We start from the raw sequence: 57,671 nt of genomic DNA on the forward strand, positions 1-57,671 counted from the left end.
AGATCCAAACAAAAAATGGAAGGAGCTGACCACGAAACCACCAGATAAACAATTAACCCTATTTTGAAGCACACCCCCCTTGCTATAGGGTTTAAAAGAAAAATAACGTTTGTATTGGGGCCAATGGTTACTTTTATTAAAAATCGTGTTTTAACCGGACACTAATGTTTCTTAATTAAAAATGCCTATTTTATTTTATGACCTTTTACTGCGAAAAACCAGATATATAGATAACTTGGAATTACTATCCAGTAGGCCGATTGAGGATCAAAAGTATCGGCTAAATATCCGTAGATAAGTGGTAAAATAGCTCCACCGGCTAGTGCCATAATTAGAAAAGAAGATCCTATTTTAGTAAACCTTCCTAAACCATGCAGCGCCAGCGGCCATATTGCCGGAAATACCAGGGCGTTGGCCAACCCTAACAAAGAAATACTTAGTACGGAAACATAGCCTTCAGTATAAATAGCGATCAGGCCAAGAGCAATACCCAGCATCCCAGAGAGCTGTAATGCCTTCTGTTGACTTATATATTTGGGAATGGTGACTGTTCCAATCAGGTAGCCTACTATCATTGCAATAAGTGTATAGGTAGTGAAGAATTTTGCTACATCGGTAGGAATCCCATGTCCATCGCGTGCGTAGCTGATTACAGTATCCCCGGCAATCACTTCTACTCCTACATATAAGAACATTGCTAAGGTACCTAACAATAAATTTGGGAATTGTAAAACGCTGGTTTTATTTTTATTGGCCGCGGCAACAGTTTCATCTTCCGCATCGGTTTCAATCTCAGGTAGGGAAGAATAGTAAATTAGAACGGCAAGTCCGCAAAGGATTACGGCCATAATAATATAAGGGGTTATTACCCGGGCGGAAAGCGCATCGAGCTCGGCTGCTTTTTCCGCGGCATTCATTGTTGTAAGTCTCGCTTCTAATTGGTCCATATTTTTCAACAGAATCGCTCCAAATACAATGGGGGCGAGCGCACCGGCCAATTTGTTGCAAATTCCCATAATGCTTATCCGTTTTGCAGCGCTTTCAATAGGACCAAGAATAGTAATATAGGGATTAGCAGCAGACTGTAATAAGGCCAGGCCGGTGCCTTGTACAAATAAGCCGAATAGAAAAAACGCATAATTTCTAACCATAGCGGCAGGAACAAATACTAAAGCCCCAATGGCCATAACCACCAGGCCAAGAGACATCCCCTTTTTAAATCCTGTCTTTTTTAAAACCCAGGCCGAAGGTATGGCCATCACTAAATAGGAAATGTACGAAGCAAAAGCAACCAAGTATGATTCGAAATTGTTGAGCTGACTAGCCGTTTTGAGATAAGGAATTAAGACGGAGTTTAACCATGTAACGAAGCCAAAAATGAAGAATAAAACTCCAATGATTATTATGGACTTGTTTGTTTCTTTAGTCATTATTTTTAGTTTTTTTTAATTCTAAAATACTTAAGATCGCATTGTGGTCAGAGGCAAGAGAGTCAGAGATTACTTCAGTTTTATGCACCTTCCACTTATGTTTAGGGTAAAATAAAATATAGTCAATTTTAACTTTGGGCTCAATTGATGGATAGGTTGGTACGGGGTCTTGTTTATTGTATGAAGACCCCCAACTTTTTTCTAATAGATTAATGGAGGGACTACCTGGTGTATCATTAAGGTCACCCGCCAGTATTGTAGGATATTTTAATCTTGATGTAAATTTCTGCAAAACTTTGGCCTGTTGCATTCGGTCTATTCCATCAGGGAGATGATCTAAATGAGTACCTATGAAGTTTATAGTATCACCTGAAGCTAGTACCAATGTGGTAAACCCTGCTGTCTTGGGTTCATTTTTAGGAGAATGAGGGAGACTTATGTTCTCGGTTTTGATAAATGAAGTACGTGATAATAAACCTTCTCCGTATTCTCCTCCGTCATAATTCATAGCTTTTATAAAAACCGAAGTTAATCCCGTTTTAACGGCTAGTTCACTAAGAATATCACGATTATTTACTCGTGCAGTTTTAAAGTCTACCTCTTGAAGAGCAACTAAATCTGGTTTTGTTTCATTGATTATATTCGCTATAGGATCTAAATTAAGATTGTTTTCTGCAGTTGCTCCATGAAGGATATTAAAACTAAGCACACGAATCAAGATTGGTGACTCTTTCTCCTGACCGAAATTCGGATTTATGATAAACGTAATTAGGAGTAAGGTTAATATGTTTTTTCTTTTTTTCATTTTATGTTCTTTAGCATGTCCTCGGTTATTCTTGCAAGGTTATATTTAGGAGTCCATTCCCATTCGGTTTTAGCAACCTGGTCATTTATGCTTGTTGGCCAACTATCTGCAATTTTTTGTCGGAAATCTGGTGTATAAGAAATTTTGAATTCCGGAAGGTGTCCTTTTAATTCTTTGGTTAGTTCATCAGGAGTAAAACTTACTCCAGCAACATTGTAAGAGGTGCGGGTTTTTATTCTAGAGGCGGGGGCAGACATTAGCTCTATTGCAGCTCTTACTGCATCCGGCATATACATCATTGGTAATCGGGTATCTGCTTTAAGAAAACAATTGTATTCATTTTTCTCTTTTGCTTCGTAGAAAATTTCAACGGCATAATCTGTAGTGCCGCCACCGGGTGGAGCAGAATAAGATATTAAGCCAGGATAGCGGACACTTCTTATATCTACATTAAACTTTTCGGCGTAATAATTACACCATTGTTCACCTGCCTGTTTAGAGATTCCATATACAGTACTAGGAATCGCAGGCGGGTTTTGTGGGGTGTTTTCGCGAGGAGTATCTTTTCCAAAAACGGCAATAGAAGATGGCCAGAAAACTTTAAGGTTGTAATTTTTTGCCGCTTCTAAAACTCCTAAAAGGCTTTTCATATTTAATTCCCAGGTAAAAAGCGGATTATCTTCGCCTTTTGCTGAAAGGATAGCAGCTAAATGATATATCTGGGTAATATGCTCAGATGCTACGATCTCTGCAATTCGTTTAGTATCTGTTGCATCTAAGGGTATAAATTTAATTGACTGAAATTTTTCGGCAGACTTTGCATTGATATCACTTGCCAGGATATTATTTGCTCCATATTTTGAAATAAGGGCATTGGTAAGTTCAACTCCTAATTGTCCTGCTGCGCCCGTAATTAATATTTTTTCCATATCGGGTATTCGTATAATTTTGAATTAAGGGTTTTTGTATTTCTGAAGCTGTTTAAGTGTAATTTCTTTTTAAAGGGTAGCATTTTTTAGAAAACCCAGCTGTGTAGAGCTTGCCAGTTATATTTAAAAAAATATCGGGATAAAAACATCCCGATATTTCAATGGTAAAACTAAACAAACTTAAAAAACATGGTTTAAAACAAATCAACCTCGGCCAAAGCGGCAAACGCCTGGCCGTCATGTGCACTATTTGCAATTATTTTAATATAATTCATTGAAACAGCTTCACCCAGGTTAATATTTTGAGGGGCCTCAGAATTTTCAAGAACAAAATCGCCTAAAGAGTTCCAGTTTTCCCCATCTGTGCTATATAGAATTTCTAATTCTTTTATTTTTCTTGATCCATTTCGTTGATGAAATGTAATACCATTAACCTCATAATCAGATTTAAGATCTAGGGTAAGAAAATGCGGGTAAGCCTGGTCTGATTCGCAACCGGTCCAACAAGAGTGCCAGTAGGTTTCGGGATCATTGTCTAAAATTAGAGAGGCTAATCCATTTTCTGCTTCCCCTTGCGCAGCTTCAGAACTAAAATCTATTACTTCCCAATCTGTTTTGTCGTAATATTCTTCTGCTTCTTCTTCCTCTGGAACCTGGACTGTAGGAGTTTCCAGGCTGGAGAAATCTATGTTCGGAACTTCCCCATTAGGATTTCTTTCAAACTCCGAATCAATTGGCGTATGGTTTGAAAAGAAGCCACCGTTTTTTAGGAAGAATTTACCTTCCTCCAGCCCTCCGGCATAATCCATCCTGTTGCCAGATCTTGCAGTAGCGTCTGCAGTAAAAGTAGCTTTTGTAGACTCTATCCAATTGCCATCGATATCCCTAAGCCATTGGTTGTCGTAATGTGCTTTTCTTTCCTGAAAACCGTGGCGAGTAGAAAAATTCTCTAAAAATGAATGAAAATTAGTAAGATAAGTAGAAGTGTGCGGTCTTCTAAAGCTAGCTATTAATTGCCATTCACCTACTTCTGGGGCATAGAAATATGCCGTATAGTCGGTAGAATTATTTTCAGAAGGTTCACCTTTCAGTAAAAATTTATAAGTGTTGCCGGCTTCCCAGTTATATTTTAGATAGCTCTGGCCACCAGATCCCTCGTTCCCAAATTCGCCTATGTAAACATCGGCGCCATTTCCTAACAGAATTATTTTGTAATCTTCTGGAATTTCATCGGGATTTTGGGTTTCATAAGGGCTCCATACTGAGAATAAAATTCTTCTTTCTGTAGCTGAATTTACCTGCATTCCAAAGTAACCCTGTCCAAAACCATTAGACATAAAATAAGATCCTATTTTATCTTCGCCTTCCGGCACGGTAACTTCGTTGTAAACCCATTGTATATCCTTATCGGCAGGCATCTCGTAAGATAGGTGTACCGAAGGTCCTCTTCTTCCCCAGTAGAAATCGTCCCCAACCATAGTAACCCCGTTGGAAGTAGCTTCACCGCCTATATAAACATTATTGATGTCTCCAATATAATCTGTTTGTTTTTCAACACCCTGTATACTAATAGTGTGGTAGCCGGCAGCAGTGATATCAAAAACGCCTACCGGAATAATTGCATACTCGGTATTGGTAACGTCTATTTCTTTGGTTTCGGCACCAAGACTAACTTTTATTGTTGAAGTGCCCTCGGGTACTTTTATCTCTAAGCCAACATTTAAACTTCCGGTGGTATTTAGTTTAAAATAGGTTTCTAACTGTTGGTCAAGATCGGTCCAGTTATGAATGCCGCTATCTGATATAACATCATCGTTAGCCGGGATGTCATTAACCACCCAGGTATTACCGCCGGGTGGAATTTTTATATTAAGTTCTAAGTCTTTTAATTCTTTATTTTCTGATTCCTGTTCTGCAGAACAGGATGAAAAAAGAAATATTCCGAAAAGAAAACTTAGCAAAAAATGCGTTGATTTTTCAGCTTTCATAGATGAGATTATAAGGATTTTGGATTTTAATGAAAGAAGTCTCGTTGGAAACATTTCCAACGGGACTTCTTTTATTGAAGCAAAGAGATTGGCTAATTCTACTTTTTCATCTGTAAAACTCTAACTTCTTTAGATGTATTAAGTTTAACGGTGTGATAGCTAAATTTCTCCAACTACTTTTATTTACTGCGTTGGATTTTGCGTCAGGGTACCTGGATATGAATTAATGGCATCCTGCGGAATATAAAACAACACGCGGAAGTCAGTAGCTGGGATGACCTCATTTTGGTTGTGTGGCCCTGGATATTCCCGTGTCAACGCTTTTCCATTACGGAAAACATCATAACTTCGTTCTGCCTGGTAAGCAAGTTCAAGTTGACGTTCTTTATCAATTCGTTCGCTGGCGTTGGAAACATCTAGGGAGTTATAACCTCCATCTACAATTGAACGCTCCCTGATCGTATTTAGATCGTCAAGTGCTGCGCTGTAATTACCAAGTTTAGCATAAGCTTCCGCACGGTTCAGGTAAATTTCACCTAAACGACTGATGACTGGAGAATGTAAGTGAGTTTCTTCTCCTTCAAGAGAAGCTTTTGTAATGTAGAATTGTGGGTATACCCGGTTTAGTGAAATATAGTTGTCTATCACACCTGTATAGGTCTTCCCATCACTATATTGGATGGAATAAATTTCCTGATCAGCATCAACAGGAGTGAGCGTAAAGGAACCTGTATCGTCCTCTGCGATTATGGTGTTGCCGCTACGATTTATCTCTGCCTGGACATAGTTTAAATCGTCGCCATCTTCTTTAATAAAGCGGAACACTTCAGAGGCGCTATTGTCATAAGTTGGTTGGATAAAGGCTGCACGAGCATCCACCATATTGTAGCTATCCGGGCGCCAGTCATTGCGCCCAGTTTCGTCTAGTAAATCTATATACTTTGCACTGGCGTACATTTCTCCCCATCCCATACCGCCTATATTGGCATACATTCCTCCAACACCATAATAGTGGTCAAATCCTGAAAATTCTGAGGCAACCCGTTTTATTGCGAATATGGTTTCTGAATTATTCTCGGGAATAAAGGTGTTATATTCCATAAATTCCTCCCTTGGCAATAACGAATACTTCCCGGAACCGATCACTTCGTTTGCGTAATCTACAGCAAGCTGAGCATATTCAGTATTAGGAGATTCATAGGTGCCACTCATAAAAAGGTAAACCCGGGATAACATAGCTTGTGCTGCTTCTTTTGTGGCGTAAATTGATTCTTTCTCTATTGTAAGCAACTCCTCAGCTTTTTTTAGATCAGTAATAGCTTGTTGGTAACTTTCCTCTACGGTAGCACGATCTTCAAGCTCCAGATTGATTACATCATCAGGAGTACCGTTAACAATAGGGACCCCAAGGTTCGTTTGAGGATTTTGATAATAAGGACGCCCAAACGCACGGGTTAAGTGAAAGTACATCATTCCCCGAACGTAGTAAGCTTCCCCCAGGTTATTATCAATCTCCTCACTTTGTCCCTCTTCAATCATATCAATGATATTTGAGGCCTGAGCAATGGCTTTATAGCCTGAGTCCCAGAATTGTGTTAGGCGATAATTGTTTGGTGTACGAGAATATGATATAAATTCGTAGAACGCATCTGTAGATGAACCACGAATCATCATATTATCGCCTGCATATTCACCCATGCGGTGCATAGGATCTGACCAGCTTTTTAACTGGGCGTACATCCCGTTAAGTAGGGATTCAAGGGAAGCATCGGGATCATTGACAATGGTCTCGGAATCCAGGCTTCCTTGTGGTAGACGGTCGATATCGCAGGCTAAAAGTACTGTTGTGGCCAAAAAGGCTATGAGTATTTTTTTCATGATATATTTTAATTAAAATGTTAAGTTAAGTCCTAGCATAAATTTACGTGTTGAAGGGTAAACTCCAGGTCCAGTAGACCCCATTACTGCACCATTACTGGCTGGGATTTCAGGGTCTACTCCAGAATAATCTGTTATAACGAATAGGTTTTCACCGGTTAAGGAAATACGTGCGTTACTTATAGCAAACTGGCTTAGGTCAATGTTATAACCAAGGCTTAGGGAGCGTAGTTTTAGGAAATCACCATCTTCTAGAAATCTTGTAGAGGTAGCATTACCTTGATCGGGATTATTATACTTAGCGATTGGATGGGTGGCTATATCCCCCGGTTGTTCCCATCGGCTCCATTCGGGTCTAAGTTTCATTTGGTTACGATCGGTGTATGTTCCGTCAGAATCGTATTCCTGACGGGAATAGTTATAAATTTTGCCGCCTAGGGCATAACCGAACATAGCGTCCAGGTCAAACTTTTTGTAAGAGAATCCTGTAGAAAATCCACCGAAGACATCAGGAGATACTCTTCCTGTTTTTTCGAAAGTTGCTTCTGAGTAGTTGGAAGTAGTAGTTCTTGATATTTCATTTCCTTGATCATCCCTTTCCACGTTGTACCACAATGGTGCTCCATTCTCGGGGTCCACACCAGCCCACTCTTTTAAGTAATAGGTGTCTATAGGCCTTCCGGGTTCTAACATTCTTTGTGCAGAACCGGCAATTCCCAGACCGTCACTTATGATAATAGGTCTTACTGTATAATTTCCGCTGGCATCTTTTGTTTCGTAGAGTTTTGTCAGTTTATTTACATTATGTCCTAAATTTAGATCTACACTCCAGGTTAGATCTTCGTTTCGGATTATATCACCGCCAATGGCAATTTCAATTCCTTTGTTTTCCATTTCCCCAATGTTTTGCCAAATGCTGGTCACACCTGTTAATCCCGTAATGGGAACTCGATACAGAATATTTTCAGTATTCTTTTCATAATAATCAAGAGTTAGCCTTGCACGGTCATTAAGAAATCTTGCGTCAAATCCTACGCCGCTGGTAAACGTTTTTTCCCAGGTTAGGTCATCGTTTCCTATCTGACTAATTAATGCGCCTGGGTTCTCATTGTAACTTGCATTAGTTGAGATCGAATAAAGATCGTATTGCGGGTAAAGAGAGCTTGGACGGTTTCCTACAGAACCGTACGCAACCCGTAGCTTTAATGCATCTACCCAGTCTGCATTAAACCAATTTTCTTTGTGGATATTCCATCCTCCACTAATCGAGTAGAAATTTCCATATTTGGCATTATCACCGAAATTAGATGCGCCGTCCCTACGAAAAGAGACCTGTGCAAGGTATTTAGTGTCATACGAGTAATTTGCATTGAAAAGACCCGATTGTACAGCCCATTCACTAATACCTCCTCTGGTTCGTTCCGGTACAGATACAACATCTAAAACCTCAAAGCCCGGTATAAATCCGGTTCCATAGGCATCAAGGGTCTCACCGCGGTAGTCATTAAATTCATAAGCAAGGATCCCGTTGAGTTCATGCTTGCCCCAACTTTGATCGAATCGTAAGATTTGGTTGGTGTATCTGCGTGTGGATTCCGATCGATAATCGGTTATTCGTCCATTAACACTCTGACCTCCATTAGAACGCGGGTCGGTATAGCCTTTTGATTTATAGCTGTTATAGCGGTAGTTGTTGACCGAAGAAAATGTTAACCAATCCGTCAATTCAATATCAAAATCCATATTCCCCATAAACTCATAGTTTTTATTTGAGGAATGATTCCATTGAAGATCATACAGATAATTCGTGCTGGCACTATTTACCCAATTGCTAGAACGATGAGGTTCTAAATTTCCGTCTTCATCATAAGGGCTGTCCCAGGGAAAGTTGGAGTACATAGCCGTTGTAGAATACTGCCGATCTTCCACATCTCGAAGCGAACCATTTATTGATGGCTTTATAGTCAACCAATCAGTAGGTTTATATTCAGTTCTGAAGCGGAAATTGTAGCGGGTATAATCATAGCCCTTAACAGCGCCCTGCTCATCATACAAGCCTACAGACATATAGGACCTAAGCGTTTCAGAACCACCCTGAACAGAAACATTGTAATTTTGTGTAAACCCGGTTGTGGTGGCTAGATCCCACCAATCGAAATTGCTGTTACGTAATTCCTCGTTCCACCGGGGAAACGAAATTTGATCGGCGTTTTCAAACGAAGCGTAATAATCATATAATTCGGCTCCGTTCATCATTTCCAAATTACCGTTATTCAATTCGTTAAAACCTATATTAGAAGAGGCACTTATTGTTGTCTTTCCCAGTTTAGCCCTCTTCGTGGTCACTACAACAACCCCGTTAGCGCCCTGTGAACCGTATATGGCAGTTGAAGCAGCGTCTTTTAAGACAGTCATAGTTTCGATGTCATCCGGGTTTAATTCTCCCGGTCCTGATCCTACTATAACCCCGTCAATAACCCATAATGGACTAGTTGTTCCGCTTAAAGTCGCCTGTCCACGTATTACCACGCTTCCTCTGGATCCCGGTTGTCCAGATCCCGGAGCCACATACACTCCTGCCGCTTTACCATTTAGCATATTTTCAACCGAAGGTGTTGTGATATCCCTGAGTTCATCTCCTTCCACGGTTTGCAGGGATCCCGTTAAACTTTCTCTTTTCTGTGAGCCGTAACCAACCACTACAACTTCATCCAGAGCATCTGCGTCCTGCTCTAAAATGATATCGATTTCGGTTTGGCCATTAACTTCTATTTCCTGAGTAGCATAACCAAGGTATGACACTTCTAGGATTGCATCTTCTGGAACCTCAATGGTAAATTCACCGTCAAAGTTTGTTAAAACTCCATTCGTAGTGCCTTTTTCAATAACATTAGCACTAGGTACGGGAATTCCTGTTTCAGTGTCTACTACAGTACCTGTAACCGTTATGCTTTCTTGCGAATAAGCATTTAGGTGCAGCAATAGAAGTAATAAAATACATGCTGATAATTTTTTCATAAGATAAATTACGTTTAGTGTTAGAAAATAGTCTGGTTTATCAGTAAAAACAAAATAAAAACTTTCGAAACCTTTTGCTAATATATTAATATTATTTATTTAACAAAAAATTTTCAAAAAATAATTTTATTTCTTGATGATTGTAAATAGGTCTTATGAAGTATGCTAAAACTATGGAGCAATACTGATAATAATGAGTACTTCTCCTAAAACTCTTTAAGTGCGGGCACTGAACGTAAATCAGTGTTTAATTATAGTTAAGTAGTTGAAGGCTTAACAGGTATATCAAATTAATAGTAAAAAAACTTTTTATTTAATATAATCTTAAAAATTTTCAAATGAAGATTTTTTTATTTCGTAATATTTCGTTTTATTTGAAAAACAAAATTTGTTTATGATAATTTTTGAAGGCTTTTTTAGCAGTTTATTATCCAGGGGAGTGCTAAGATGTGAAGTAATACAGTCATATTTATAACCTACTTAAGATGAAGAAAATCACAAATTTTAATGATTATACTCAAAAAGAAATAGATGGCCAACCAGATCTCTGGGAAGCTACATTTCATCTATATAAAAATTTATCCCATCAGGTGGATGAGTTTTTGAAGAATATTCTTCAACAGGAAAATATTCAAATAGTACTAACAGGGGCTGGGTCTTCTGCTTTTGTGGGAGAGGCTGCTCAGGGTTTGGTGCAGCAATATACTAAATGCAATACCAAGGCAATAGCCACCACAGATCTTGTTACCCATCACCAAATGTGCCTTCAACAAAAAACACCTATTCTTTTAGTGTCTTTTGCGAGATCTGGAAATAGCCCGGAGAGTGTGGAGGCGGTGAAACTGGCAGATGAATATTGCGATAAGGTGTATCATTTAATTATTACCTGCAATAAAGAAGGGAAACTCTTTAATTACTCCAAAAATAATAAAAGTCGAAGTTTTGCTTTTTTGCTTCCGGAAGAAGCTAATGATAAAAGTCTTGCCATGACGGGGAGTTTTACCTCTATGCTTCTTTCAATTTTATTAATATTTAAAGAAGCTACTATAAAGGAAAAGAAAAAAAATACAGAAATACTTATTTCACAGGGAAAGAAGATTTTAGTGCATAAAGAAGATTTTAAAGATCTGGCAGAACTGCAGGCTGAGCGTGTGGTTTTTCTGGGTTCCGGGCCAATGCTTGGTATTGCCAGGGAATGTCACTTAAAATTGCAGGAATTAACCGATGGGAAAATTATTTGTAAACACGATTCATTCCTTGGATTTAGACACGGGCCAAGGGCTGTGATAAATGAAGATACTTTAATTGTTTACTTATTTGCATCAAACGCTCACGTTTTTAAGTATGAGCGGGATTTAGCCATTTCTATTGCCCAGGATAAACGAAGGATAAGAACCATTAGTTTGGGCAAAACCGCCAGGGAATTCAATTCTATTTTTTCATTAGATCTCGATCTTTCTAATCAAGATGAGTTTCATATAGTTTCGGCTACACTTATCGGGCAATTATTAGGCTATTACACCTCTATGCGTATGGGCTTAAACCCAGATAACCCATCTGTTTCTGGAGCTATTAGCCGGGTAGTAGAAGGAGTGCATATTTATGAACGTTCTAAAACTAAAGAAAGTGATCTTGAATATTTGCCCTAATCCTTCTATAGATAGCTACGCGTGGTTTAGCAATTTTCAAATAGGTGAAGTTAACCGAATGGCTAAATTACAGGATTTCCCGGGAGGGAAAGGAGTACACGTTGCTCATGCTATCAAGGAATTGGATGGCACAGCTGAATTATTCGGAATTTGGGCCGGTAGCAATGGTGCTTGGATCAAAGAAGCTTCTAAGGAAAACGGACTCAAAATTTCGGGAATCTCTATTGAAGGCAATAATCGCAAGTGCTATACCTTTAGATCTGCTTCCGAAGAAATTAATAATACCGAAATTCTTGAACCCGGTCCAGAACTCTCTGAAGAAGAATACGAAGAATTCAGGAAAAAATTTTCCTCTGTGCTAAAAGATACCGCCCTGGTATGCATGTCTGGTTCGTGGCCGGCAAAAGCACCTAAGGATGCCTATGCGCAATTGATAAAAATTGCTAAGCAGAAGCAAAAGAAATGCATTGTAGATGTTGGGGGAGCTCAACTGGATGCTATTGTAAAAGAAGGCTGTTTTGGAATTCACCTTAATGAACATGAAGCTTTAGCAAATTTTGGGACAATAGATATTTCAAAGATTGCAAAACAGTTTAAACAAATTGAACTCATAGCACTAACCAAAGGTAAGGATGGGTTGTTGCTTTATTATAAAGGTGAAATTATAGCGGCGAATACCACTATAAATAATCCTATTAGTACCGTAGGTAGCGGAGATTGTTTAACTGCCGGTATCGCGTATGCCGTGACTAAACAAATGAAAATTGAAGAAATAGCCTCCTGGGGTGTGGCTTGTGGAGCCGCAAATTGCATCAACGAAGATTTGGGGATGATTAAACGGGATGATGTTCTTGAGCTCTTAGGAAAGATAAGTATAAAGAAAGTAGTATGAAATCGAAGAAATTATTGATAGTAGGAGAACTCAATATAGATATTATTTTAAATGATATCCAGGGTTTTCCGCAAGTAGGTTCAGAGATTATTGCTGATAAAATGGACTTTACCATGGGAAGTTCTTCGGCTATAATGGCTTCTAATATTTCAAAATTGGGGATTGATACTAGCTTCTGCGGATTAATCGGAGATGATGAATTTGGACATTTTATTTTAAAGAATCTTCAAAAGCAACAGGTAGATATAAATAATATAAAGGTTTCTTCCACACATAAAACAGGGATGACCATAGTATTAAATTATGCTCAGGATAGAGCCAATGTTACCTACTGTGGGGCCATGGAGAAAATGTCTTTTGATGATATTCCCTGGAGCCAAATATCAAATTTTGATCATTTTCATCTATCTAATCTGTTTTTGCAAAAAAGCCTAAAAAAAGACATTGTTAAGATCTTCAAAACCGCTAAAGAGAATGGTTTAACCACCTCACTGGATCTCCAGGTAGATCCTGAAAACAAATGGGACTTTAATTACAAGACCTGTCTACCTTATGTAGATATTTTTCTGCCAAATGAGGCCGAATTAAAAGCTTTAACGAGAGAAGAAAATATTGACGCTGCACTTAGAGAAATAAAGGATTACGCTAATATACTAGCATTAAAATTAGGAGATAAAGGGAGCAGGATAATACAGGGGAATACTAAAATTGATTGTCTTCCTTATGTTGTAGATGATTTTGTAGATGCAATAGGAGCCGGCGATTCTTTTAACGCAGGTTTTATTAAAAAATTTTTAGAAGCAGCCTCCCTGGAGGAATGCGGTAGTTATGCCAATCTCATAGGTGCACACAGTACTACAAAACCGGGTGGTATAAACGCATTTTTAAATTCAGAATACATAAAATCTAATACCGAACTAATAGGATCACAAAATGAAACTAAAAAATAAACTTCAATCCTTTACCAGTCAAAATAGAGGCCTTTTAGCTACTAATTTCTATAATTTAGAAACTTTACGTGGAGTCTTGCGGGCAGCAGCAGATTTAAATGAACCTTTGATTCTTCAGCTAACCCAGAGTTCTATAGATTATATGGGGCTGGATACAGCCGTAGCTTTAGGAAGGGCCGGTTTAAAAGAATTTGGTGTAGAAGGCTGGATTCACCTGGATCATGGAGGCTCTGTAGAACTAGCACAACGCTGCCTGGATGCGGGTTTTGATTCTGTGATGATAGATGGCAGTGAACTACCTTTTGAAGAAAATGTGAAAATTACTGCTGAAGTTGTAAAAAGAGCCAGGAAATATGGTGCTCACGTTGAGGCAGAATTAGGATATGTGGCAAAATTAGGTCAGTCTCACGAGAGCCAGGGATTTACCCAGCCAGAAGAAGCAAAAAGATTTGTAGAAGAAACAGGTATAGATGCCCTGGCAGTCGCTATTGGTACCGCACATGGCTTCTATAAAAGCGAACCAGAACTTCAACTGGACCTATTGTCTGATATTGCTAACACCTGTTCTTCAACGCTAGTGCTGCATGGCGGTTCGGGTGTACCCGCAAAACAATTACAAGCAGCAATTTCCCGAGGAATTTGTAAAGTGAATCTTGCTACAGAGATCAAGAATATTTTTATGAAAACTTTACAACAACAACTTCGGGATAATGAAGAAATAGATTTGAGAAAAGTCTTTCCAGTAGCCACGGGAGAGATCACCAGGCTAGTAAAAACTAAGCTGGAAATTGTAAAGAACAACAAGTTTACAGAAGTTGCCTAGATAAGGACGTTCCAGTGAGGAACCTTAATAATAAAAAAGAGAAAATATGTTATCTAAATTTATTGATGCGCACGTTCATTTAAATACTCTTACCGAGGAAAAAATGGAAAAAGCACTGGAATATGATACTAAATTTCTATCCATAAATACTAATATTCCTTTTTTTGAAAGTTTAGAAGATCAGGAAAAGGTGATTTTAAAATTACAAGAAAAATACCCTGGTCGCGTACAGTATATTACCAGTTTTGATTTTAGAAAATGGGGTGAAAAAGATTTTGCCGAAAATGCTATTGCTCAAATTAAAAGAGGACTTCGAAACGGGGCTGTTGGCGTAAAAATATGGAAAGATGTTGGGTTTGATTACCACGATGAAAACGGCAATTTTGTAATGATAGATAATCCCATTTTTGAGCCAATTTTTAAGTTTATTCAGGAGAACGATATTCTTTTAATTGGGCACCAGGGTGAGCCCCGAAACTGTTGGCTACCACTTGAGGAAATGACCGTAGATTCAGATCGTAATTATTTTAAGGGTCATCCAGAATATCATATGTATTTGCAGACGGATTATCCCAGCTATGAGGAACAAATGCAAGCCAGAGATAATATGCTAAAAAAGTTCCCTGAAATCAGGTATATAGGACTGCATTTATTCAGTATGGAATGGAGTATTGACGAAGTTGCTAAAAGATTAGAAGATTTTCCAAACACTCATACCGATGTTGCAGAAAGAGTATGCCACCTGCAATTACAGGCAAAAGATAATTGGGAGGCAGTGAGAGATTTTTGCATCAAGTACCAGGATAGAATTATTTATGGTACAGATGTAATTGATGATGGAAGTATTCCTGCCCACCAAATTGCTGAAAAGTTTGAAACTTTATGGAATTTTCATTACGATTTTTTCGCTTCAGATAAAACCTTAACTGCTCCGGAATTTAAAGGAGCGTTTAAGTCACTCAACTTACCTAAAGAGGTGATAGAGAAAATATTTTATACCAACGCAGCTAAAATTTACCAGTTCAATATTTAAATAACTTACAAACTATAAATTATGAAAAATAATAGAAGGGATTTTTTAAGGTTAACGGGGCTGGGAGGCCTGGGATTAGTTAGTGGAGGCTTGATGAGTTTTAAATCTGAAGAAGATCAGATTAGAGATTTAGTTGGAGTGCCGCAACATTTTAATATGTCTGGCTATGCAGCTCCAAAGCTGGAAACGGTTCGTATTGGTTTTATTGGACTAGGAATGCGTGGACCTGGCGCGGTAAACAGAATGAGTAAGATTGAAGGTGTTGAAATAAAAGCCATTTGTGATCTTAGAGAAAAAGAAGTTCAAAAGATCCAAAAAATGCTGGCCGATACGCCGCATAATCCCGAAACCTATTCTGGCAGTGAAGAAATTTGGAAAGAAATGGTAGATAGGGAAGATCTGGATCTAATTTATATAGCGACCCCCTGGGAATGGCATACTCCAATGGCAGTTTATGCTATGGAAGCTGGAAAACACGCCGCTGTAGAGGTGCCAGCCGCAAAAACCATAGATGAATGCTGGCAACTTGTAGAAACTTCAGAGCGTACAAGGAAACATTGTATGATGCTGGAAAATTGTTGCTACGATTTCTTCGAGCTTTTGACCTTAAATATGGCAAGACAGGGATATTTTGGTGAAATTATTCACGGAGAAGGTGCCTATATACATAATCTTTTATCTCTTAATTTTGATAAAAATGGATACCAGGATATGTGGAGATTAAGAGAAAATGCTGCACATAATGGAAATTTATATCCAACTCATGGGCTTGGTCCAATTTGCCAGACAATGAACATAAACAGGGGTGACCAGATGGATTACCTTACTTCTATTTCCAGCGCCGATTTTAGTATGGGACCTAAAGCTAAAGAATTGGCAGCAGAAGATGATTTTTACGATGAATTTGTAGGTAAAGATTTCCGTGGAAATATAAATACCACTACCGTAAAAACTAAAAAGGGCAAAACTATTATGATTCAGCACGATGTGAGCTCACCAAGACCCTATTCAAGAATTCATTTAATTAGTGGGACTGAAGCTTTTGCCAGGAAATGGCCAACACCGGGAAAAATTGCAAAAGGTCACTCCTGGCTGGATGAGAAAGAAATGAAGAAATTAGAAGAAGAATATACTCCAGAAATTGTTAAGAAAGTAGGTGCTATGGCTAAAAAAATTGGAGGTCACGGCGGTATGGATTTTATAATGGACTGGAGGTTAATTGATTGTTTGAGAAATGGTTTGCCATTAGACCAGGATGTATATGATGCTGCTTTATGGAGTTCTATATTTCCACTTTCTGAAATGTCAACAAACAATAGAGCCCAATCTGTTAATATTCCAGATTTTACAAATGGAGCCTGGAGAGAAAATAAACCTGTAGATCTATCTTTAGCAGGTGGAGGCACAACTAAAGTTATTATGAACGGATAATTTTATATCTTGGATCTTTTGAGAATTAACAATATTTAATGAAAAAAGCAGCACAAAGAAGATCGAAGATTTTAGAAGTATTGGATGAGCTAGGCCAGGTAAATGTGACCGACCTTAGTCAAAGAATGAACGTTAGTGAGGTTACAATTAGAAATGATCTTGGTAATTTAGAGAAAAATAAGCTTCTTGTTCGCGCTCATGGTGGAGCATTTAAGACAAATAACCTGGCTTTAGCGGTTTCCGAAAAAAAGAGTATAAATCTGCAAGCTAAACGTTTAATAGGAAAGAAAGCCGTTACCTTAATAAATGAAAATGATTCCATAATCCTCGATTCTGGAACCACTACTTTTGAGATTTCCAGTAATTTGGGAGATTTTGAAGAAATAACAGTGATTAGTAATGCCCTGGATATTGTGAATAACCTATCGAAATTCAAAAATTTACAGGTTTATATGCCAGGAGGATATCTAAAAGAATTTTCAATGTCCCTGGTGGGGCCAATGGCTGAAAGAAATTTAAGGCAACTGTATTGTAATAAGCTTTTTTTGGGAGTTGATGGAATTCGTTCGGGAGTTGGCGTTTTTACCCATCATATGGAGGAAGCGTACCTGAACCAGATAATGATCAACATAGCGGAAGAAGTTATTGTTGTAGCTGATTCATCTAAATTCAAGAAAACTGGTCTTGCATTTATAGAAGGTTTTGATAAAATAGATAAAGTAATTACGGATGAAAATATAGAAGATAAAGATCGGGAAATGCTTCTTCAGCATAATGTAGAGGTGGTAATTGCATCCTAGTAATTTTTCTAAATTAAATTAGTTAAAAAGCATTATTTATTCTTTTCGTTACTAGTTTCAGTTTATTTTTTGGTATCAAGACCATAATAGATGGTTATGGCTATTTTATAATTCTTCTTATATCAAAGGTCCCTGGCTCGAGCCTGGGCGGGACCACTTTTAATGCCTATAAAGCCCTATGAGCAGTACGTTTGTGGGGCTTTTTTTATTGCAGGGGCGGAAAGAGGGGCGGAATGCTTTTAGAATAATTAATTAAGATATAATGTATATGTTTGTTAAATTATAATTCATGGCGCCTAACAATAAAGCCTGTAAAATATGAAAGACTGGGAGCAACTTCCGAATATTTCTCCAAAACAACTATGGCAGTTCTCTATATCGGAATTCAATGAATGGAGAAGAAAATATGATTTCCCCAGGATAGTTGCCTTCTTAAATGAAAAACTCCCACACTTTTCAGATTGGCAAAACGATCAAAAAGTTTTAACTGATGATTTAATTTATTTTGGACCCGCAAGATTTTTAAAAGGTAATCCTTCAAATTTGTTCATTATTGATTTTGATGACTTTGGTAATGGAAGAGAACAGAGAATAATTGGATACAAATCGACAGTAAGATATTATAATGATAATATAGAACGATATGGTAACTTCAGTTGCTCCAATGAAATAATTCCTTATTTCAAATGGATTCGTCAAAAAAATCACATTCCTAAAAATAGAAGTTATGGTGGTGATCTATGGGGTCAAAGTATATCTGAGGTTAAAAATGGTGCAAATGTAAGTACTTCGCTGCCTTTAGTGAAAATAGGAGATATTAAATTGGAAAATATAAATATTTCTGGCTTCAATAGTTGGGAAAATCCTGAAATAAAGAATTTCGAATTTTTGTCATTAGACCGTTTACATTTAAACAAGTGTACCTCTCATAATCCATTAAAATTAAATTTTTGTTCAGCAGATGAATTAACAATAGAAAACTCTAGAATTAGTGAAATTCACGCATATAATTCTTCAATCCTGGGTTTCAATGTAGAGAATTGTATTCTTACTTTTTGGAGTTTAGAAAATTGTAGAATTTGGAGTCAATCTCATAAAATTGAAAATATTTCCAATTCTGAAATTTATAGATGGAAAGTCGCTAACACACCTTTCTTCCAACATTACAAATCGTTAAATGTTAAAGATTGTAATTTTGTTTATAAGAAAAATGAAGAGGAAGAATTCCAAAACATAAAAAGGATTTATGCCTCTCAGGGTGATTTTAGTAGTGCAGGATCATTTTATTTTAAAGAAAGAAAAGCTCACATTTTAAGAAGGCTGGATTTCTTTGGTTATTATCGCAAAAAAATTCCTAGAAAAAATAACGTCGCGTTTTCGACCAGTTTCGCCTTGAACAGATATAAATTTTGGAGTAAAGAGTATAGTAACTTTGAAGCAACTATCGATTTCTTGAAATTGGTATTCTATAAAACTAAATTACTTCTGACCCCAAAATATTTTCTCTTACTTATCAGGAATTATGTGATTGTTTTAGGTTTAGTTTTAGACTACCTAATAAGAGGATTCGGAGAAAAACCATTCTGGATTATCCGGAGTAGTATAATTCTAATATTGATTTTCGCATCAATAGATTTTCTTTTATTTGATGTGAACAACATTACACCCAGTTTTATTCAGAATGCACAAAACTTTATTGGAAATTTTGATTATGAAAATTTGGAAGGGGCTTATCCTATATTAAAAATAAGTGAATCTTTACTTGGAATTTTCCTCATTAGTCTTTTTGTTGCGGATTTTAGCTCTAAAAGAAAATACTAAATATATAGTGATTTGTTTTTATCATCTAATCTCTTATAAATCGGTAAAGTGTTTCTATTTAATCAATCATTTTAATTTGAAGAAAGGGCTGATCTATATGATCTTTGACTTCAAACTCTTTTATAACCGAATTTAGGCGTGTAAAATTGTCCGTAAACTCCGTAGTAGTATAAAAGTCTGTGTAGCGTTCTGAAATACGCTTAGCACAGTTCCAAACCTGACATTTAAATTTGGCGTTACTCTTAGTAACGTATTTAGTGACATAAGAAGCAATAGACCTGATGTTGTTAGCATCTAATAATTGGGAAATACGATCCCTTAATATGACTTCAAACCAGGATTTTATTACAAAATACCTTAATTTTTTCCTTACTTTTACGTAGGAATCCCAAACCTACAATGGAACTTAACGATATAGAAACCGAACTTGACCTGGAACCTTTCTTTTCACAATCCCAGGATTACTTATGTATCGCTGGGTATGATGGATATTTCAGGAAAATAAATCCGGCTTTTATTAAATTAATGGGTTATACCCGGGAAGAAATATTCGCAAATCCCATTAGCCATTTTGTACATCCCGAGGATAGGCAAAATACAGCGGAAACGCGGGCTAAAATTTTGGAAGGAATACCCTTGTTGCACTTCCAGAACCGTTATCTCACGAAATCTGGAGAAATTGTATGGCTCACCTGGACCTCTATTCCGATGCCGGAAAAAGAACTGATTTACGCAATTTCAAAAAACATCACCCATCTTAAAAAACTGGAAGAAGATCGTCAATTCCGAATAAAATACCTCACGTCAAAAAATTCAGGATTAACACAATTAAGCTATACCACGGCTCACGATTTAAGATCCCCAGTAAACAACCTGATTTCGCTTGTTAATTTATTAGATCGCTCTAAAATTCAAGATGAAGAAAATCTAATGTGTCTTGAGCTTTTAGAAAAATCGATTTATAAGTTAAAAGACACTTTAAATAATCAGGTTGATAACCTTAAAGAAAACCGTTTATTAAAACCCAGTTTGGAGCCGGTGAATTTAAGAGAGGTGAGTCAAACCATTGTAGATTCTCTTCGCTCCTTGATAGAAGAGACCGGGACCAGCTTTGAGATTGACTTTTCTGAAATTGAATTTCTCCAGGTGAATAAATTTTACTTGCACAGCATTTTTCTTAATCTTATTACCAATTCTATAAAATATGCAAAACCGGGAATTCCACCCATAATCTCCATTATTTCCAGAAAGAATGAAGTCGGTTCTCAAATTCTATTTTCAGATAACGGAATTGGTTTCGATATGGAAAAAAATAAAAGCAAGTTATTTGAATTAAACCAGGTGTTTACTGATCATAAAGACAGCAAAGGGATTGGACTATATCTGGTAAAAAGTTATATGAATAGCTTAGGGGGTGATATTGAAGTTGTAAGCAAAACAGGAGTTGGAACTACCTTTACTCTAATTTTTAAAGGTTGAAAAACTTTTAATTTCAGCATTTTCAATTTTGTTATCCCCCGAAAGCTTACCCACCTTCCCGAAACCGCATATAATACTCCTCAATTTCTTCAATACTTAAATGCTGATGCACCAGGATTTGATTTCGAAACCGTAGATTTTCTCCTTTTTTAATAGCTATAGGCCCGCGCCCGGGAAATGCCATATTTTGCATACTGTTGGCGCTTCTTAAGATCCAACCCTGGTAATTTGGGAGTTCTTCGGGTTCGCCCATAATCACAATTCCTGTAATTTTGCCCAAATTATCAAAACTGCCTTTTAGGTTCATCCACGGGCCGGCCTGTACCGGTAGGTTTTGCGGAATTACAGCTCCGTTTGTAGATTCAAAAATCACATCTTCAGGGAGTTTTAACCTGGGTGAAAATCCGCCGTATCCTTTGGGATCTTCAGATCCTCCAATAGAGACTCCACCTTTTAAAGCGGTAAGCTTTATTTTAAAAGTCAGGGCATAGGTTTCCGGGTTAAATCGTTCGTAAACCAGCTCCAGGTTTTCCTTTAAAACCGGTTTTTTATCTGCTGCGCCATACCAGTAAATTTCAGCTTTTAAAATGGCAGATTTCCCTTTTATAGTGGTTTCTGTAACTTCGGCCTGCCACGAAATATCTTCACTTAACCAGGGATCTCCCACGCGTTTTCCTTCAGCATATAATTGGTGCCACGACCAAAAAATACCGTGGTGGTGTAAGTGGTCTTCAGGAAAATCTTCAGTAATAATTTCCCCGTTATTGCTATATAAAGGATGCACATAATTTGCCCTTGCGTATTTGCCATCCAGGCTTTTGGTTTTCTCCTGGTAAAAATACCGGGGCTTATCATCCTCCAGCAAAAGCACGCCCTTTTTATCCTTCTTAAATTCCAGTTCCTGGGAGAATAATTGCTGTTGAAAGCTTAGCAAAGCCAGTATACAACAAACTCTTTTGATAATCTGAAACCCGCAAAATGCGGGACACAAAAACTGGCCGAATCCAGGGCGATGATTAACTACTTGTGCTGAATGCCCGGGTTTGTGCCAAAATATAAAATGGTGAAATAGACCCATACTTGAAAAATACTAAAAACCTGCCAATCACAAATATTGATCTAGCGATATCTTTAGAGATAAATAGCGGCATGACTATTTCCCTTGTTATTTGCCTGTGGAAAACAGGCATATTATATGTTTCAAATTTATATTTTGTAGTTTTAAGATTGTAACAACCAACTAACTATTAAAATATCCAGTAAATGCGAATCCCTCTGTATATAAGATTTGTCTTTTTTGCGCTGGCCATTATCATTTTTTTTTATGCTCTTGTTGTTGCAGATTTTATCCTTATGCCTTTGGCATTGGCTTTCCTAATAGCAATTCTTCTCTTACCCATGAGTCGGTTTTTTGAAAATCTGGGGGTAGCGCGTATACTGTCAGTAAGTTTTTCTATTCTTTTGGTAATAGTTGTTTTAAGCCTGTTGAGTTTTGGGATCGGAATGCTGGTAAGTAACCTTGCGAAAGATATTACCCAAATAGATGAAAAACTGTTTGAAGTTGTTAATAGGGTACAATCTTTTTTTCAGGAAAGGCTAAATATGGAACCGCAATCAAAATCTGATTACATTAAGGACTCTATAGGAAGTATCGTCCAGCAGGGATCCGATTTTTTTACAGGCACCTTATCGGCAACCGCTAGTGTATTTACATTTGCAGTGATTCTGCTCCTGTCGGTCTTTTTCTTTCTTTATTACCGCGATTTTTTTCGGGAGTTCTTTTATAAGATCTTTCCGGAATCCTTACACGGAAAAATTTCTAATCTTCTTTTAGAAACGAAAAGAGCTGTTACCGGTTATATAAGTGGATTATTATTGATGATGCTTACTGTGGGAACCTTAAACGGCCTTGGTCTTTGGATCCTGGGTGTTGATTATGCACTTTTATGGGGAGCACTTTCTGGTCTTCTGGCGGCGATTCCCTATATAGGAGTAACCATTGGCGGTATTCTGCCTATGCTCTACACCCTTGTTGCTATGGACTCGCTTCTGTATCCACTGGGAGTAATTGGGGTTTTTGGTTTTGTGCAATTTTTGGAAGGAAACTTTATCACCCCTAATATTATGAGCAGCAGGGTGAGTCTGAATCCCTTTGCTGTCATTATCGCTATTTTTATTGGAGAAAGTGTGTGGGGAATCGGAGGGATTATCCTGTTCATTCCTTACCTGGCTATTCTGAAAAATGTTTTAGACGAATTTGAAACAACAAAACCTTTTGGATTTCTGCTAGGTAACCCCCATGAGTCCGATGAAGGAAACAATAGTTTACTTGAGAGATTCAAAAATAAAATAGGATTAGGGAAAGGGGAATAATTTTTTAAGACTGTTCATTAGCAGATTTTTTCATTTTAATTCTCTCATTATTCATTATTATTAAAAACAGGAATCATTATAAATTTTCCAGGTAGCAAAAGCCTATATTAACCAGTAATTTCCGTTTTTTGCTAAACTATGCGTTTACTTGCCTTGTTTTTGTTTTTCAGCTTTAGCCTGTTTGCTCAGGAATTGCCGCCAGTAACCAATTTTGACCCCGGAATTTATACTGCGGGGAACCAAAACTGGATGATGGCCGAGGCGTCAAATAATCATATTTATGTCGCCAATAACCTGGGTTTACTCAGTTATAACGGTGAACACTGGAATCTGCATAAAGTTCCCAATGCCAGCGCAGTTCGCTCGGTTTTAGCTGAAAATGAAAGAATTTATACCGGTTCTTATATGGATTTCGGTTTTTGGAAAGAAGATGATAAAGGAGAATTAAATTATACCAGCCTTACCAATCTTTCAGAAGACGAGGTCCTGGACGGGGAGCAATTCTGGCATATTGAGGCGCTGGGAGATTATATTGTTTTTCAAAGTCTGCGCCGACTTTATAGCTATAACAAGGAAACGCACGAGATAAATACCATCACGGCAAGTAATATTATTTCGAATTTATTCCGGGTAGAGAATAAATTATACTACCAGGTGGCCGAAGACGGGTTGTACGCCATAGATAACGGGGTGATAGAACGCGTTATTCCAAATGCCACCATTCAGGATAAGCCACTTGTTGGGCTTTTTCCTTTTGAAGAAAATAAGATGCTTGCCGTTACCCGGGACGACGGACTTTTTACTATTGAGGGTGATAACTGGCAGCCTTATGTATTTGAAGATTATCCTTTAGACGAAAGTATTTTTACCGCGAAATTGCTGGAAGATCAAACCCTTGTGTTGGGAAGCATCGGTAATGGGCTTCATGTTTATAATTTGGAGACTTCACTTAATTATCAGTTGCTGCAACCGGTGATCAATAACAATACGGTGTTATCGATTATGGAAGATAAAGCCGGAAATATTTGGGGCGGGCTCGATAATGGCCTCGTGCTTATTAATCGTAAGAGCCCGTTTCGATTGTTTACTGATATCTACGGAAAAGTAGGGACCGTCTATTGCTCCTATCAGTTTAATGACGATTTATACCTGGGAACCAACCAGGGTTTATATATTAGAAATGAAAATTTACAGGAATATGAATTTATTTCCGGCACTAGCGGGCAGGTGTGGAGTATCAACGAAATAAATGGAAAACTCTATGCCGGCCACGATCGTGGAGTTTTTGCAATAGAAAATAATACTGCTTCTCATATTTTTGATGGTCCCGGCGTGTGGGAAATCAAAGCTTTTAAAAATGGATTGCTTCAAGGCCATTACGATGGTCTTAGTTTTTGGGAAGATGATAATTTTGAGAACGATCCGCAGTATTTAGAGAATTGGGATCTTTCTTCCCGGAACCTCGTGGTAGAAAATGATTCTACTATTTGGATAGGGCACGATCATAAAGGAATTTATAAGTTGAAAATAGATTCTGAAGTCAGTGGAGTGCAAAGCGAGCAGAATTATAGCGTTTCTTATCAGGGCGGAATGGGCTTAAAAGTCTTTCAGTTTAATGATTCTATTTATTATTCTACCGAAGATGAAATTTATAAGTATGATCCCTCTGAAGATGAATTTCATCAAAATAACGATCTGAATAATTTAATTGAAGAACCAAGAATTACCGGAATCTCAAAGGTTTTACCAGATAATACCTGGTGGAGTTTTGGCCGCGATAACCTTATTTATGTAACCCGGGACGCTTTTCAGGACAGGTTGAGTGTGAAATCGGCGGCAATTCCTTTAGAATATAGAAGTATCGCGAAAGGTTTTGAGAATATCTCCCTAATTGGTGAACGTGAATATTTGGTGGGTTCTAATTTGGGATACACGATGTTTTCTACCCCATTAGACTTTCCGGATATGGAAGATCTTAGTATTAATAAGGTTTCCACGGCTGCATTAGAAGAAGATTTTAAAAGTCACAAATTGAACTTTGATCAATTAGAATTACCTAACTCGGTTAATAATATCCATTTTGAATTTAGTATTCCGGCATATTCCAAACTGGCAAAACCGGTTTACAGTTACCGAATTAAAGGTTTTAGCCAGGGCTGGAGTGAATGGCAGCCCAACGGTAATGCTACTTTTGAAAATATGCCTTCCGGCGATTATGTTTTCGAAGTGCGCGGAAAATATGATAATGAGATCAGCGAGACAGCATCTTATGCGTTTAGCATTGCGCTTCCCTGGTATGCTACCACCACGGCAATAATAATTTATATTTTACTTTTTTCTCTACTCATTTTCGTACTTCATAAAATTTACACGGGGTATTACCGAAAGCAGCGAGATAGGTTAATGGAGCGTAACCGGAAGAAACTTGAGATAAAACAGTTAGAATCTCAGCAGGAAATTATCACACTTCAAAATCAGAAATTGGAGTCAGATATGGCTTCGAAGAACCGGGAACTTGCTGCCTCGACCATGAATTTAATTAAGAAGAATGAGTTTTTAAATGAACTCAAGAATAAATTGACCTCTGCAAATGGTGAGGCTGATATTCAAAAAGTGATTTCGGTTATTAATAGGAATATTGCAGAAAAGGATAACTGGAAATTGTTCAAAGAAGCTTTTGATAATGCCGACAAGGATTTTTTACAATCGGTAAAAGAAAAACACCCAAATCTTACTTCCAACGATCTTAAACTTTGTGCTTATTTAAGGTTGAATTTATCTTCAAAAGAGATCGCTCCATTGCTAAATATTTCGGTGCGAAGTGTTGAAATAAAACGATATCGTTTGCGTAAAAAGATGGAATTAGACCATGATCAGGGTTTGGTAGAGTACATCCTTCAGTTTTAAGTACTTAACATTTAGGTTTTTTACCTCAACATCACCTCAACATTTTGGCTAAATAGCCTAAAATCAAGACTACAAAGAATATTTTTTCAATGTGCTTATTCTTCAATTTTAGAGCGCTATAATACTGAATTCGCAAATTTCTCTTCTTTTAATTTTCATGTTGAAGTATTGTAAAGGTGCTTTTTCCTTGACCTTAACAATTAATTGATACATTGAATTCGAATTAAAATCTCAAGAAATGAATAAAATACTAGTACTAATTTTGTTTTGTATAGGAACGTTCTCCTTACAGGCACAAACCTTTTCGGTTTCGGGAACCGTAGATGAAGCCGATACCGGTCTTCCGCTTCCCGGAGTAAACATTATTGTAAAAAACACTGCTAATGGAGTAGTGACCGATTTTGACGGAAATTACACTATTAATGATGTTTCAGCAGGAGATGTTTTGGTGTTCTCTTATGTTGGTTTTCTTCCGCAGGAAATTACTGTAAGTGAAAACCAGGATGTAATAAACGTGTCTTTAAAGACAGATTCTGAAGCTTTAAGTGAAGTAGTGGTAATTGGTTATGGAACCCAGCAGCGTAAAGATATTACCGGTGCGGTTTCTGTAGTTTCCAATGAAACTATTGAAGATCTAAACCCTATTAAGATTGAACAGGCCCTGCAGGGTACTGCAGCCGGGGTTAATGTAACTCCGTCTTCGGGTGCACCAGGAGCGGGAATCAATATAAACATTCGTGGTATCGCTTCCAATAGTGAAAACGGACCGCTTATCCTTATAGATGGTTACCAGGGCGATCTAAATACTATTAACCCTAACGATATTGAATCTATTTCTATCCTTAAGGATGCGCAGGCTGCTATTTATGGTATCGCCGGTGCTAACGGGGTGGTTTTAGTAACTACTAAATCGGGTAAAAAGAATACTGCTCCTTCTATACAATACGATGCTTATGTAGGGATACAGGAAACTTCAAGAAAACTTCCATTGCTTAATGCAACCGAATACGGTTTGCTTTTGAACGAAAGTTATGCAAATAATGGTCAGGCCTTGCCTTTCCCAAATGTTAGCGAATTAGGAAGAGGAACCAATTTTCAGGATGAAGTTTTCGATACTTCTCCAATTATGAGCCATAACCTTACCCTTAACGGAGGCTCAGAAAAAGTAACTTATTCTTTCGGAGTTTCGCACCTTGATCAGGAAGGAATTATTGGTGCTGAAAAATCTGATTTTCAAAGAAGCACCGCCAGGTTTAATATTGGAGTAGATATTTCAGATGCATTCACCTTTACTGCAAATTCTATTTATACCAGTATAGATAGAAGATCTATCAACGAAAACGGATTGGGTTCGGTACTTTTTAATGCCTTGAACATTCCGCCAACTTTTGGTCGCGATCAGGAAGACCTTGAGGGTAGATTAGGTAACGAGATCATTAACCCACTTTCACAAATTGAAAACACGTTTAATGACTATAACCTGAACAAATTCAATGGCTCTTTTAGCCTTGATTATACACCGGTAGAAGAATTAACCTTTACTTCCAGAATTGGGTATAGTCTTTCTAATTCTAAAGGAAAAGACTTTGCGCCAATTATAGACTATGGGCCGGGTAAAGTATTTAACAACGTACGTAGTACGGTAAATCAAAACAGAATTAACGATAATTCATATACGTATGACCTTTTCGGAACTTACGAAAACACTTTTGATGATACACACCACCTAACCGGGACTGCCGGGATGACGGTAATTAGAAACTGGGGAGATGGTTTGTATGCAACAGGTTACGATGTTCCTAATAATTCCTGGGACTTTGCTGACATAAGCTTGACTACAGGAACAAACGATGGTTTAAACAACAGTGCTTATAAATATGATGTTAGGAAATTGTCTTTCTTCGGAAGGTTACAATACGATTATAAAGGTAAATACCTCGTTTCTGGGATGCTTCGTAGAGATGCTTCTACCAGGTTTGGTCCTGAAAATCGTGTAGGATATTTCCCTTCTGCAACTGCAGGTTGGATTCTTTCAGAAGAAGATTTCTTAAGTGATTCTAACGTGATTTCTTTCTTAAAATTAAGAGGAAGTTTCGGTATCCTTGGTAATGATGAGGCCGGTGGAGCAGAATTTTACCGTTCTCTCTTAAACGGAGAAGCTACTTATGTTCTGGACGGCAACCTTGTAAACGGTACCGCTTTGGGTAGAATTGCTAATCCCGCTTCAGGTTGGGAAGAGGCTGAAAAAACCAATATTGGTATAGATCTTAGGCTCTTAAATAACAGAATTGATATTTCTGCCGATGTATTTAGAGAAGATCGTAAAGATCTTTTGGTTGCTGGGATTCCTGTTTCCGGGATTTTTGGTGGCGGGGCACCGGGATCTGGTGCACCAACCATCAACGCGGGAACTACCCGAAATGAAGGTTTTGAATTTGCGATAAACTATAAAGAAAACTTTGGAGATGATATTCGTGTTGGAATTGGATATAATGCCACTTTCCTTAGAAATGAAGTAACCGAAGTAAACGGAACAGAATTTCTGCCAGGCGGGCAATTTGGCGTGGGACAACCACAACCGGCACGTTTCCAGGAAGGTTTCCCAATTGGTTATTTCTACGGATACAAAACCGACGGGATCTTTCAATCACAGGCTGAAGTAGATGCGCATCCTTCTCAGGAAACCCTTGGAGCAGCTGCTTCTCCGGGAGATATTCGTTATGTAGATACAAACGGTGATGGGGTGATAAATGTGGACGACCGTACCAATATTGGCGATCCTATTCCAACCGCTACCATGGGTATAAATTTTAATTTCAACTATAAGAATTTTGACTTTACCACTTATACCTACGCTTCTTTAGGAAATGATATGGTAAGAAATTACGAGCGTAATCAGCCAAACGTAAACCGTCACGCATACTATCTGGAAAGATGGACCGGACCGGGAACCAGTAACGAAGTTCCACGTGTAACAACAGGTGCTACTTCTAATGTTGCTTTTTCTGATTTTTATGTGGAAGACGCTTCTTACGTAAGAATCCAGAATGTTCAGTTAGGTTATAGTTTGCCTGAAACATTTTTGGACAGAGCGGGAATTAACCGATTAAGAATTTACGCTTCGGTGCAAAACCTCTATACGTTTACAAATTACCAAGGTTTTGATCCTTCTGCCTCAACCGGGGAAGCCATTGGTGGCGGGATTGACTACGGGTTCTATCCCGTACCAAGAATTTTCCTTGCAGGACTAAATCTTAACTTTTAAAAAATCGCACTATGAAGAGATATAATAACATATTCAATAAGATGCTTCTGTTGCTACTGCTTGCTTTTAGCTTTGGTTGCAGCGAAGATTATTTGGACAAAACCGAAGAATACAATATAGATTCGGAAAACTATTTTAATTCTGAAGAAGACTATTATAACGCAATGATTGGTGTTTATGATGTTTTACAATCTACTTACGTAAATGTGTTGCTGGGCGAAATCGCTTCAGATAACACCCTAAGTGGTGGGGAAAGTGCCAACGATGTAATTGGTTTTCAGCAGGTAGACGAAATGACGCATACTCCGGTAAATGATAACCTGGACGATGTTTGGGACTGGAACTTTGCCGGCGTGCAACGTGCCAATTATGTGTTGGAGTTTGAAGATAAAACCGATTTTGAAGGCCGCGAAATGATTATTGCTGAAGTTCGGTTTTTACGAGCCTATTTCACTTTTGAATTGGTAAAATGGTTTGGACCAATTCCGTTAAAAGGAGATGAGCGTTTTGTTTTAGGTGACGAAAATTCTATCCCCAGAGCGCCTGTAGAAGATGTTTACGCGCAAATTGAAAGCGATTTACAATTCGCAATAGATAACCTGGATTATACCGCGCCGGAAATTGGACGCGCAACCAAAGGGGCTGCAATGGCCTTGCTTGGAAAAGCTCATTTGTACCAGGAAGAATTTGATGAAGCTGCTGTGGTATTAACCGAATTGATCAATAACGGACCCTATGCTTTAGCCGATTTTGAAACCCTTTTTGAACAGGAAGGCGAAAATAATGAGGAATCGGTTTTTGAAGTGCAATATACAGGGGAAGAAGGAGCAGGTTTTGGATGTTTACAGTGTAGTGAAGGTAACGTAGCGGTAGGTTTCCAGGGAATTAGAAATTACTCAGGTCCTGTTTTTGAACCTGGTTTCAGTTTTAATGTTCCTGTTCAGGAAGCATACAATTTATTTGATGAGGACGATATTAGAAGGGAATTTTCCATTTTAGATATCGAAGCCTGGGTAGAAGAAACCGGTGCAACTTATGCTGAAGGTTACAAGCACACCGGTTATTTTAACCGAAAGTACCTTCCGCGTAAAAACGATAACGTAGGTGATGCAAACCTTACTCAGCCAAATAATTACCGTTCTATTCGCTATGCCGATGTGTTACTAATGGCTGCTGAAGCCTTGAACCGCGGTGGAATAGACGATAATGAGGCAAGAATTTATCTAAACGAAGTACGTGAAAGAGCAGGTTTACAGGAAGTAGAAGCTTCAGGTAATGTTCTTACCGAACTTATCTTCGAAGAGAGAAGAAAAGAATTGGTAGGCGAAGGTCACCGTTTCTTCGATTTAGTTAGAACCGGCAGAGCCGCAGATAACATTGATGGGTTTACATCAGGTAAAAACGAATTATTCCCAATTCCGTTAGAAGAAATAGAATTCTCTCAGGGTAACTGGGAGCAAAATCCTGGATACTAAAAAATTAGCATTATGAAAAAACACTATAAAATAATTTTCGCATTCCTACTCACACTACCTTTTATTGGCTGTGAGAGTGATGACGATTCACTTGTAGATCTTAGTAGCATAGCTACTCCGACAAATCTTGGAGCTAGTTTTGAGATCACTCAGGATAATTCAGGGCTGGTAACTATTACACCAAAGGGCGAAAGTGCCAATTTGTATACCGTAGATTTTGGAGATGGAAGTGAAGTATCTTCAGAAATAAGACCCGGAGAAACTGTAGATCATATTTATGCTGAAGGCGATTATGAAGTAGCCGTTATAGGAACTAATTTAAATGGTGTTTCTGCAACCGGGACACAGCCTCTTACTGTTTCTTTCCGTCAACCTGAAAACCTTGAAGTAACAATTACCAAGGCAGAAGACGATAATTATGCCATAACAGTATCAGCTACAGCTGATTTTGCTGCAATGTTTGAAGTTTATTTCGGAGACGTGGCAGATGAAGAAGCTACAACATTTATGATTGGTGAGTCTGTTACGCATACCTACGATGCGATTGGTGATTATGATGTTAAGGTGGTAGCCTTAAGTGGTGGTGTTGCAACTACCGAAGCTACACAAACCGTAAGTATTACAGATCCATTGTTCCTACCTATAGATTTTGAATCTCCAACAAAGAATTATACGTTCTTTAATTTTGGTGGAGGTGAAGGTGCAGGAGCTCCTGTAATTGATAATCCAGATGCAAGCGGAATTAATACTAGCGATAGAGTAGCTTCTTATACTAAGCCAGCAGGCTCTGAAGTATGGGCAGGAACAAATATAGCGCTTGATGAGGCTATAGATTTCTCTTCAGAAAAGTATATTAGTGTAGATGTATGGTCTCCAGCTGCCGGAACCCCGGTTATCTTGAAGATAGAAAATCTTGATGATGCTGATGTGAATGTAGAGAGTACCGTTGAGACTACTGTTAGTAACGAATGGGAAACATTGATCTTTGATATGACCACGGTAGACCCGGCCATTGATTATGGAAGACTGGTGTTATTCTTCAACTATGGAACGCCTGGAAATGATGAAACTTATTATTTCGATAATATTCAAACCACCAATTTAGAGCCGTTAAAATTTCCTATAACATTTGATAATGATGCTGTAGACTATACACCTGCTCTTTTTAGTGGAGCTTCATTTGAGGTGGTTACCAATCCAGATCAATCGGGAGCTAATAACTCAGATTCAATGGTTGGTGCAATTACCAATATTGGAAATGCTTATGAAGGCGCTTCCTTTAATCTTGAAGAGCCTGTAGACTTCAGTGGTGATAATAAAACAATCACTATGAAATTCTGGTCAGATGTTGCGCTACCTATATTACTGAAATTTGAAGGTGGTGTTACTGGCGAACGTCAAACTGAAGTATCAGCTAACCATACCGGATCCGGTTGGGAAGAAGTGACTTTTAACTTTAGTACAGATGCGATTAAAAGTTATATTGATGGATCACAGGGAGTTGGTGAGGCATTTGTTCCAACTGGGCAATACGCTATAATGACCGTTTTTGTAGATGGTCCTGGAAATACAGCCGGAACATTCTACCTGGATGATATTAGTTTCCAAATGGGAGAAACTTCCTATATATCTTTATTCAGTGAATTCGGTGATGATGTCAATGTAGATACATGGTTAACAGAATGGTCTAATTCAGATTATGAAGAAGTAGAGTTTGACGGTAGGCTTACCAAGCATTATTTTAACCTTGGTTTTGCAGGAATTGAGACTTTAGCTGAACCGATTGACGCTAGTGAAATGACACATTTCCATACTGAAATCTATACCGGTAATGCAACAGAGTTTAAGATCAAATTAGTTGATTTAGGCCCTGACGGTGTTTATGCAGGGGATGATCTTTCTGAACACGAGATTGTAATAGACAATCTTGCACAAAATGAATGGGTTAGTTTAGATATTCCATTATCAGAATTCACCGGCCTTCAGGATACGTCAAATATTGGTCAACTTATTTATTCTGGCGTGCCTACTGCTGAAGCAAATGTATATCTGAACAATATTTATTTCCATAACTAGAATTAAAATAAATTAAAATGAAAAATATACTAAAAACAGGTCTTGTAGCACTTTCGCTGGTATTTGCCAGCGCATGCTCCAATGACGATTACGATATTGGCGAAATAGTCGCTCCTACTAATCTACAGGTAGAAACTAATGTCGTTGGGCAATCAGAAGATATGCCTGATGGAGATGGTAGTGGTGAGGTAACATTTAGTGCAACTGCAGATGGCGCCATGACCTATAAATACGTTTTTGGAAATGGAAGTTCAGTAACTACTTCTAATGGTGTATATACGCATCAATTTTCTGAAACCGGTACTAAAGTTTATACGGTTAACATTATAGCTTATGGGCCAGGTGGTACTGCCAGCTCAATGTTAGTAGATGTAGAGGTGCTTGTAACTTATGCGCCACCAGCTGATCTATTAGAGAAATTAGTAGGAAAAGAATGGCGAATTAAAGCTGAAGTTCCTGGTCACTTTGGCCTTGGACCTGTAGGTGGTTTAGAGGGACCTGAATTTTTTGCGGTGAGTGCAAATGAGAAAGTTGGGGTTGGAATGTATGACGATAGATATATCTTCAATGAAGATGGCACTTTTACTCACATTACCAATGCTAATAATGATGAATCAGAGATAGATCCATCAGGAACCGTTTTTGGAAGAATAAACCTGGTAGATCAACTAGGAGTGTCTTGTGATTGTGAAGTTCAGGGAGCAGATGTTCTTAACATACCTTATAACGATTATACGGAGAACTGGTCTATATCAGCCCCAGGAGGTAATGAAACCATTAACCTTACGGGATTAGGCTTTATTGGTTATTATATTGGCGGTAATCATAGATATGAGATTTTTGACCGCTCAGGAACTAATGAACTTATCCTTAGATCTACAGATGGTAATGGCGAATTTGACTGGTGGTTTATTCTTACCTCAGATTCCGCAGAAGAAGAGGAAGAGTTTGAAAGCCAGTTTAATACTGAGATCTGGTCAGATGATTTTGATGGTGATGCGCTTAATACCGATAACTGGAATTATGAAATTGGTAACGGAGACAATGGCTGGGGTAATGGAGAAGCTCAATACTATACAGATGCCCAAGACAACGTGAAAGTTGAAAACGGAAACCTGGTAATTACAGCAAAAAGAGAAGCTGAGAGTGGTTTCGATTTTACTTCTGCTAGAATAACTACTAAAGATAAATTTGAATTTACCTTTGGTCGTGTAGAAGTTCGTGCAAAATTACCTGCTGGAGGAGGAACCTGGCCTGCAATTTGGATGTTAGGTGCTGGGTGGCCGGAAGAAACATGGCCTGGAGTTGGTGAAATGGATATTATGGAATTTGTAGGGAACGATCCTGATAGAATTTCATCTGCCTTACATTTTCCCGGGAATTCAGGCGGAAATGCTATTGTAGGTGACACAGAAGTTTCTGACGTGACCTCAGAATTTCATGTATATGAAGTTGAATGGACTGCGGAAAAAATCACTTTCCTAATGGATGGTGAGCCACATCTTGAGTTTGATAACGATGATTCAACTCCTTTCCAGGACGACTTTTATTTATTGCTAAATATTGCCATGGGAGGTACCCTTGGAGGAGATATTGCTGATGATTTTCAAGAGTCTACTATGGAAGTGGACTACGTGAAAGTTTATCAGGAATAATATTATTTTAAAAATCAGACTGCCTGATTACTATGTGATTTTTACTCTATAGTCGAAATTTAAAACTTTCTCTATGAAATGCTTCTTGAGCTTTCCGCGAGATAGTTTACGGTTGAAGATAATTTGTTTGTAGGCCACAAACTGAATTACCACACATAGTCCAGGCAGTTTTTTTATGCCCAAAAACAATGAAAAAACTATATCTGTTAGGTTTTTTCCTGTTCAGCTTTTTTATAGCAAAGTGCCAGGAAACAACCATAAAAAGTTCGGTTAAAAATGTAGAAGCCAAAGTAGATTCGGTTTTGGCATTAATGACCCTTGAAGAGAAGGTAGGGCAGCTGGTGCAATATAACGGCAGCTGGGATCTTACAGGACCTGCTTCAGAAATGAACAACAAACAAAAGGAACAAAACCTTAAGGCTGGGAAAGTAGGCGCGATGCTTAATGTACTTTCGGTAGAAGCTACCAGGGAAGCCCAAAGGATGGTGATGGAAAATTCACGCTTAAAGATTCCTTTAATGTTTGGGTATGACGTGATACACGGATATACTACAATTTTTCCCGTACCTCTTGCAGAAACAGCTAGCTGGGATCTGGAGGCGATGGAAAGAACGGCAGAAATTGCTGCTCTGGAATCGGCTGCAAATGGTGTTAACTGGACATTCTCACCTATGATAGATGTCTCCCGCGATGCCCGTTGGGGAAGGATTATGGAAGGATCGGGCGAAGATCCTTATCTAACTTCAAAAGTAGCGGTTGCTAAAGTAAAAGGTTACCAAAGTGACGATCTTTCAAATCCACAAAGTATAGCCGCAACAGCCAAGCATTTTGCAGGTTACGGTTTTGGAGAAGCAGGAAGGGATTATAATACGGTGCATATTGGAGAAAATGAACTTCATAATACCATACTTCCGCCGTTTGAGGCTGCAGCCAAAGCTGGGGTAGCCACTTTCATGAATGCTTTTAATGATCTTGACGGAATCCCGGCAACCGGGCATAAAGTCCTGCAACGGGATATTTTAAAGAAAAAGTGGGACTGGGACGGATTTGTAGTTTCAGACTGGGGTTCTATCCCAGAAATGATTGCCCATGGAGTGGCAAAAGACAAGAAAGAGGCTGCTAAAATTGCCCTTAACGCCGGGAGCGATATGGATATGGAAGGTGGAGCCTATGAATCCAGCCTGGTGAGTCTGGTTGAAGAAGGAGAAGTAAGCGAAGATTATATAAATGATGCGGTGCGAAGAGTACTTAGAGTGAAATTCAAATTGGGACTTTTTGATGATCCATATTTATATTCTAATGCAGAACTTTTAGAAGAAATCCCCTTTGAAGAACATAAAAATGTAGCTCGCGACGTGGCTAAGAAATCTATTGTTCTGTTGAAGAATGAAAAGGAGTTACTTCCAATAAAAGAATCGGTTCAAAAAATTGCAGTTATTGGGCCGTTGGCCGATGATAAGGATACACCGATTGGAAACTGGAGAGCACAGGGAGAAGCTAATTCAGCAGTTTCTTTGGTGGAAGGTTTGAAAAATAATATCAGCGAAAATGTTGAGATCACTTATGCGAAAGGAGCAGACCTGGGCATAGGAGAGCGAAGCTTTTTAATGCCTCTTGAAATTAATGAAACTGATACCTCTGGTTTTGAAGAAGCAATTAATACTGCTTCAGAAGCAGATTTGGTAATTATGGCGTTAGGTGAAGACGCTTTTCAAACCGGCGAAGGCAGGAGCCAGGTAAATATTGGTTTGGCAGGAGTTCAGCAGGAATTGCTTGAAGAAATTTATAAAGTGAATCAAAATGTTGTTTTAGTTTTGATAAACGGAAGACCTTTGGAAATTACCTGGGCTTCAGAAAATGTTCCCGCTATTGTTGAAGCCTGGCAGTTAGGCTCAGAGAGCGGAAACGCCATAGCCGATGTTTTACTGGGAGATTATAATCCTTCAGGAAAATTGCCGGTTTCTTTTCCAAGAGCAGTGGGTCAGGAGCCACTGTACTACAATCAAAAAAGTACAGGCAGGCCATCCAATCCAATACATGTAACTTATTCAGGGTATACCGATGAAAAGAAGGACGCACTTTATCCTTTTGGTTTCGGACTTAGTTACACCACTTTTGAATATGGAGATCTCACACTTTCCGAAGAAGAATTAACTCCTGAAAAGCCAATTGAAGTTAGCTTCAGTCTAAGCAATACAGGGGAAAAAGAAGGCAAGGAGGTTGTTCAACTATATATTAGAGATCTTGTAGCGAGTACCACTCGCCCGGTTAAAGAACTTAAAGGTTTTGAGGCAGTGACATTAGCTCCAGGGGAAACAAAAACAGTGACTTTTGAAATAAACGAACCTATGTTGCGCTTTTATGGCGCCAATAAAACCTGGGAATCTGAATCTGGGGAATTTGAAGTTTTTATAGGCGGAAATTCCGGAGACCTTAAGAAAGCCAGCTTTAGTTTAAAGAAAATGGGCCAACAGGCTTCTGCACGGGAATTGATTTGGGAAGAAGATTTTGAAGGTAATTCCTTGAATATGGATAACTGGAGCTACGAAACCGGTGACGGTTGCCCTGATCTTTGTGGTTGGGGAAACAACGAACGACAGATCTATAGCGAAGATTACGTTGAAGTGAAAGACGGGAATTTGGTGATTACTGCTGATAAAGTAGGCGATAAATATTACAGCGGAAAAGTAAATACCAAAGATAAATTCGAGTTTCAATACGGAACTGTTGAGGTACGCGCTAAATTACCAGATGGCCACGGATTATGGCCGGCGATCTGGATGCTGGGAAACAATGTAAATGAGGTAGGTTGGCCTGCTTCAGGCGAGATTGATATTATGGAATTTGTAGGAAGACAACCAGATACTATTCATAACGCCTTGCACACGCCCGCAAGTCACGGCGACACCGAAAATATCAAAACCACACCGGTAAAAAATGCAACCTCAGGCTTTCACGTTTTTAAAATGAATTGGACTAAAGATGCAATCACTTTTTATATTGATGGAGAAAAGACCTACACCTTTTCTCCTTCAGAAAAAAATGAAGAAACGTATCCTTACCATCATCCGTTTTACTTCTTGTTGAACCTTGCTGTTGGCGGCAATTTTGGAGGACCTGAAGTAGATGATTCTATTTTTCCGAAACAGTTTTTAATAGATTATGTAAAGGTTTATAAATAATAATTTTAGCAGCTTAAATTTAAAAGGCCGGCATACCACAAGCGTATGTTGGCCTTTTGTTTTTAAGCTTTATTTTAATGGATTGGCTGAAGATTAATAATTTATGTATATTTTACACATATTTCAAAGCCCAACTTATGAGAAACCTTTTTATTTTATTGATATCTACATTAATATTTACAAGCTGTGCCGAATCACAGAAAGACGATACTCCCTGGACAAAGTTATTTGATGAAGAAAGCCTGGATGGCTGGACAAAAAAGGGTGGCGATGCTGAATACCGAGTCGAAAATTCAGCAATAATTGGTACTACGGCCCATAATACCCCAAATACTTTTCTTACAACCAATAAAGATTACGAAGATTTTATACTGGAGCTGGATTTTAAAGTCCACCCAAGTATGAATTCTGGCATCCAAATTAGAAGCAATAGTTTTGATGATTATATGGATGGCCGAGTACACGGGTACCAGGTTGAGATAGATCCTTCAGACCGTGCCTGGAGTGGTGGTATTTATGATGAAGCACGCCGCGGTTGGTTAGTTGATTTAGACGGAAATTCTAAAGCTCAAGAAGCTTTTAAGCAAGATGAATGGAATAGTTTCCGCGTGGAAGCCATTGGCGATACCATTAAAACCTGGTTAAACGGGGTTCCCGCAGCTCACTTAATAGACGATAAAACAGCAGAAGGCTTTATTGCCCTGCAGGTGCATAGTATTGGCGAAGATGCGGAAGAGGGCACCGAAGTGATGTGGAAAGACATTAAAATTCTTACCGAAAATTTAGATAAATACAGCACTGAATCTCCCCTGGAGCCTGTGCAAACCAAAAACAGTCTAACAGCAGCTGAAGAAGATAATGGCTGGGAATTGCTTTGGGACGGCGAAACAACAGATGGTTGGCGAGGCGCACGTTTAGATGAATTCCCTGAAGAGGGATGGGAAATAGAAGATGGAATACTTACAGTTTTAGCCAGCGGTGGCGGCGAATCTGAAACCGGGGGTGATATTGTAACTAAAGATCTTTATGGTGATTTTGAATTAAAAGTTGATTTTAAAATTACTGAAGGTGCTAATAGCGGCATAAAATATTTTGTGGATACCGATCTAAATAAAGGTCCCGGTTCCTCTATAGGTTTGGAATATCAAATTCTGGACGATGAACGCCACCCTGATGCCAAACTGGGCAACCACGAGGGGAGCAGGACAATGGCTTCTTTATACGATCTAATTCAGGCCGATCCCGATAAACCGGTAAATCCCGTAGGAGAATGGAATACTGCCCGAATTGTTTCAAAAGGAAATAAAGTAGAACACTGGTTAAATGGTGAAAAAGTGCTTGAATACGAACGAAAAAGCGACGAGTATCGCAAACTGGTTGCTGAAAGTAAGTATGTAGACTGGCCAAATTTTGGGGAAGCCGAAGAAGGCCATATACTACTTCAGGATCACGGCAATAAAGTGAGTTTTAAAAATATAAAGATCAAATCGGAATAAAGATGAATTCAAGAAGAGATTTTATAAAAAAAACAGCCTTGGGTGGGACAGCAATCGCGGTTGGAAGTTCAGCAATGGCAATGAGCGCTAAAAGCTACCGTAAAATTATAGGCTCCAACGACAGGATTAACGTAGCGATAGCCGGTTTGGGAAGAAGGCTGGGTGCCTATTTCGACCCTATTGCGCGCAAGGATTCCAATGTGGAGCTGTTGTATTTATGTGATGTAATGGAAAGCCAGCGTGTAAATGCGTTAGAGCGTTTTTCTGAACATATAGATTATAAACCAAAATTAGAAAACGATATTCGTAAGGTTTTTGAAGATAAAAAGGTAGATGCTATTATAAATGCCACTCCAGATCATTGGCACACCCCTGGTTCTATTATGGCGATAAAATCGGGAAAGCACGTGTATGTTGAAAAACCTTCCAGCCACAATATGTTTGAAAATGAATTGTTGGTAGAAGCTACTAAAAAATATGGGAAAGTGGTTCAAATGGGAAACCAGCAGCGATCTTCAAATCACACTATTGAAATTATAAAAGATATCCACGAGGGAGCCATTGGCAAAGTTTACAAAGCAGTGGCATTTTATACCAATGGCCGCGGTGAAGTTCCAAATCAGAAAAAAGCTGCGGTTCCGCAGGGATTAGACTGGGATTTATGGCAGGGACCTGCACCACGTAGAGATTATACTGAGGAAACCTGGGATTATAACTGGCACTGGTATGGTTGGAATTACGGTACTGCCGAAGCCGGCAATAATGGAACCCACGAGATGGATATAGCTCGCTGGGCCTTACAGGTTGGCCTACCACTACGCACCGATGTTCAGTCAGCAAAACGACATTTTAAGGACGATGGCTGGGAAATGTATGATACTATGGATGCTACTTTTAAGTTTGCAAACGATAAAGTTATTCAATGGGATTCTAAAAGCCGAAATGCCTACGATACCTACGGAGGCGGCCGGGGAACTATAATTTATGGAACCGATGGTGGTGTTTTCGTAGACCGTGAAAGATATGTATTAACCAATAGAAATGGTGAAATTATCAAAGAATACAATTCGGAATCTGATGAAGCCGGGACAGCTTTAGGCGGTGGTGGCGATATGTCTACAGCCCATATGATTAACTTTTTTGACGGGATACGTGGTACGGCAAAACTCAATGCACCTATAGACGACGCGAACATTAGTATGACGATGGTTCACTACACCAATATTGCCGATCAACTTGGGAGAGGTTTTGATATAGACGATAGAACCGGAAGAATTTTCGACAGAGAAGCAATGACATTGTGGGGGCGTGAATATGCACCCGGATGGAAACCTGAAATTTAATCGCTCTGGCTAATTGTTTTCTTTGAAAATGATTTTTAAACCTACGTATAAAACACCAATTTTACTTTTGAAATTCAATAAAACCTAATTGATATCATAATTCATAAAAGCTCTTTTTTAATATCTTAGCACCTCATAATGCCCCCTTATGGATAATATTAAAATTGAAGAAAATGAAGAGATTAAAAGGCTTCAGACTTTGCTCTCCTATAACATTCTGGACACTCCCTACGAAAAAGATTTTGATGAACTAGCACAGTTAATTGCCCTAATTTGCGATGTTCCGATTGCTATCATTTCGATGATAGATGATAAAAGGCAATGGTTTAAGGCTAAAGTAGGCATCCCTTCCAACGAAACTCCAATTGAAGAAACTTTCTGTCAGTATACCGTAGTACAGGACGAGCTTTTAGAAATTTCTGACGCCCTTGCAGATGAACGGGTAAAGAATAATCCGCACGTAACTATAGAAAATGGCATTCGCTTTTATGCCGGGATGCCCTTAAAAGCCGGGAACGGTTATAACATTGGTACGGTTTGCGTGGTAGATGGTAAACCCGGAAAGCTCAATACCCGGCAAAAACAAGCATTAAAATTACTTACTAGTCAGGCGATGCACCTCATAGAGGCCAGGCAAAAAAATAAAAACCTGGGAAAAGAGCTAAATAGTATTCTCGAAAAACGAATTGCACAAACTGAAAAGAAACTTGAGCTCAAGGAGAGTGAGAATAAATCTTTAATGCAGGCAATTAAAAATTCCAGCGGAGTTGTAGAATTTAGACCAGATGGAACTATAATTTCTATAAACCATAATTTTGAAGAAAGTTCGGGTTATACCGAAAGTGAACTTTTAGGTAGCCACCATAAAATACTTTTAACACCTGCAGATTATGAGGTTAATAACCAAATTTGGGAATCTCTGGCCCTTGGGAAGCATAAAACTGGTAGGGAAAGAATAATCCATAAGGACGGATCTGAGTTTTACTTGCAGGCCTCCTATAATCCCATCCAGGATCTGGAGGGCAATGTGGTAAAAGTTGTAAAGATTTCACAGGATATTACTAAAGAAATTGAAGCTGAAATTTCATTACAAAAGGCCAAAGAAATGGCCGAAAACCTTAATGAGCAAAAGGATAATTTTATTGCTAATGTAAGTCACGAAATTCGTACTCCTATTCACGCCATATTAGGATTTACCGATCTTTTACTGGAAAATGAAAATGATTCGCATAAAGTTAATTACCTGAATGCCGTAAAAGTTGCCGGAGATTCGCTGTTGTTTATTGTTAATGATATTTTGGATCTTTCTAAAATGGAAGCAGGCTTATTACAAATAGATAAAGACGTTTTCAACGTAAGAGACACAATAAACAGGGTGTTTTCAATATTGCACCTCAAAGCGCACCAAAAGAAAATTGGTTTTGAACTATATATAGATCCCGATGTTCCTGAATTGTTGAATGGCGATAAGAATCGTCTTTCCCAGGTGCTAATCAATCTTCTGGGAAATGCTATAAAATTCACTTCATCGGGAAGTGTCAAGCTAGGTGTAAGTAAGCTTAAAGAAACTTCAGACCAGGTTATATTGAATTTTAAAGTTTCAGATACAGGAATTGGAATTTCCAAAGATAAATTAGATACTGTTTTTCAAAGATTTTCCCAGGCTGAAGAAAATACCTCTCAAAAATATGGGGGCACCGGCTTGGGGCTTAATATTTCCAAACAGCTTATAGAGAAACAGGAGGGTTATATTGAAGTGAAAAGTGAACCGGGAAAAGGAACAGATTTTATTTTCGGTATTCCATTTGAAAAAGCAATTGAAATAGCGAGTATTTCAGCAGTAAATTCAGAAGAAATACAGCGAAAATACAGCGGTAAAATCTTAATTTGTGAAGATAGTGAACTTAACCAGCGCCTGGTAAGAGCTATTTTGAAGAAACAGGGCCTCGTTGTTGATATTGCTTCAAACGGCGAAAAAGCTATAAGCCTGTTAAAGGAAAATACTTACGACCTTATTTTTATGGATGTGCAAATGCCAATTAAAAATGGCTATGAAACCACCAAAATTATTAGAAAAAAGCTGGAATTAGAAACGCCTATTGTTGCATTAACGGCTAATTTAATGGCGGCTGAAAGACAAAAATGTCTTGCTGTTGGAATGGACGATTATTTAGGAAAGCCTTTTCACAAAAAGCAATTATTTGAAAAAGTTGAAAAGTGGGTAAATAGCAAAAAAGAAGTGGAGTTAAAGGATTGAAGGAAGAACCGCACCAAATTCAATAAAACACCAGGATATAATTTGGAAACCAGATTTAATTAATAGGTTGTGTTAAAGTATAACAAATTTGTATTATTTTTATATGGTGTTGCCCCCACACAAAACCATCTTACCTGTTTTTACGTTATATAACCCAAACCAAAGTTTTTGGGAGATAATATTATTGTGGTACATTACGCATCAATTATGAGGGTCAAAGTTAAGCATATAATAGCCTTGGTAGTTTTTGGACTATTACTATCGAATGCGACCTTATTCGCTGGAGGGGATCAGTACCCACCACCTCCCAATATAGAGGCAAGTTCACCTCCTCCACCTGTAGGTCTTCCCATAGATTTCGGCATCTCCGCTTTAATAGCTGCCGGTTTAGGTTTAGGAATTTACCATATAAGGAATAGAAAATAACTATTTCATTTCCTGAATTCGCTTAACGTATTTCCCAATAACATCAAATTCCAGGTTTACCATAGCTCCTTCCGTAAGATTTTTAAATGTGGTATGCTCATAAGTATAAGGGATTATAGCCACGCTAAATTCGTTTTTCTTAGAATTAACCACGGTAAGACTTACGCCGTTTACCGTTATAGATCCTTTTTCAATGGTGATATTTTGAAGAGTAGGGTCGTATTCAAAAGTGAATTCCCAGCTGCCGTCTTTTTCAATTATATTTTTACAAACCGCAGTTTGATCTACATGTCCCTGAACGATGTGGCCATCGAGACGATCGCCTAATTTCATTCCTCGTTCCAGATTTACCGGGGCACCTTTTTTTAGGTGCTTCAAATTCGTTTTTTCCAGGGTTTCAGCAACGGCGGTAACGGTGTATTCATTATCGCTAATAGAAACTACGGTTAAACAAACTCCGCTATGTGCAACGCTCTGGTCTATTTTTAATTCGGGCGTCATCGCTGCTTTTATGCTGAAATGCATATTTCCACCTTCAGTCTCAATACGGCCTACTTCTCCTACTTCTTCAATAATTCCGGTAAACATATCTTTGGATTATTCTTACATTTGTGATGTAAAAATAGAAATAAACACGGGAAGTTTAATGAAATAGCTCAGAACAAATCCATATTTTATTTGGATTTAAATTGGTGAAAATCATAGAACAAAAAAAATCCCGATAAAGATAAGCAGATGAAGCACGCAGAAAAGGTGAAATTAGGAATAAGCATAGGGGATTTAAATGGAATTGGAAGTGAAATAATGCTTAAAACCTTTGATGATTCCCGGATGCTGGATTTTTGTACACCGGTAATCTTTGCATCTACTAAAGTGCTTACTTTCTTAAAAAAACATTTTAATCTTTCTTTGAATTATCTTGGCGTAGACGATGCTTCTAAAGCCATTGACGGGAAAATTAACGTGGTGAATGTTTGGAAAGAAGGAGTAAACATCAAATTTGGGGAAGAAGATCCTCAAATTGGGGAATATGCTTTTAAATCTTTACAAGCTGCCACGAAAGCATTAAAAGAAGATGAAATTGATGTGCTGGTTACCGCCCCTATTAATAAACACAGCATCCAGTCGGCGGAATTTAATTTTCCCGGGCATACAGATTATCTGGCGAAAGAGCTGGAAGGCGAAAGTCTTATGTTTATGATTACCGATACCTTAAAAATCGGTTTGCTTACAGATCATGTAGCTCTAAAAGATATTGCCAATACTATTACTCCGGAATTGATTGAGAAAAAACTGAATATAATTCAGGAAACTTTAAAACAGGATTTTAGGGTACAAAAACCTAAGATCGCGGTTTTAGGAATAAATCCGCATAGTGGCGATAATGGGGTTATTGGAAAAGAAGATGAAGAAATTTTAAAACCAACGCTTCAGAAATTACGCGATAAAGGCGATCTTGTTTTCGGCCCATTTTCTGCCGATAGTTTTTTCGGTTCAAAAAACTACGTGAATTTTGATGCGGTAGTGGCTTCCTATCACGATCAGGGATTAATTCCGTTTAAAACCCTATCTTTTGGAAATGGGGTAAATTTCACCGCCGGGTTGAGTAAAGTGAGAACATCACCAGATCATGGAACCGCTTTTGAAATTGCCGGAACAAATACGGCTAATATCAATTCTTTTAAAGAAGCGGTTTTTCGGGCTATAGAAATTTATAAATGCCGGGAAGAATATAAAGAACTGACCAAAAATCCTTTAAAGAAACAGGGCAGAAAGTTATAAACAAAAATTTGTTTATAACAGCGCTCTAATTTATTAATTTTTATATATTTGCACCCGCCTAAGCAGAAGCGGCCTGGGCAAGAAATTGACGATGAGATGAGGAATTTAGCAGCGTATACAATCCCTTTTGTGGGATTAAAGCTGGGAAAACACCAGTTCGAATACGAAATTAATAAGGAGTTCTTTGAGCATTTTGAGTACGACGATCTAAACACCGCCGATGTAAAAATAGATTTGTTGTTGGATAAGAAGACAACAATGATGGAGCTTACTTTTAATGCTTCCGGTTTTGTAAACGTAAATTGTGACATTACCAACGAGCCCTACGATCAACCTATTGAAGGAAGTTTGTTTTTGGTGATAAAGTTTGGTGATGAATTTAATGATGAAAATGAAGATTTGCTTATTCTGCCTCACGGGGAGTTTGAAGTAAACGTTCAGCAATATATTTACGAACTTATTGTTTTGTCTATACCTTTAAAAAGGGTTCATCCCGGGGTAGAAGATGGCACTTTAGAATCTGATGTACTTGATAAACTTGAAGAATTAAGTATTAATAACAACGAGAATAAAAATGATGAGGATGAAATAGATCCTCGTTGGGATAAATTAAAAAACTTATTAAACGATAAATAACAGCAAGCCATGGCACATCCAAAGAGAAAAATCTCGAAAACCAGAAGAGATAAAAGAAGGACACATTATAAAGCTTCGGTACCTAAAATAGCTACAGATCCTACAACAGGAGAGGCGCATTTGTACCACAGAGCACACTGGCACGAAGGTAAACTATATTACCGCGGTCAGGTATTAATTGACAATACCGAAGAAATAGAGGCTTAATTACACATAGAGCTTTAACTTTTTATAAAAAACTCTCACCCACGTGGGAGTTTTTTGTTTTAAGTTGAATAAGTGCTAAAAAGACCTTAATTTGCACCCCCGTTCAAAGAAAAATCAGTACTTTTCTTTAAATTTTTTTACGTTTTTTTAGGCGTAGAAGGGGTTTAAAAGTCAAATCTATGAATAAAATCACAGCTGCTATTACCGCTGTGGGTGCTTATGTGCCCGAAGATGTGTTGACCAACAAAATGTTGGAAGAGATGGTGGAGACCAACGATGAATGGATCTTCAGTAGAACCGGAATAAGAGAACGCCGAATACTTAAAGACCCTAACAAGGGAACTTCATATTTAGGAATAGAAGCAGCTAAAGATTTAATAAAAAAATCTAACCTCGATCCAGAAGAGATCGATTTGGTTATTCTTGCTTCTGTCACTCCAGACTTACCTGTAGCCGCCACAGGTGTTCATGTTGCTACCCAAATTGGTGCTACCAATGCTTTTGCCTACGACCTTCAGGCTGCCTGTTCAGGATTTCTATATGCAATGTCTACCGCATCAGCCTATATAGAATCTGGACGTTATAAAAAGGTACTGGTAATTGGAGCCGATAAAATGTCTTCTATAATTGATTATACCGATAGGACAACTTGTATTATCTTTGGAGACGGTGCAGGTGCCGTTTTGATGGAACCTAATGAAGAAGGTCTGGGATTACAGGATGAAATTCTTAGAAGTGACTCTATTGGTCGGGATTCGCTTAGCGTAGAAGCCGGAGGCTCGCTTATGCCGGCTACAGAACTAACTGTTGCCAAGAAATTGCATTATGTGAGACAGGATGGTAAAACAGTTTTTAAATATGCGGTTTCGAATATGGCCGGGATTAGCGAAGAAATTATGAAGCGCAATCAATTAACCAATGAAGATGTAGACTGGCTTGTTGCGCACCAGGCAAATAAACGAATTGTGGGTGCTACGGCAAACCGCATGGGACTTGAAGATAAAAAAGTGCTTATGAATATTGAGCGCTATGGAAATACTACATCGGCTACCTTGCCTTTATTGCTTAGCGATTATGAAAAGCAATTTAAAAAAGGAGATAATTTAGTTTTTGCTTCATTTGGAGGCGGCTTCACCTGGGGAGCTACCTATTTAAAATGGGCATATAATTCTTAAAAAACCAACACCCTATTATTATGGATTTAAAAGAAATTCAGAATTTAATCAAGTTTGTGGCCAAATCTGGTGCCAGCGAAGTAAAGCTGGAGACTGGCGATGTAAAGATCACCATTAAAACAGGCTCAGACGAGAAAGAAACTATTGTTCAACAAGTGCCTATGGGTAGCCATATGCAGCATATGCCTGCGCAGCAGCAACCTCAGCAACAACAACAGGCTCCGGCTCCTTCTCACGGGAACGACTCTCAGAGCAAAGAAGAGCAAAATACATCTGCAGAAGAAGATTCAAAACATATCACCGTAAAATCTCCAATTATTGGAACTTTCTACCGCAAACCTTCTCCAGATAAGCCCACTTTTGTAGAAGTAGGAGATTCAATTAAAGAAGGTGATGTGCTTTGTGTAATTGAGGCTATGAAACTTTTCAATGAAATTGAAAGTGAAGTTTCTGGAAAAATAGTAAAAGTACTGGTAGACGATTCTTCTCCTGTAGAGTTCGATCAGCCTTTATTTTTAGTAGATCCATCATAAATTACTGCCCATTTAGCTTAAGGGAAATTTTTCCCGGGCCAAAAAAACAATAGGTATGTTTAAAAAAATATTGATTGCAAACAGGGGCGAGATTGCGTTGCGCATTCTTCGTACCTGTAAAGAAATGGGAATTAGCACCGTTGCGGTTTATTCTACCGCAGATGCTGAAAGTCTTCACGTAAGGTTTGCCGATGAGGCCGTATGTATCGGTCCGCCGCCAAGTAATTTGTCTTACCTTAAAATTTCAAATATTATCGCTGCAGCGGAAATTACCAATGCAGATGCAATTCATCCCGGCTATGGTTTCCTTTCTGAAAACGCAAAATTTTCTAAGATTTGCGAGGAACACGATATAAAATTTATCGGTGCTTCAGCTGAAATGATCTCAAAAATGGGAGATAAGGCTACCGCAAAAGCTACGATGAAAGCAGCGGGAGTTCCTTGTGTACCTGGATCAGAAGGAATTATCAAGGATTTTCCAGAATGTATAAAACTAGCTAAAGAAGTTGGTTACCCGGTAATGCTTAAGGCTACCGCCGGTGGTGGTGGTAAAGGCATGCGTGCGGTATGGAAAGAGGAAGATTTACAGGATGCCTGGGATTCTGCAAGACAGGAATCTGCAGCTGCTTTCGATAATAACGATATGTATATGGAAAAGCTTATTGAAGAGCCACGCCATATCGAGATCCAGATTGTTGGAGATAGCACCGGTAAAGCCTGTCACCTTTCAGAAAGGGATTGCTCGGTACAACGTCGTCACCAAAAATTAACCGAAGAAACTCCTTCTCCTTTTATGACCGATAGTCTTCGGAAAAAAATGGGAGCGGCTGCAGTAAAAGCTGCAGAATATATTAAATACGAAGGTGCGGGAACCGTAGAGTTTTTGGTAGATAAACACCGAAACTTCTACTTTATGGAAATGAATACCCGTATCCAGGTAGAACACCCCATTACCGAGCAGGTAATAGATTACGATCTTATCAGGGAACAAATTCTTGTAGCGGCTGGAGTGCCAATTTCAGGAAAGAATTATTTCCCGCAATTACACTCTATAGAATGCCGAATTAATGCTGAAGACCCCTATAATAATTTTAGACCTTCTCCAGGGAAGATCACTAATTTACATGCACCAGGCGGACACGGCGTAAGGATAGATACCCACGTGTATAGTGGTTATGTAATTCCACCAAATTACGATTCAATGATCGCGAAATTGATCACTACCGCCCAAAGCAGGGAAGAGGCGATTAACAAAATGAAGCGCGCACTCGATGAATTTGTGATTGAAGGTGTAAAAACCACGATTCCTTTCCATAGACAACTTATGGATCACCCCGATTATGTAGAGGGGAACTATACCACTAAGTTTATGGAAGATTTTAAAATGAAACCACTCGAAGAGGAAGATTAAATTTGACTGTCATTCTGAACTTGTTTCAGAATCTAATATCTCGAATATTTAAGCATAAGACCTCACAGGTTTTTTAAACCTGTGAGGTCTTTTTTATTTGAATAATCGCCCGTCGTCACCCTGAATTTATTTCAGGGTCTAATATCTTGAAAACCTAAATGCGTTGAAAACTCAAAAAAGATCAAATACTAGCGATTAGAATTTTCAGACAGCCTCCTTTTTTAATTTCGTATTTTCATTGAAAATTAACCCATTCAATGAACTTTTCTTACTGGGAAACCAAAACCTGGTTTTCAAATATCGATTTTTGTATTGTAGGTAGCGGAATTACCGGGCTAAATTGTGCGCTTGATTTAAAAACACGGTTCCCGAAATCGAAAATCCTGATTTTGGAACGCGGAATTTTACCCAATGGTGCGAGTACAAAAAACGCCGGATTTGCCTGTTTTGGAAGTGTTTCAGAGATTCTTGACGATCTAAATTCACATTCTGAAGAGGAAGTGCTACAACTAGTACAAAAACGGTTAAAAGGTTTAAAATTGCTTCGGAAGAATCTTGGAGATCAAAATATTCGCTATAAAGAATATGGCGGTTACGAACTTTTTGTCAATGAGGATATAACTCTTTTTGAAGAATGTAGGTCGGCTTTACCACAACTTAATAAAATGCTGAAACCAATATTTGGAGACGCTGTTTTTAGTGTTCAAAAAGACAGTTTTGGATTTAAAAATATTCAAAAAAAACTCATTTTTAATCAATTTGAAGGGCAATTAAATACCGGGAAAATGATGGAAGCTCTGCTACATAAAGTGCAGAAGTCCGGCATCAAAATCCTGAATAAAATTACAGTTGAAGGATTTGTAGAAACAAAGAACTCAGTAAAGATTAAAACCGATAAATTAGATTTTTCAGCAAATAAATTATTGATCGCTACTAATGGATTTTCAGAAAAATTGGGAATTGCTCAGGTAAAACCCGCCCGCGCCCAGGTTTTGATCACCAAACAGATTAAAAACCTGGAAATTAAGGGTACATTTCATTTGGATAAGGGTTATTATTATTTCAGAAATATTTACGATCGTATTCTTTTTGGCGGTGGCAGAAACCTGGATTTTAAAACCGAAGAAACTACCGAAATCGCTCAAACGAAACTTATTCAGCAAAAACTGGAGAAATTACTAAAAACCACAATTTTGCCTGAAACTGCTTTTGAGATCGATGAACGCTGGAGCGGTATTATGGGCGTTGGAAAGCAGAAAAATCCGGTCGTTAAACAAATTTCAGAAAATGTTTTTTGCGGAGTTCGCCTTGGCGGAATGGGTGTTGCTATTGGCAGTTTAGTAGGGAAAGAACTTTCAGAATTGATAAAATGATTAAAAAAATATTCAAATTTCTATTGAAACTTGCAGGAATTTTACTCCTGTTTTCGCTTTTAATTGTATTGCTGTTTAAATGGTTTCCGGTACCGTTTACGCCGTTAATGGCTATTCGATATTTTGAAAATCCTGAGGAGAAAATTCAACATTCCTGGGTGCCACGACAAGATATTTCCCGGCATTTGCAACTTGGCGTAATTGCCAGTGAAGATCAAAATTTCGTAAAACATAATGGTTTTGATATTGAAGCTATAGAAAAGGCCATTGAAGATAATCAGAAAGGAAAGCGGGTACGCGGCGCCAGCACAATTTCCCAACAAACCGCAAAGAATGTATTTTTATGGCCGGGGAGAAATTGGTTAAGAAAAGGCCTGGAGGTATATTTCACTTTTTTGATCGAAACTTTTTGGAGTAAAGAAAGAATTTTAGAAGTTTATCTAAATAGTATTGAAATGGGCCGCGGAATTTACGGCGCAGAAGCTGCTGCACAGCATTGGTTTAACAAATCGGCTGCAAATCTTTCTGTCTACGAAGCTGCTGCAATTGCGGCTATTTTACCGAATCCTAGAGAATACCGGGCAAATCCTGCCAGTAATTATATAAATCAAAGAAAAAACTGGATTGTAAGGCAAATGCAGAATTACGGGAAGTTTAGTTTAGAGTAAATCAGTAAAAAAATTACCGTCAATCTGAACTGGTTTCAGATTTTTAATTGGTGAGGATTAATGAACGCTTAGAACTCCGAACAAATATCGGAGCATGCTCTGAAATAAATTCAGGATGACGATTCTACAAACTTCTCATATTTCAAAAAGAGAATAATCTATGAATGCAATAAAAGAAAAACTTTATATAGCCTGTGAAGCTTATGTGGACGAACGTATAAAGCGTATTGAAGCTGCTATGGCCGGACTTGAAAGTGATCTGGAAAACGAAACCAAAAGCAGTGCGGGCGATAAATATGAAACCGGCCGGGAAATGATAAACCTGGAAATAAATAAACTAGCCGAACAGCTACAGCAATTTAAAAATCTAAGAAATACGCTTAATGTTGCTAAAAGCCGAACTAACAATGGTTCCGCTCAATTAGGAACTGCGGTAAAGACCAATATGGCTAATTATTTTATCGCGATCCCGGCAGATCGTATTATTGTAGATGGCGAAGAGTATTTTGCCATTGGCGCCAATTCCCCAATCGCGCAATTATTGCTTCATAAAAAAGCCGGTGAAGAAATTACATTTAATGGAAAATCAGCTGAAATTTTGGAAGTCTTTTAAATTAAAATGATTAGGCACGAATTCACGAATATTCTATAAAATAGCTCCCCTACTTTCAAAGGAGGGAAATGAATTCAGCGCAGCTGAAGAAAGGGGTGTTTGAGGGCACTAAAGAATGCGTCATTGAAGAAGGCACGACTGAAGCAATCTGCACAACTGAAACTCTCATTCAAAAGGTTACCGCGCTACTGCGTCGCTCGTAATGACGATAGTAAACAACTTCGGAGCAATCTCACGAAGCATTATTATTGGAAAATATAATTTGATTGTGAGGCAAGCCTCGGAGCATTTAATCTCGATTATCGAGTAAAAAAGAAAAGAGTAAGGAAACAATATCAAACCCCTCCGGCCTTCGGTTACCTCCGCTTGAAATTAAGGGAACGACTTTGATTTATTTTCAGAAGATAAAGAAAAAGTATTTAGAAGAAATTAGATCCTGAAACAAGTTCAGGATGACGGAAACAATAAACACTTCCTATTTTTATTCGTGTATTCGTGGCGAAGATTAAACTACTTCAATCTGGAATCAATTAATTTTTCTGAAACTTTCAGCTTGATTTTTTTACTCTCTTTTAATTCCTGTGAATGATTAAAATAAATGGTTTTTCCGTTTATTTCAGCTTCAATCAACCAGGTTTCACCTTTAAACCAGGATTTTTTTACTGTTGCTTCTATTCCGGAAGTTTTGGAAAGCTTTATTTCTTCTGGGTAAAGAATTACTTTTTTTCGGCTGCTTTCTTCTGCCCGTAGATCTTTCAGCATTAGTTCATTTACATCACCAAAAAGGGAAGCCACATATTTATTCGGCGGGTTTTGATATAATTCTGAAGGAGAATTTTCAGCGTAGATTTTCGCGTTTTTCAGCACGATGGTTTTATCGGCAAAAGAAAGTGCATCGGTGCTGTCGTGCGTAGCGACGATGCAGGCGATATTATTTTCTTTTAAATAAGCGAAAAGCCTGCGGCGTAAGTTATTTTTTCTGAAATGATCTATATGGCTAAAAGGCTCGTCCAGCAAAAGCAGTTCAGGTTGTTTTGCCAGGGCACGTGCTAAAGCTACACGTTGTTGTTGTCCGCCGCTTAGGAGTTTCGCTTTTTTATCGGCCAGCTCAGTCATTTCTACCACTTCCAGCAATTCTTTAATGCGGTTTTTCTTTTTTTGCGGGTATTGGTTGCTAAGGTGTTTTCCAATATTATCGGCTACACTTGAAGGCAGCATTAGATCGAAATCCTGCGCCAGATATTTTATAAAAGGCTCTCCCGGCACCAGGTTAAAATTAGGACCTAAAAGTTCTTTTTCTCCCCAAAAAATCTTCCCATCGGTATGGAGTAAGCCGTAGATAAGTTTTAATAAAGTACTTTTCCCACAACCGCTTTCCCCAATTACAGAGAGGTTTGCTCCTCCTTGAAGCGTAAAACCAATATTCTTTAATACCGGGTCTTCAGCATAGGCAAAGGAGACATTTTTAAGTTTCAGCATACAATTGTTTTGTTCCTACAAGGTAAGCTTTTCAAGCTTTCTTGAAAAAGAAACTATACATCGTCGTAATCTACCTTTAGTTTTGGCGTAAGCGGTTGGGCCTGGCAGGTAAGGATCAAACCTTCTTCAATCTCCTCGTCGGTAAGGATTTGATTTTTGCGCATTTCGGCTTTTCCTTCTACAATTCTGGCAATACAACTGCTGCAAATTCCGCCCTGGCAGGAATATGGTACATCTAAATCGTGCCCCAAAGCAGCATCTAAAACCGTCTCTTTAGTGTCCATAGAAAAAGTGGTCTCCTCGTCGTCTACCATTATGGTTAGTTCGGTTTGGCCTTCTACATTGGTCTCTATAGCGCCGGTTTCTTCAGTAGTGAAAAGTTCGTAAAGGATTTTGTCTTCGGTAACGCCATTTTGTTTTAATACATCGCTAACCTGGTTGATCATTTCTTCAGGTCCGCAAAGATAGAAAGCGTCAAAAGGATGATCCTTAAATTTGTTTTTCACTACAAAATTCACCGTACTCGTTTCAATTCTTCCAAAATGGGAATCGTCTTCCCTGGTGCGGCTGTAAACAAATTCTATAAAAAGCCTGTCGGGAAATTTGGCTTGCAGTTCCAGTAATTCCTTGAAGAAAATAGTATCCTTTGGAGATTTATTTCCGTAGGTAAGTACAAACCTGCTCTTAGGCTCTTCTGCTAAAACAGTTTTAATGATTGAAAGTACCGGAGTAATTCCGCTTCCTGCAGCAAAAGCCGCGTAATGCCTTGCTTCGCCGGTTGGCTTTAAGATGAACTTTCCTTCGGGTGGGTGTACTTCAAGAACATCGCCGGCTTTAAGTTTATTATTGGCAATAACTGAAAACTTTCCGCCTTCAACTTCTTTAACGGTAACCTTGAATTCTCCCGAATTTGGTGCTGAACAAAGCGAATATGCACGTCTTAATTCTTCGTCACCTAATTTTATTTTAATCGTGATATACTGGCCCGCGTCAAACTTAAACTCTTCTTTTAAGTTTTCTGGAATTTTAAAAGACAAGCTCACTGCCTGCGGGGTTTCCCTAATAACTTCTTTTATTTCTAACGGAAAAAACTGACTCATCAAAAAATTATTTTTGGCAAAAATACAAAGTATGTGAAATTAAAGCGTGTAACAAATACGTAAATTTCTATACTTGTATAGTAAATCACCCTGGTGCATCAGTAAAAACAATTATTTTATTCCAGGTTCGCCCATTTTTTGTCGACATTTTTAATCTCGCTTAGCGGGTAAATCATTACATTATGTTTAAACGGTTTTTATGGCTGGAGTGGAAATCCTTTTTCCGTTCTGCAAGTGTTGGGAAGAGTATTGGCTTAAAAGTCCTGCTTATTTTCCTGGCTTTATATTTTTCTGTAGCATTTCTTGTTTTGGGTATTGGTCTTTATCCTTTGTTGCAAAAAGCTTTCCCCGATCAGGATCCCTTACAATTGGTAAACCGTTTTGTTTTACTGTGGCTGGTTTTTGAGCTCGGCTTTAGATTTATGCTGCAAACATTACCTGTTTTAGATATAAAACCACTGCTAAATTTACCTATTGCCAGGCGAAAAGCAGTGAATTTTGTACTCATTAAGTCTATGTACTCCTTTTTTAATTTCCTGCCATTATTTGTAATTATTCCCTTCGGAATTTTTTGTATTTACAAAGGCGATTATGGAACCTGGAACCTTATAGGCTGGATGGTAGCAATGATTGCAATAATTCAATGCGTAAATTTTTTAAATTTTATTATTAAAAAGAAATTCACCGATAATTTAAAAGCATTAATTCCTGTAATTTTTACAGTTGTCGTTTTGGGCGCGCTAGAGTATTTTGAAATTTTTGAGACAAGTTTTTGGTTTGGAAGAATGTTGGATTTCCTGGTTTTAAACCCTTATTTGGCGATTGCACCTATAATTTTGGCGATAGCTTTATATAAATGGAATCAGCTCAACCTGGAAAGTAAGTTTTATCTTGATGCCGGCTTAAAGGAAGAACAAAAGGATGCCGATACAAAGGATTTTGGATGGACCAAAAAATTTGGAGCTCTTGCGCCTTTCCTTCAGCAGGATTTAAAACTTATTTGGCGGAATAAAAGACCGAAAACCACAATTTATATGTCTTTAATTCTATTGGGTTACGGCTTGTTTATTTATCCGAGCGATATGTATCAACATCCGGCTATGTATGTTTTTGTAGGCATTTTTATGACCGGTATTTTTATGATTAATTTTGGGCAATTTGTGCCTTCGTGGGATGCATCTTATTATCCAATGATTATGTCGCAAAACATCCCAATGAAAGATTATTTGTCTTCCAAAGCGATGTTAATTAGTTTAAGCGTGATAATACTGGCTATTCTAACCACACCATATATTTATTTTGGCTGGAATATATTATTAATCAATATGGTGGCCGCTTTGTATAATATTGGGGTGAATGTTCCCATTTTACTCTATTCAGGTTCTTTCAATAAAAAAAGAATAGACCTGGATAAAAGTCCGTTTATGAACTACCAGGGAACAGGAGCAGCACAATGGATAGTAGGTATTCCTTTAATGTTTTTACCAATTTTGATCTTCTGGCTTTTAGACTTTTTTATAGGATTTGAAGCAGGCTTAATAGGTCTTTCTGCATTAGGAATTCTTGGTTTGCTTTTACGGGCTAATTTGATGAAATATATTGCAGGAGTTTACCGAAAAAGAAAATACGCGATGATTAATGGTTTTAAACAAACCGGCGAATAAAATTCACAAAAATTATGATAACAGCTACAAACCTTAGCAAAATATACGGCGGAACAAAAGTTCTAAATATTGATCATCTGGATATCCCAGCCGGACAAAGTTTTGGCCTGGTTGGAAATAACGGCGCAGGAAAAACCACTTTTTTTAGTTTATTGCTGGATCTAATTCAGCCTACTACCGGAAACATTTTTAATAACGAAATCACGGTAAGCCAGAGTGAAGACTGGAAACCTTTTACCACTTCTTTTATAGACGAAAGCTTCCTGATAGGCTATTTAACCCCAGAGGAATATTTTTATTTCGTGGGAGAATTACGCGGCGCCAATAAAGCTGATATCGATGCGTTTTTAGCCAATTTTGAAGATTTCTTCCACGGAGAAATTATAGGTCGAAGAAAATATTTACGAGACCTCTCTAAAGGAAATCAGAAAAAAGTGGGGATTGTTGCTGCACTTATTGGAAACCCAAAAGTGGTAATTTTAGACGAGCCATTTGCCAATTTAGATCCAACAACCCAAATTCGCTTAAAAAAGATCATCAAAGAACTTACCGAAAATCGTGAAACCACGGTGCTAATTTCCAGCCACGACCTTATTCACGTGACCGAAGTTTGTGAGCGAATTGTGGTTTTAGATAAAGGCGAACAGGTAAAAGACATTAAAACTTCTGAAGCTACTTTAAGTGAATTAGAAAGCTATTTTTCAGGGGAAGTAGGCGCAACTAAGGCTGAAGAACTATAGTAAATTGGTTTGCGTTTGTAAAAAGAAGCGTATTTTTACACACTAAACAAACTGATTTTTAGTTATAAAGCCATCGAGAACCGGTTAATTTTGAATACACTTACCAAACTTACTTTACTGTTGCTCCTGGTTGGGAGCATCGCTGGCTGTTCACGCAAAAAAAACACTTTCGTAAACCGGAATTGGCATGCGATAACCACAGAATATAACACGCTGTATAACGGCAATCTTGGCCTTGAACAAGGAAAAGAAGAACTCAACCAAAACTACGCCGATAATTACTGGGATATCTTGCCCATTGAGCGTATGCAAATTGATGAAAACATCGTTTTGCCCGATAGTATTCGTAATCAGAATTTTGGCTATGCCGAAGAGAAAGCCGTAAAAGCAATTCAGCGCCACTCGATGCTGATAGAAGGGAAAGAAAGAAATCCACAAATAGATGAAGCTTATTTATTGCTGGGAAAAGCCCGATATTTCGATCAGCGATTTATTCCCGCCCTGGAAGCTTTTAATTATATCCTAAGACGTTATCCTGCCAGTAACAATATTATTCACGCCCGGGTTTGGCGTGAGAAAACCCATATGCGCCTGGATAATAACCGTCTTGCCGTAAGTAATCTCAAAAAAGTACTGGATTTAGATCATCTTGAAGACCAGGATATTGCCGATGCGGGTGCAACTATGGCCCAGGCCTACATTAATCTTCGGCATTTAGATAGCGCGGTAGTTCCTTTAAGAAATGCAGCCGAATTCACCGGAAATAACAAAGAAAAAGGACGCTATTTTTATATTCTTGGTCAACTTCATAATCGATTGGGAGAAATTGCTGAAGCAAATGCTGCTTTTGATGAGGTGATAGATTTGAATAGAAAATCGCCCAGAATTTATATGATCAATGCTTATGTT

Annotated in this window: 42 protein-coding genes (1 of these 42 running past the window's edge); 32 read left to right on the forward strand and 10 right to left on the reverse strand. The window is 38.2% G+C overall.

What is annotated here, in order from left to right:
* Positions 1–185: 185 nt before the first annotated feature.
* From LB465_RS08635 to LB465_RS08660, 6 genes are all read right to left on the reverse strand, one after another.
* Entirely contained in the window at positions 186–1,430 is a 1,245-nt protein-coding gene (locus LB465_RS08635) for a sugar MFS transporter (RefSeq protein ID WP_224469334.1), read from the reverse strand.
* Positions 1,423–2,235 carry an endonuclease/exonuclease/phosphatase family protein gene (locus LB465_RS08640; RefSeq protein WP_224469336.1) on the reverse strand — a complete coding sequence of 271 codons (813 nt, stop codon included), beginning with the start codon at positions 2,233–2,235 and terminating at the stop codon, positions 1,423–1,425. Before LB465_RS08640 ends, LB465_RS08635 begins: the two co-directional genes overlap by 8 nt.
* Positions 2,232–3,164 (reverse strand): NAD-dependent epimerase/dehydratase family protein, encoded by a 933-nt coding sequence (locus LB465_RS08645; RefSeq protein WP_224469338.1) that lies wholly within the window; start codon positions 3,162–3,164, stop codon positions 2,232–2,234. Before LB465_RS08645 ends, LB465_RS08640 begins: the two co-directional genes overlap by 4 nt.
* Positions 3,165–3,358: 194 nt before the next feature.
* Entirely contained in the window at positions 3,359–5,152 is a 1,794-nt protein-coding gene (locus tag LB465_RS08650; RefSeq protein ID WP_224469340.1) for a DUF3472 domain-containing protein, read from the reverse strand.
* A 183-nt stretch (positions 5,153–5,335) separates the two neighbouring features.
* The gene (locus tag LB465_RS08655; RefSeq protein ID WP_224469342.1) at positions 5,336–7,030 is read right to left on the reverse strand and encodes a RagB/SusD family nutrient uptake outer membrane protein; all 1,695 of its coding nucleotides are present in this window, start codon (positions 7,028–7,030) and stop codon (positions 5,336–5,338) included.
* A gap of 12 nt (positions 7,031–7,042) precedes the next feature.
* Positions 7,043–10,048, reverse strand: coding sequence for a SusC/RagA family TonB-linked outer membrane protein (locus tag LB465_RS08660; protein WP_224469345.1), 3,006 nt, complete (start codon positions 10,046–10,048; stop codon positions 7,043–7,045).
* A gap of 485 nt (positions 10,049–10,533) precedes the next feature.
* Between LB465_RS08660 and LB465_RS08665 the strand changes: the two genes are divergently transcribed.
* From LB465_RS08665 to LB465_RS08705, 9 genes are all read left to right on the forward strand, one after another.
* Positions 10,534–11,697, forward strand: coding sequence for an SIS domain-containing protein (locus LB465_RS08665; RefSeq protein ID WP_224469347.1), 1,164 nt, complete (start codon positions 10,534–10,536; stop codon positions 11,695–11,697).
* Positions 11,675–12,589 carry a 1-phosphofructokinase family hexose kinase gene (locus LB465_RS08670; protein WP_224469349.1) on the forward strand — a complete coding sequence of 305 codons (915 nt, stop codon included), beginning with the start codon at positions 11,675–11,677 and terminating at the stop codon, positions 12,587–12,589. The genes LB465_RS08665 and LB465_RS08670 overlap by 23 nt, the downstream gene beginning before the upstream one ends.
* Positions 12,586–13,539 (forward strand): carbohydrate kinase family protein, encoded by a 954-nt coding sequence (locus LB465_RS08675; protein ID WP_224469351.1) that lies wholly within the window; start codon positions 12,586–12,588, stop codon positions 13,537–13,539. The genes LB465_RS08670 and LB465_RS08675 overlap by 4 nt, the downstream gene beginning before the upstream one ends.
* Positions 13,523–14,362 carry a class II fructose-bisphosphate aldolase gene (locus tag LB465_RS08680; protein ID WP_224469354.1) on the forward strand — a complete coding sequence of 280 codons (840 nt, stop codon included), beginning with the start codon at positions 13,523–13,525 and terminating at the stop codon, positions 14,360–14,362. Before LB465_RS08675 ends, LB465_RS08680 begins: the two co-directional genes overlap by 17 nt.
* A 46-nt stretch (positions 14,363–14,408) precedes the next feature.
* Positions 14,409–15,395, forward strand: a complete 987-nt coding sequence (locus LB465_RS08685) for an amidohydrolase family protein (RefSeq protein ID WP_224469356.1) — start codon at positions 14,409–14,411, stop codon at positions 15,393–15,395.
* Between the two features lie 21 nt (positions 15,396–15,416).
* Positions 15,417–16,826 carry a Gfo/Idh/MocA family protein gene (locus LB465_RS08690; protein WP_224469358.1) on the forward strand — a complete coding sequence of 470 codons (1,410 nt, stop codon included), beginning with the start codon at positions 15,417–15,419 and terminating at the stop codon, positions 16,824–16,826.
* 38 nt (positions 16,827–16,864) lie between these two features.
* Positions 16,865–17,626 carry a DeoR/GlpR family DNA-binding transcription regulator gene (locus LB465_RS08695; RefSeq protein WP_224469360.1) on the forward strand — a complete coding sequence of 254 codons (762 nt, stop codon included), beginning with the start codon at positions 16,865–16,867 and terminating at the stop codon, positions 17,624–17,626.
* Between the two features lie 318 nt (positions 17,627–17,944).
* Positions 17,945–19,447 (forward strand): hypothetical protein, encoded by a 1,503-nt coding sequence (locus tag LB465_RS08700; protein ID WP_224469362.1) that lies wholly within the window; start codon positions 17,945–17,947, stop codon positions 19,445–19,447.
* A gap of 399 nt (positions 19,448–19,846) precedes the next feature.
* Positions 19,847–20,926, forward strand: coding sequence for a sensor histidine kinase (locus tag LB465_RS08705; RefSeq protein ID WP_224469364.1), 1,080 nt, complete (start codon positions 19,847–19,849; stop codon positions 20,924–20,926).
* Between the two features lie 46 nt (positions 20,927–20,972).
* Here the strand turns inward: LB465_RS08705 and LB465_RS08710 are convergent, their stop codons facing one another.
* The gene (locus LB465_RS08710) at positions 20,973–22,004 is read right to left on the reverse strand and encodes a DUF6807 family protein (RefSeq protein ID WP_224469366.1); all 1,032 of its coding nucleotides are present in this window, start codon (positions 22,002–22,004) and stop codon (positions 20,973–20,975) included.
* 185 nt (positions 22,005–22,189) lie between these two features.
* Here LB465_RS08710 and LB465_RS08715 point away from each other — a divergent pair, with 185 nt between their 5' ends.
* The 11 genes from LB465_RS08715 to LB465_RS08770 all read left to right on the forward strand — a co-directional run bounded on the left by LB465_RS08715 (position 22,190) and on the right by LB465_RS08770 (position 43,381).
* Positions 22,190–23,299, forward strand: coding sequence for an AI-2E family transporter (locus LB465_RS08715; protein ID WP_224469368.1), 1,110 nt, complete (start codon positions 22,190–22,192; stop codon positions 23,297–23,299).
* Positions 23,300–23,437: 138 nt separating this feature from the next.
* Positions 23,438–26,206 (forward strand): helix-turn-helix and ligand-binding sensor domain-containing protein, encoded by a 2,769-nt coding sequence (locus tag LB465_RS08720; protein ID WP_224469370.1) that lies wholly within the window; start codon positions 23,438–23,440, stop codon positions 26,204–26,206.
* A gap of 238 nt (positions 26,207–26,444) precedes the next feature.
* A complete protein-coding gene (locus tag LB465_RS08725) occupies positions 26,445–29,471 on the forward strand; it encodes a SusC/RagA family TonB-linked outer membrane protein (protein WP_224469373.1) in 3,027 nt (1,008 codons plus the stop codon).
* Between the two features lie 11 nt (positions 29,472–29,482).
* A complete protein-coding gene (locus tag LB465_RS08730) occupies positions 29,483–30,946 on the forward strand; it encodes a RagB/SusD family nutrient uptake outer membrane protein (RefSeq protein ID WP_224469375.1) in 1,464 nt (487 codons plus the stop codon).
* Positions 30,947–30,958: 12 nt separating this feature from the next.
* Entirely contained in the window at positions 30,959–33,022 is a 2,064-nt protein-coding gene (locus tag LB465_RS08735; RefSeq protein ID WP_224469377.1) for a phage tail protein, read from the forward strand.
* Positions 33,023–33,039: 17 nt separating this feature from the next.
* Positions 33,040–34,677, forward strand: coding sequence for a glycoside hydrolase family 16 protein (locus LB465_RS08740; RefSeq protein ID WP_224469379.1), 1,638 nt, complete (start codon positions 33,040–33,042; stop codon positions 34,675–34,677).
* Between the two features lie 188 nt (positions 34,678–34,865).
* Complete coding sequence (gene bglX / locus LB465_RS08745) at positions 34,866–37,859, forward strand: beta-glucosidase BglX (protein WP_317198428.1); 2,994 nt, start codon at positions 34,866–34,868, stop codon at positions 37,857–37,859.
* Positions 37,860–37,996: 137 nt separating this feature from the next.
* On the forward strand, positions 37,997–39,355 hold the full coding sequence (locus LB465_RS08755) for a 3-keto-disaccharide hydrolase (protein ID WP_224469382.1): 1,359 nt from the start codon (positions 37,997–37,999) through the stop codon (positions 39,353–39,355).
* Between the two features lie 2 nt (positions 39,356–39,357).
* Positions 39,358–40,698 carry a Gfo/Idh/MocA family protein gene (locus tag LB465_RS08760; RefSeq protein ID WP_224469385.1) on the forward strand — a complete coding sequence of 447 codons (1,341 nt, stop codon included), beginning with the start codon at positions 39,358–39,360 and terminating at the stop codon, positions 40,696–40,698.
* Positions 40,699–40,846: 148 nt separating this feature from the next.
* Entirely contained in the window at positions 40,847–42,955 is a 2,109-nt protein-coding gene (locus LB465_RS08765) for a response regulator (protein ID WP_224469387.1), read from the forward strand.
* Between the two features lie 168 nt (positions 42,956–43,123).
* Positions 43,124–43,381 carry a PID-CTERM protein-sorting domain-containing protein gene (locus LB465_RS08770; RefSeq protein WP_224469389.1) on the forward strand — a complete coding sequence of 86 codons (258 nt, stop codon included), beginning with the start codon at positions 43,124–43,126 and terminating at the stop codon, positions 43,379–43,381.
* Here the strand turns inward: LB465_RS08770 and LB465_RS08775 are convergent, their stop codons facing one another.
* Entirely contained in the window at positions 43,382–43,969 is a 588-nt protein-coding gene (locus tag LB465_RS08775) for a riboflavin synthase (protein WP_224469391.1), read from the reverse strand.
* 147 nt (positions 43,970–44,116) lie between these two features.
* Between LB465_RS08775 and pdxA the strand changes: the two genes are divergently transcribed.
* The 9 genes from pdxA (at position 44,117) to LB465_RS08820 (ending at position 51,779) form a co-directional block, all read left to right on the forward strand.
* Positions 44,117–45,163: a 4-hydroxythreonine-4-phosphate dehydrogenase PdxA gene (pdxA, locus tag LB465_RS08780; protein WP_224469393.1), complete on the forward strand. Its 1,047-nt coding sequence runs from the start codon at positions 44,117–44,119 to the stop codon at positions 45,161–45,163.
* A gap of 96 nt (positions 45,164–45,259) precedes the next feature.
* Positions 45,260–45,799 carry a YceD family protein gene (locus LB465_RS08785; RefSeq protein ID WP_224469395.1) on the forward strand — a complete coding sequence of 180 codons (540 nt, stop codon included), beginning with the start codon at positions 45,260–45,262 and terminating at the stop codon, positions 45,797–45,799.
* Positions 45,800–45,808: 9 nt separating this feature from the next.
* The gene (gene rpmF, locus LB465_RS08790) at positions 45,809–46,006 is read left to right on the forward strand and encodes a 50S ribosomal protein L32 (protein ID WP_037318365.1); all 198 of its coding nucleotides are present in this window, start codon (positions 45,809–45,811) and stop codon (positions 46,004–46,006) included.
* Positions 46,007–46,185: 179 nt separating this feature from the next.
* Positions 46,186–47,181 carry a beta-ketoacyl-ACP synthase III gene (locus LB465_RS08795; RefSeq protein WP_224469397.1) on the forward strand — a complete coding sequence of 332 codons (996 nt, stop codon included), beginning with the start codon at positions 46,186–46,188 and terminating at the stop codon, positions 47,179–47,181.
* 20 nt (positions 47,182–47,201) lie between these two features.
* Positions 47,202–47,714, forward strand: coding sequence for an acetyl-CoA carboxylase biotin carboxyl carrier protein (gene accB, locus LB465_RS08800; RefSeq protein ID WP_224469400.1), 513 nt, complete (start codon positions 47,202–47,204; stop codon positions 47,712–47,714).
* Positions 47,715–47,769: 55 nt separating this feature from the next.
* Entirely contained in the window at positions 47,770–49,125 is a 1,356-nt protein-coding gene (accC, locus tag LB465_RS08805; protein WP_224469402.1) for an acetyl-CoA carboxylase biotin carboxylase subunit, read from the forward strand.
* 257 nt (positions 49,126–49,382) lie between these two features.
* Entirely contained in the window at positions 49,383–50,498 is a 1,116-nt protein-coding gene (locus LB465_RS08810) for an NAD(P)/FAD-dependent oxidoreductase (RefSeq protein ID WP_224469404.1), read from the forward strand.
* The gene (gene mtgA, locus LB465_RS08815) at positions 50,495–51,166 is read left to right on the forward strand and encodes a monofunctional biosynthetic peptidoglycan transglycosylase (protein ID WP_075325457.1); all 672 of its coding nucleotides are present in this window, start codon (positions 50,495–50,497) and stop codon (positions 51,164–51,166) included. The genes LB465_RS08810 and mtgA overlap by 4 nt, the downstream gene beginning before the upstream one ends.
* 160 nt (positions 51,167–51,326) lie before the next feature.
* On the forward strand, positions 51,327–51,779 hold the full coding sequence (locus LB465_RS08820) for a transcription elongation factor (RefSeq protein WP_075325458.1): 453 nt from the start codon (positions 51,327–51,329) through the stop codon (positions 51,777–51,779).
* A 510-nt stretch (positions 51,780–52,289) separates the two neighbouring features.
* On the opposite strand, the gene LB465_RS08825 is transcribed toward LB465_RS08820, so the two are convergent.
* Positions 52,290–53,258, reverse strand: a complete 969-nt coding sequence (locus LB465_RS08825; protein ID WP_224469406.1) for an ABC transporter ATP-binding protein — start codon at positions 53,256–53,258, stop codon at positions 52,290–52,292.
* Between the two features lie 53 nt (positions 53,259–53,311).
* Positions 53,312–54,358, reverse strand: a complete 1,047-nt coding sequence (locus tag LB465_RS08830; protein ID WP_224469408.1) for a ferredoxin--NADP reductase — start codon at positions 54,356–54,358, stop codon at positions 53,312–53,314.
* A 182-nt stretch (positions 54,359–54,540) separates the two neighbouring features.
* Between LB465_RS08830 and LB465_RS08835 the strand changes: the two genes are divergently transcribed.
* From LB465_RS08835 to porW, 3 genes are all read left to right on the forward strand, one after another.
* On the forward strand, positions 54,541–56,022 hold the full coding sequence (locus LB465_RS08835) for a DUF5687 family protein (protein ID WP_224469411.1): 1,482 nt from the start codon (positions 54,541–54,543) through the stop codon (positions 56,020–56,022).
* 14 nt (positions 56,023–56,036) lie between these two features.
* Entirely contained in the window at positions 56,037–56,762 is a 726-nt protein-coding gene (locus tag LB465_RS08840; protein ID WP_224469415.1) for an ABC transporter ATP-binding protein, read from the forward strand.
* 90 nt (positions 56,763–56,852) lie between these two features.
* Positions 56,853–57,671 carry the 5' end (the start) of a type IX secretion system periplasmic lipoprotein PorW/SprE gene (porW, locus tag LB465_RS08845; protein WP_224469417.1) on the forward strand. Its footprint extends 1,695 nt past the window's final position, so 819 of the gene's 2,514 nt are visible here — the first part of the coding sequence; the start codon lies at positions 56,853–56,855; its stop codon lies off the right edge, out of view.

The sequence above is a fragment of the Salegentibacter lacus genome, assembly GCF_020164555.1.
In the GTDB taxonomy this organism is placed as follows: domain Bacteria; phylum Bacteroidota; class Bacteroidia; order Flavobacteriales; family Flavobacteriaceae; genus Salegentibacter; species Salegentibacter lacus.

Excerpts from the sequence above, each read along its gene's own strand:
- LB465_RS08660 (WP_224469345.1), bottom strand. The coding sequence starts at position 10,048 with ATGAAAAAATTATCAGCATGTATTTTATTACTTCTATTGCTGCACCTA.
- LB465_RS08730 (WP_224469375.1), top strand. The coding sequence starts at position 29,483 with ATGAAGAGATATAATAACATATTCAATAAGATGCTTCTGTTGCTACTG.
- LB465_RS08705 (WP_224469364.1), top strand. The coding sequence starts at position 19,847 with ATGGAACTTAACGATATAGAAACCGAACTTGACCTGGAACCTTTCTTT.
- LB465_RS08835 (WP_224469411.1), top strand. The coding sequence starts at position 54,541 with ATGTTTAAACGGTTTTTATGGCTGGAGTGGAAATCCTTTTTCCGTTCT.
- LB465_RS08755 (WP_224469382.1), top strand. The coding sequence starts at position 37,997 with ATGAGAAACCTTTTTATTTTATTGATATCTACATTAATATTTACAAGC.
- rpmF (WP_037318365.1), top strand. The coding sequence starts at position 45,809 with ATGGCACATCCAAAGAGAAAAATCTCGAAAACCAGAAGAGATAAAAGA.
- LB465_RS08775 (WP_224469391.1), bottom strand. The coding sequence starts at position 43,969 with ATGTTTACCGGAATTATTGAAGAAGTAGGAGAAGTAGGCCGTATTGAG.
- LB465_RS08635 (WP_224469334.1), bottom strand. The coding sequence starts at position 1,430 with ATGACTAAAGAAACAAACAAGTCCATAATAATCATTGGAGTTTTATTC.
- LB465_RS08655 (WP_224469342.1), bottom strand. The coding sequence starts at position 7,030 with ATGAAAAAAATACTCATAGCCTTTTTGGCCACAACAGTACTTTTAGCC.
- LB465_RS08715 (WP_224469368.1), top strand. The coding sequence starts at position 22,190 with ATGCGAATCCCTCTGTATATAAGATTTGTCTTTTTTGCGCTGGCCATT.
- LB465_RS08690 (WP_224469358.1), top strand. The coding sequence starts at position 15,417 with ATGAAAAATAATAGAAGGGATTTTTTAAGGTTAACGGGGCTGGGAGGC.
- LB465_RS08710 (WP_224469366.1), bottom strand. The coding sequence starts at position 22,004 with ATGGGTCTATTTCACCATTTTATATTTTGGCACAAACCCGGGCATTCA.
- bglX (WP_317198428.1), top strand. The coding sequence starts at position 34,866 with ATGAAAAAACTATATCTGTTAGGTTTTTTCCTGTTCAGCTTTTTTATA.
- LB465_RS08720 (WP_224469370.1), top strand. The coding sequence starts at position 23,438 with ATGCGTTTACTTGCCTTGTTTTTGTTTTTCAGCTTTAGCCTGTTTGCT.
- LB465_RS08665 (WP_224469347.1), top strand. The coding sequence starts at position 10,534 with ATGAAGAAAATCACAAATTTTAATGATTATACTCAAAAAGAAATAGAT.
- LB465_RS08765 (WP_224469387.1), top strand. The coding sequence starts at position 40,847 with ATGGATAATATTAAAATTGAAGAAAATGAAGAGATTAAAAGGCTTCAG.
- LB465_RS08840 (WP_224469415.1), top strand. The coding sequence starts at position 56,037 with ATGATAACAGCTACAAACCTTAGCAAAATATACGGCGGAACAAAAGTT.
- accB (WP_224469400.1), top strand. The coding sequence starts at position 47,202 with ATGGATTTAAAAGAAATTCAGAATTTAATCAAGTTTGTGGCCAAATCT.
- LB465_RS08795 (WP_224469397.1), top strand. The coding sequence starts at position 46,186 with ATGAATAAAATCACAGCTGCTATTACCGCTGTGGGTGCTTATGTGCCC.
- LB465_RS08725 (WP_224469373.1), top strand. The coding sequence starts at position 26,445 with ATGAATAAAATACTAGTACTAATTTTGTTTTGTATAGGAACGTTCTCC.
- LB465_RS08645 (WP_224469338.1), bottom strand. The coding sequence starts at position 3,164 with ATGGAAAAAATATTAATTACGGGCGCAGCAGGACAATTAGGAGTTGAA.
- LB465_RS08740 (WP_224469379.1), top strand. The coding sequence starts at position 33,040 with ATGAAAAATATACTAAAAACAGGTCTTGTAGCACTTTCGCTGGTATTT.
- LB465_RS08685 (WP_224469356.1), top strand. The coding sequence starts at position 14,409 with ATGTTATCTAAATTTATTGATGCGCACGTTCATTTAAATACTCTTACC.
- LB465_RS08640 (WP_224469336.1), bottom strand. The coding sequence starts at position 2,235 with ATGAAAAAAAGAAAAAACATATTAACCTTACTCCTAATTACGTTTATC.
- LB465_RS08760 (WP_224469385.1), top strand. The coding sequence starts at position 39,358 with ATGAATTCAAGAAGAGATTTTATAAAAAAAACAGCCTTGGGTGGGACA.
- LB465_RS08700 (WP_224469362.1), top strand. The coding sequence starts at position 17,945 with ATGAAAGACTGGGAGCAACTTCCGAATATTTCTCCAAAACAACTATGG.
- pdxA (WP_224469393.1), top strand. The coding sequence starts at position 44,117 with ATGAAGCACGCAGAAAAGGTGAAATTAGGAATAAGCATAGGGGATTTA.
- accC (WP_224469402.1), top strand. The coding sequence starts at position 47,770 with ATGTTTAAAAAAATATTGATTGCAAACAGGGGCGAGATTGCGTTGCGC.
- mtgA (WP_075325457.1), top strand. The coding sequence starts at position 50,495 with ATGATTAAAAAAATATTCAAATTTCTATTGAAACTTGCAGGAATTTTA.
- LB465_RS08695 (WP_224469360.1), top strand. The coding sequence starts at position 16,865 with ATGAAAAAAGCAGCACAAAGAAGATCGAAGATTTTAGAAGTATTGGAT.
- LB465_RS08675 (WP_224469351.1), top strand. The coding sequence starts at position 12,586 with ATGAAATCGAAGAAATTATTGATAGTAGGAGAACTCAATATAGATATT.
- LB465_RS08820 (WP_075325458.1), top strand. The coding sequence starts at position 51,327 with ATGAATGCAATAAAAGAAAAACTTTATATAGCCTGTGAAGCTTATGTG.
- LB465_RS08735 (WP_224469377.1), top strand. The coding sequence starts at position 30,959 with ATGAAAAAACACTATAAAATAATTTTCGCATTCCTACTCACACTACCT.
- LB465_RS08785 (WP_224469395.1), top strand. The coding sequence starts at position 45,260 with ATGAGGAATTTAGCAGCGTATACAATCCCTTTTGTGGGATTAAAGCTG.
- LB465_RS08830 (WP_224469408.1), bottom strand. The coding sequence starts at position 54,358 with ATGAGTCAGTTTTTTCCGTTAGAAATAAAAGAAGTTATTAGGGAAACC.
- LB465_RS08680 (WP_224469354.1), top strand. The coding sequence starts at position 13,523 with ATGAAACTAAAAAATAAACTTCAATCCTTTACCAGTCAAAATAGAGGC.
- LB465_RS08650 (WP_224469340.1), bottom strand. The coding sequence starts at position 5,152 with ATGAAAGCTGAAAAATCAACGCATTTTTTGCTAAGTTTTCTTTTCGGA.
- LB465_RS08810 (WP_224469404.1), top strand. The coding sequence starts at position 49,383 with ATGAACTTTTCTTACTGGGAAACCAAAACCTGGTTTTCAAATATCGAT.
- LB465_RS08825 (WP_224469406.1), bottom strand. The coding sequence starts at position 53,258 with ATGCTGAAACTTAAAAATGTCTCCTTTGCCTATGCTGAAGACCCGGTA.